Annotated in this window: 48 protein-coding genes (2 of these 48 only partly in view); 22 read left to right on the top strand and 26 right to left on the bottom strand. The window is 73.3% G+C overall.

The genetic code is table 11. The features are described 5' to 3' along the window. On the top strand, positions 1 to 18 hold the 3' end of the coding sequence (locus AB0E19_RS11765) for an RNA-guided endonuclease TnpB family protein (protein ID WP_362177064.1). The gene continues 1182 nt to the left of window position 1, outside the view; the window shows 18 of its 1200 coding nt (coding positions 1183-1200); the start codon falls outside the window, past its left edge; it ends in the stop codon at positions 16 to 18. A gap of 30 nt (positions 19 to 48) precedes the next feature. Here AB0E19_RS11765 and AB0E19_RS11770 read toward each other — a convergent pair whose 3' ends face one another. The 4 genes from AB0E19_RS11770 to AB0E19_RS11785 all read right to left on the bottom strand — a co-directional run bounded on the left by AB0E19_RS11770 (position 49) and on the right by AB0E19_RS11785 (position 4854). After that, positions 49 to 1332, bottom strand: a complete 1284-nt coding sequence (locus AB0E19_RS11770; RefSeq protein WP_362177067.1) for a lysine N(6)-hydroxylase/L-ornithine N(5)-oxygenase family protein — start codon at positions 1330 to 1332, stop codon at positions 49 to 51. Then, positions 1319 to 2758, bottom strand: coding sequence for an aspartate aminotransferase family protein (locus AB0E19_RS11775; RefSeq protein ID WP_362177069.1), 1440 nt, complete (start codon positions 2756 to 2758; stop codon positions 1319 to 1321). Before AB0E19_RS11775 ends, AB0E19_RS11770 begins: the two co-directional genes overlap by 14 nt. Positions 2759 to 2897: 139 nt before the next feature. Continuing rightward, entirely contained in the window at positions 2898 to 3794 is an 897-nt protein-coding gene (locus AB0E19_RS11780) for a siderophore-interacting protein (RefSeq protein WP_362177072.1), read from the bottom strand. A gap of 4 nt (positions 3795 to 3798) precedes the next feature. After that, positions 3799 to 4854 (bottom strand): ABC transporter substrate-binding protein, encoded by a 1056-nt coding sequence (locus AB0E19_RS11785; RefSeq protein WP_362177075.1) that lies wholly within the window; start codon positions 4852 to 4854, stop codon positions 3799 to 3801. A 221-nt stretch (positions 4855 to 5075) separates the two neighbouring features. On the opposite strand from AB0E19_RS11785, the gene AB0E19_RS11790 reads away from it, so the two are divergent. Beyond that, positions 5076 to 6596, top strand: a complete 1521-nt coding sequence (locus AB0E19_RS11790; RefSeq protein WP_362177079.1) for a hypothetical protein — start codon at positions 5076 to 5078, stop codon at positions 6594 to 6596. 75 nt (positions 6597 to 6671) lie between these two features. Here AB0E19_RS11790 and AB0E19_RS11795 read toward each other — a convergent pair whose 3' ends face one another. From AB0E19_RS11795 to AB0E19_RS11810, 4 genes are read right to left on the bottom strand one after another with little or no spacing between them, the layout of a single operon-like run. Beyond that, on the bottom strand, positions 6672 to 7832 hold the full coding sequence (locus AB0E19_RS11795) for an acyl-CoA dehydrogenase family protein (RefSeq protein ID WP_360603297.1): 1161 nt from the start codon (positions 7830 to 7832) through the stop codon (positions 6672 to 6674). Positions 7833 to 7840: 8 nt separating this feature from the next. Continuing rightward, on the bottom strand, positions 7841 to 8776 hold the full coding sequence (locus tag AB0E19_RS11800) for a hydroxymethylglutaryl-CoA lyase (protein ID WP_362177083.1): 936 nt from the start codon (positions 8774 to 8776) through the stop codon (positions 7841 to 7843). Continuing rightward, positions 8773 to 10707 carry a biotin carboxylase N-terminal domain-containing protein gene (locus tag AB0E19_RS11805; protein ID WP_362177086.1) on the bottom strand — a complete coding sequence of 645 codons (1935 nt, stop codon included), beginning with the start codon at positions 10705 to 10707 and terminating at the stop codon, positions 8773 to 8775. Before AB0E19_RS11805 ends, AB0E19_RS11800 begins: the two co-directional genes overlap by 4 nt. 11 nt (positions 10708 to 10718) lie before the next feature. Beyond that, a complete protein-coding gene (locus AB0E19_RS11810) occupies positions 10719 to 12326 on the bottom strand; it encodes a carboxyl transferase domain-containing protein (RefSeq protein ID WP_362177089.1) in 1608 nt (535 codons plus the stop codon). 87 nt (positions 12327 to 12413) lie between these two features. Here AB0E19_RS11810 and AB0E19_RS11815 point away from each other — a divergent pair, with 87 nt between their 5' ends. After that, complete coding sequence (locus AB0E19_RS11815; RefSeq protein WP_362177092.1) at positions 12414 to 13016, top strand: TetR/AcrR family transcriptional regulator; 603 nt, start codon at positions 12414 to 12416, stop codon at positions 13014 to 13016. Positions 13017 to 13133: 117 nt separating this feature from the next. On the opposite strand, the gene AB0E19_RS11820 is transcribed toward AB0E19_RS11815, so the two are convergent. Then, positions 13134 to 14495, bottom strand: a complete 1362-nt coding sequence (locus tag AB0E19_RS11820) for an MFS transporter (protein WP_362177095.1) — start codon at positions 14493 to 14495, stop codon at positions 13134 to 13136. Between the two features lie 279 nt (positions 14496 to 14774). Here AB0E19_RS11820 and AB0E19_RS11825 point away from each other — a divergent pair, with 279 nt between their 5' ends. Together AB0E19_RS11825 and AB0E19_RS11830 are read left to right on the top strand one after the other, a co-directional pair. Further along, a complete protein-coding gene (locus tag AB0E19_RS11825) occupies positions 14775 to 15188 on the top strand; it encodes a MarR family transcriptional regulator (protein WP_362177098.1) in 414 nt (137 codons plus the stop codon). A 50-nt stretch (positions 15189 to 15238) separates the two neighbouring features. Next, positions 15239 to 16021, top strand: coding sequence for a phosphatase (locus AB0E19_RS11830; protein WP_362177101.1), 783 nt, complete (start codon positions 15239 to 15241; stop codon positions 16019 to 16021). Here the strand turns inward: AB0E19_RS11830 and AB0E19_RS11835 are convergent. The 4 genes from AB0E19_RS11835 to AB0E19_RS11850 all read right to left on the bottom strand — a co-directional run bounded on the left by AB0E19_RS11835 (position 16010) and on the right by AB0E19_RS11850 (position 20262). Beyond that, entirely contained in the window at positions 16010 to 16948 is a 939-nt protein-coding gene (locus tag AB0E19_RS11835) for a cation diffusion facilitator family transporter (RefSeq protein ID WP_362177104.1), read from the bottom strand. The two genes, AB0E19_RS11830 and AB0E19_RS11835, sit on opposite strands and share 12 nt — an antisense overlap. 24 nt (positions 16949 to 16972) lie before the next feature. After that, positions 16973 to 17851, bottom strand: a complete 879-nt coding sequence (locus AB0E19_RS11840) for an acyl-CoA thioesterase II (protein WP_362177107.1) — start codon at positions 17849 to 17851, stop codon at positions 16973 to 16975. Beyond that, on the bottom strand, positions 17852 to 19009 hold the full coding sequence (locus tag AB0E19_RS11845) for an acyl-CoA dehydrogenase family protein (protein WP_360603279.1): 1158 nt from the start codon (positions 19007 to 19009) through the stop codon (positions 17852 to 17854). A 71-nt stretch (positions 19010 to 19080) separates the two neighbouring features. Next, positions 19081 to 20262 (bottom strand): helix-turn-helix transcriptional regulator, encoded by a 1182-nt coding sequence (locus AB0E19_RS11850; protein WP_362177112.1) that lies wholly within the window; start codon positions 20260 to 20262, stop codon positions 19081 to 19083. A gap of 163 nt (positions 20263 to 20425) precedes the next feature. Here AB0E19_RS11850 and AB0E19_RS11855 point away from each other — a divergent pair, with 163 nt between their 5' ends. After that, a complete protein-coding gene (locus tag AB0E19_RS11855) occupies positions 20426 to 21028 on the top strand; it encodes a hypothetical protein (protein WP_362177115.1) in 603 nt (200 codons plus the stop codon). Here AB0E19_RS11855 and AB0E19_RS11860 read toward each other — a convergent pair whose 3' ends face one another. Continuing rightward, positions 21029 to 22453 (bottom strand): PucR family transcriptional regulator, encoded by a 1425-nt coding sequence (locus tag AB0E19_RS11860; protein WP_362177118.1) that lies wholly within the window; start codon positions 22451 to 22453, stop codon positions 21029 to 21031. 119 nt (positions 22454 to 22572) lie between these two features. On the opposite strand from AB0E19_RS11860, the gene speB reads away from it, so the two are divergent. The 6 genes from speB (at position 22573) to AB0E19_RS11890 (ending at position 31723) form a co-directional block, all read left to right on the top strand. Beyond that, the gene (gene speB / locus AB0E19_RS11865) at positions 22573 to 23547 is read left to right on the top strand and encodes an agmatinase (protein ID WP_362177121.1); all 975 of its coding nucleotides are present in this window, start codon (positions 22573 to 22575) and stop codon (positions 23545 to 23547) included. Positions 23548 to 23683: 136 nt separating this feature from the next. Beyond that, positions 23684 to 25366: a thiamine pyrophosphate-binding protein gene (locus AB0E19_RS11870; protein ID WP_362177124.1), complete on the top strand. Its 1683-nt coding sequence runs from the start codon at positions 23684 to 23686 to the stop codon at positions 25364 to 25366. Positions 25367 to 25500: 134 nt separating this feature from the next. After that, on the top strand, positions 25501 to 29262 hold the full coding sequence (locus AB0E19_RS11875) for an ABC transporter ATP-binding protein (RefSeq protein ID WP_362177127.1): 3762 nt from the start codon (positions 25501 to 25503) through the stop codon (positions 29260 to 29262). A 48-nt stretch (positions 29263 to 29310) separates the two neighbouring features. Then, the gene (locus AB0E19_RS11880) at positions 29311 to 29685 is read left to right on the top strand and encodes a hypothetical protein (protein WP_362177130.1); all 375 of its coding nucleotides are present in this window, start codon (positions 29311 to 29313) and stop codon (positions 29683 to 29685) included. 83 nt (positions 29686 to 29768) lie between these two features. Then, positions 29769 to 30188: a hypothetical protein gene (locus tag AB0E19_RS11885; protein WP_362177133.1), complete on the top strand. Its 420-nt coding sequence runs from the start codon at positions 29769 to 29771 to the stop codon at positions 30186 to 30188. 86 nt (positions 30189 to 30274) lie between these two features. Next, positions 30275 to 31723 (top strand): aminopeptidase, encoded by a 1449-nt coding sequence (locus tag AB0E19_RS11890; RefSeq protein WP_362177136.1) that lies wholly within the window; start codon positions 30275 to 30277, stop codon positions 31721 to 31723. 43 nt (positions 31724 to 31766) lie between these two features. Here AB0E19_RS11890 and AB0E19_RS11895 read toward each other — a convergent pair whose 3' ends face one another. Continuing rightward, a complete protein-coding gene (locus AB0E19_RS11895) occupies positions 31767 to 33560 on the bottom strand; it encodes a glycoside hydrolase family 3 protein (protein ID WP_362177139.1) in 1794 nt (597 codons plus the stop codon). Positions 33561 to 33700: 140 nt separating this feature from the next. Further along, complete coding sequence (locus tag AB0E19_RS11900) at positions 33701 to 34612, bottom strand: LysR family transcriptional regulator (protein WP_362177142.1); 912 nt, start codon at positions 34610 to 34612, stop codon at positions 33701 to 33703. A gap of 156 nt (positions 34613 to 34768) precedes the next feature. Between AB0E19_RS11900 and AB0E19_RS11905 the strand changes: the two genes are divergently transcribed. The 3 genes from AB0E19_RS11905 (at position 34769) to AB0E19_RS11915 (ending at position 36938) form a co-directional block, all read left to right on the top strand. After that, entirely contained in the window at positions 34769 to 35725 is a 957-nt protein-coding gene (locus AB0E19_RS11905; protein WP_362177145.1) for an EamA family transporter, read from the top strand. Beyond that, on the top strand, positions 35722 to 36264 hold the full coding sequence (locus AB0E19_RS11910; RefSeq protein ID WP_362177149.1) for a hypothetical protein: 543 nt from the start codon (positions 35722 to 35724) through the stop codon (positions 36262 to 36264). Before AB0E19_RS11905 ends, AB0E19_RS11910 begins: the two co-directional genes overlap by 4 nt. 86 nt (positions 36265 to 36350) lie before the next feature. Further along, complete coding sequence (locus AB0E19_RS11915) at positions 36351 to 36938, top strand: AAA family ATPase (protein WP_362177152.1); 588 nt, start codon at positions 36351 to 36353, stop codon at positions 36936 to 36938. Here AB0E19_RS11915 and AB0E19_RS11920 read toward each other — a convergent pair. The 3 genes from AB0E19_RS11920 to AB0E19_RS11930 are packed head-to-tail and all read right to left on the bottom strand — an operon-like array spanning position 36899 to position 39143. Then, positions 36899 to 37867 carry a linear amide C-N hydrolase gene (locus AB0E19_RS11920; protein ID WP_362177155.1) on the bottom strand — a complete coding sequence of 323 codons (969 nt, stop codon included), beginning with the start codon at positions 37865 to 37867 and terminating at the stop codon, positions 36899 to 36901. The two genes, AB0E19_RS11915 and AB0E19_RS11920, sit on opposite strands and share 40 nt — an antisense overlap. 35 nt (positions 37868 to 37902) lie before the next feature. Beyond that, the gene (locus AB0E19_RS11925) at positions 37903 to 38064 is read right to left on the bottom strand and encodes a hypothetical protein (RefSeq protein WP_362177158.1); all 162 of its coding nucleotides are present in this window, start codon (positions 38062 to 38064) and stop codon (positions 37903 to 37905) included. 32 nt (positions 38065 to 38096) lie between these two features. Continuing rightward, the gene (locus tag AB0E19_RS11930; protein WP_362177161.1) at positions 38097 to 39143 is read right to left on the bottom strand and encodes a LacI family DNA-binding transcriptional regulator; all 1047 of its coding nucleotides are present in this window, start codon (positions 39141 to 39143) and stop codon (positions 38097 to 38099) included. Positions 39144 to 39343: 200 nt separating this feature from the next. Here AB0E19_RS11930 and AB0E19_RS11935 point away from each other — a divergent pair, with 200 nt between their 5' ends. The 3 genes from AB0E19_RS11935 to AB0E19_RS11945 are packed head-to-tail and all read left to right on the top strand — an operon-like array spanning position 39344 to position 42458. Then, positions 39344 to 40495, top strand: coding sequence for a Gfo/Idh/MocA family oxidoreductase (locus tag AB0E19_RS11935; RefSeq protein ID WP_362177164.1), 1152 nt, complete (start codon positions 39344 to 39346; stop codon positions 40493 to 40495). After that, positions 40492 to 41658 carry a dihydrodipicolinate synthase family protein gene (locus AB0E19_RS11940; protein ID WP_362177167.1) on the top strand — a complete coding sequence of 389 codons (1167 nt, stop codon included), beginning with the start codon at positions 40492 to 40494 and terminating at the stop codon, positions 41656 to 41658. The genes AB0E19_RS11935 and AB0E19_RS11940 overlap by 4 nt, the downstream gene beginning before the upstream one ends. Beyond that, positions 41655 to 42458, top strand: coding sequence for a sugar phosphate isomerase/epimerase family protein (locus AB0E19_RS11945; protein WP_362177170.1), 804 nt, complete (start codon positions 41655 to 41657; stop codon positions 42456 to 42458). The genes AB0E19_RS11940 and AB0E19_RS11945 overlap by 4 nt, the downstream gene beginning before the upstream one ends. Positions 42459 to 42782: 324 nt before the next feature. Here AB0E19_RS11945 and AB0E19_RS11950 read toward each other — a convergent pair whose 3' ends face one another. After that, on the bottom strand, positions 42783 to 43247 hold the full coding sequence (locus AB0E19_RS11950; protein ID WP_362177173.1) for a DUF937 domain-containing protein: 465 nt from the start codon (positions 43245 to 43247) through the stop codon (positions 42783 to 42785). Positions 43248 to 43346: 99 nt separating this feature from the next. Here AB0E19_RS11950 and AB0E19_RS11955 point away from each other — a divergent pair, with 99 nt between their 5' ends. Then, positions 43347 to 45578: an ATP-dependent RecD-like DNA helicase gene (locus AB0E19_RS11955; RefSeq protein ID WP_362177176.1), complete on the top strand. Its 2232-nt coding sequence runs from the start codon at positions 43347 to 43349 to the stop codon at positions 45576 to 45578. Between the two features lie 178 nt (positions 45579 to 45756). Next, positions 45757 to 47046 (top strand): citrate synthase, encoded by a 1290-nt coding sequence (locus AB0E19_RS11960; protein WP_189945680.1) that lies wholly within the window; start codon positions 45757 to 45759, stop codon positions 47044 to 47046. Positions 47047 to 47427: 381 nt separating this feature from the next. On the opposite strand, the gene AB0E19_RS11965 is transcribed toward AB0E19_RS11960, so the two are convergent. The 3 genes from AB0E19_RS11965 to AB0E19_RS11975 form a co-directional block, all read right to left on the bottom strand. Next, positions 47428 to 49647 (bottom strand): heavy metal translocating P-type ATPase, encoded by a 2220-nt coding sequence (locus AB0E19_RS11965; RefSeq protein ID WP_362177181.1) that lies wholly within the window; start codon positions 49645 to 49647, stop codon positions 47428 to 47430. A 76-nt stretch (positions 49648 to 49723) separates the two neighbouring features. Next, on the bottom strand, positions 49724 to 49948 hold the full coding sequence (locus AB0E19_RS11970; RefSeq protein WP_169084583.1) for a cation transporter: 225 nt from the start codon (positions 49946 to 49948) through the stop codon (positions 49724 to 49726). 48 nt (positions 49949 to 49996) lie between these two features. Further along, positions 49997 to 50956 carry a PrsW family intramembrane metalloprotease gene (locus tag AB0E19_RS11975; protein WP_362177185.1) on the bottom strand — a complete coding sequence of 320 codons (960 nt, stop codon included), beginning with the start codon at positions 50954 to 50956 and terminating at the stop codon, positions 49997 to 49999. 64 nt (positions 50957 to 51020) lie between these two features. Here AB0E19_RS11975 and AB0E19_RS11980 point away from each other — a divergent pair, with 64 nt between their 5' ends. Next, entirely contained in the window at positions 51021 to 52244 is a 1224-nt protein-coding gene (locus AB0E19_RS11980; protein WP_362177188.1) for a cation:proton antiporter, read from the top strand. Here AB0E19_RS11980 and AB0E19_RS11985 read toward each other — a convergent pair. Continuing rightward, positions 52219 to 52896 (bottom strand): TetR/AcrR family transcriptional regulator, encoded by a 678-nt coding sequence (locus AB0E19_RS11985; protein ID WP_362177191.1) that lies wholly within the window; start codon positions 52894 to 52896, stop codon positions 52219 to 52221. The two genes, AB0E19_RS11980 and AB0E19_RS11985, sit on opposite strands and share 26 nt — an antisense overlap. 165 nt (positions 52897 to 53061) lie before the next feature. On the opposite strand from AB0E19_RS11985, the gene AB0E19_RS11990 reads away from it, so the two are divergent. Continuing rightward, the gene (locus AB0E19_RS11990; protein ID WP_362177194.1) at positions 53062 to 55356 is read left to right on the top strand and encodes an MMPL family transporter; all 2295 of its coding nucleotides are present in this window, start codon (positions 53062 to 53064) and stop codon (positions 55354 to 55356) included. A gap of 80 nt (positions 55357 to 55436) precedes the next feature. Here AB0E19_RS11990 and AB0E19_RS11995 read toward each other — a convergent pair whose 3' ends face one another. Both AB0E19_RS11995 and AB0E19_RS12000 read right to left on the bottom strand, forming a co-directional pair. Continuing rightward, positions 55437 to 55634, bottom strand: a complete 198-nt coding sequence (locus tag AB0E19_RS11995; RefSeq protein ID WP_031005915.1) for a MerR family transcriptional regulator — start codon at positions 55632 to 55634, stop codon at positions 55437 to 55439. A gap of 251 nt (positions 55635 to 55885) precedes the next feature. Next, a protein-coding gene (locus AB0E19_RS12000) for a sugar phosphate isomerase/epimerase (RefSeq protein ID WP_362177198.1) crosses the window boundary here: on the bottom strand, positions 55886 to 56497 show its 3' portion. Its footprint extends 300 nt past the window's final position; 612 of the gene's 912 nt are visible here — the last part of the coding sequence; its start codon lies off the right edge, out of view; it ends in the stop codon at positions 55886 to 55888.

Raw genomic sequence — 56497 nt, forward strand, 5'->3', positions numbered from 1 at the left:
CCACGGCGTGAGCCGTAGGACTCCCCCTCGGTCACGAGGGGGAGGAGGTCAAACGGCGAACTCCTGGAACGCGATGGACTTCTCTACGGGGTAGTACTCGGACCCCAGCATCTCGCCGATGATGTACGCGTTGCGGTACGCCCCCATGCCCAGGTCGGGCGAGGTGATCGAGTGGGTGTGGACCCCGGCGTTCTGGAGGAAGACCTCGCGCCCGGTGGTGTCGACCGCGTAGTTGCGGGCGACGTCGAAGCGGCCCTGGCCGTCGAAGCGCAGCCGGTCCTTCAGCGGCTCCAGGAAGGCGGGGACGGCGTACTTGTAGCCGGTCGCGAGGATCAGGCCCTCGGTCTCGATCTCGTACTCCTTCCCCTGCTCCTCCTGGCGGAAGCCGAGGGTGTACGTGCCCGAGGCCTCGTCGTACGCGGCGGTGCGCAGCGCGGAGTTGGTGATCAGGCGGCTGGGGACCGGGCCCGCGAAGTTCTTCTGGTAGAGCAGGTCGAAGATGGCGTCGATGAGGTCGCCGTTGATGCCCTTGAAGAGGCCCTTCTGCTGGGACTCCAGGCGGTAGCGGGTCTCCTCGGGGAGCGCGTGGAAGTAGTCCACGTACTCGGGGGAGGTCATCTCCAGGGTGAGCTTGGTGTACTCCAGCGGGAAGAAGCGCGGGGAGCGGGTCACCCAGTTCAGCTTGTAGCCGTGGACGTCGATCTCCGACAGGAGGTCGTAGTAGATCTCGGCGGCGGACTGGCCGCTGCCGACGATCGTGATCGACTTCTTGCGCTGGAGCGCCTCCTTGTTCGGCACGTAGCGCGAGTTGTGGATCAGGTCGCCGCCGAGCTCGCGGCAGGAGTCCGGGACGTACGGCGGGGTGCCGGTGCCGAGGACGATCCGGCGGGTCAGGAACGTCTCCCCGGCCTCGGTGGTGACGACGTACACCTCGCCGGCCTCGTCGTACGCGACGGAGGAGACGGTGGTGGAGAAGCGGATCGAGGTGACCCGGTCGGCGGCCCAGCGGCAGTAGTCGTTGTACTCGGCGCGCAGCGGGTAGAAGTTCTCGCGGATGTAGAACGAGTACAGCCGGCCCTTCTCCTTCAGGTAGTTCAGGAAGGAGTACGGCGAGGTCGGGTCGGCGAGGGTCACCAGGTCCGACATGAACGGCGTCTGGAGGTGGGCGCCTTCGAGGAACATCCCCGAGTGCCACTCGAAGCCCGGCTTGGACTCCAGGAAGAGGCCGTTCAGTTCGTCGATGGGCTCGGTGAGGCAGGCGAGGCCGAGGTTGAACGGACCGAGCCCGATCCCGATGAAGTCGTGGATCTCAGCGATCTCAGGCGTGGACAAGGTTCTCTCCCAGGTACTGCTCGGCGTGGCCGGCGATCAGATCGAGGACGGCGGCGATGTCGGCCACCGTGGTCTCGGGGTTGAGCAGGGTGAACTTGAGGTACTGGCGTCCGTCGACCTTGGTGCCGGCGACGACGGCCTCGCCCGAGGCGAAGAGCGCCTTGCGGGCGTAGAGGTTGGCGCGGTCGATCTCGGCGGGCGAGGTGACGGCCTCGGGGACGTAGCGGTAGACGAGGGTGGACAGCTGCGGGTCCACGACCACGTCGTAGCGGGGGTCGGCGGCGAGCAGGTCGTACCCGGCGGAGGCCAGGTCGCAGACCTCGTCGAAGAGCTCGCCGACGCCGTCCGCGCCCATGACCCGCAGGGTCATCCACAGCTTGAGGGCGTCGAAGCGGCGGGTGGTCTGGAGCGACTTGTCGACCTGGTTGGGGATCTGCTCGGCGACCGTGCGCGCGGGGTTGAGGTAGTCCGCGTGGTAGGTGGCGTGGCGCAGGGTGGCCCGGTCGCGGACCAGGACGGCGGAGGAACTCACCGGCTGGAAGAAGGACTTGTGGTAGTCGACGGTGACCGAGTCGGCGCGCTCGATGCCGTCGAGGAGGTGGCGGCGCGTGAGCGAGGCGAGCAGTCCGCAGCCGTAGGCGGCGTCGACGTGCATCCAGGCGCCGTACTCCTCGGCGAGGGCGGCGATCTCGGGAAGCGGGTCGATGGAGCCGAAGTCGGTGGTGCCGGCGGTGGCGACGATCGCCATCGGGACGAGGCCTTCGGCGCGGCAGGCCTCCAGCTCGGCGGCGAGGACGACGGACTGCATCCGCTTGCTCTTGTCGACCGGGATCGAGACGACCGCGTCGCGGCCGAGGCCGAGGAGTTTGGCCGACTTCTGGACGGAGAAGTGGCTGCACTCGGAGGAGAAGATGCGGAGCTTCGACAGGTCCTCGGTGCCGGCCTCCTCGCGGGCGAACAGCAGCGCCTGGAGGTTGGACTGGGTGCCGCCGCTGGTGAAGACGCCGTCGGCGAGGGGGCCGAGGCCGATGCGGCCGGTGGTCCAGTCGATGAGCTTGCGCTCGATGAGGGTGCCGCCCGCGGACTGGTCCCAGGTGTCGAGGGAGGAGTTGACCGCCGAGAGGACGGCCTCGCCGAGTACGGCGGGGATGACGACCGGGCAGTTGAGGTGGCCGAGGTAGCGCGGGTGGTGGAAGTAGACCGCGTCGCGGAGGTAGACCTCCTCCAGCTCGTCGAGGGCGGCGGAGGCGTCACCGAGGGGGCGGTCGAGGTCCACGGCGTCGATCACGGGCGCCAGTTCGGCGGGGGTGACGCCGGTGAACGGACCGCGCGTCGTGGCGAGTTTGGTCGCCACCCGCTCGACCCCTTCGGTGACGGAGCGTCGGTAGCTCTCCGCCGTCGTGTCGTTGAGCAGGTGCGAACGCATGTGGGGGCCCTTCCGGGGATGAGGACGCGGGACGCGCAACCGTGGGTGCAGAAGTAAGGTTAGCCTAACCTAATTTGATACGACAACGGCCCCCCGGCCGGTGAAAGTCGGGGGGCCGTGCGGTGAAGGGACCGCTTCGTTACGACGCGTCGCGCTCCGCGTCCTGCGTCGTCTCGTCCGGCACCTCGCGCAGGGCGTCCTCGGACAGCCCCTTGCGCCAGTAGCCGACGAAGGTCACCCGGCGGCGGTCGAGTCCGCGCTCGCGCACGAAGTGCCGCCGCAGCGCCTTCACCGCGCCGGACTCGCCCGCGATCCACACGTACGGCGACTCGCCGGGAAGCTCGGCGCCCGTGACCGCCTCCAGGCCGGAGGGCGCGCCCTCCTCCCGTACGAGCCAGGTGACGGTGGCGTCCGCCTCCGTGTCCAGCTCCATCCGGTCGCCGGAGTACGGCACTTCGAGGAAGACCCGGGCACGGGTCTCGGCCGGCAGCCACTCCAGGACGGCGGAGGCGGCGGGCAGCGCCGTCTCGTCGGCCCAGATGAGCACCGAGTCGGCGTCCTCCGGCAGCCGGAAGCGGACCCCGGTGTTGTCGGCGACCGCCGGGCCGAGCACGACCACCCGGTCACCGGGCGCGGCGTGCTGCGCCCAGCGGCAGGCCGGGCCGCCGTCCTCGTGGACGGCGAAGTCGATGTCGATCTCGTTCACCGGCTCCGTGCGCTGGGCGCGGACGGTGTACGAGCGCATCACGGCCCGGACGTCGTCGGGCATGGCCCGCCAGGCGCCGAGGATCCCGTACATGTCGGGGTCGTCCAGCGGCGGCAGGACGGGCGCCTCCTGGCCGGGGTGCGGCAGGAAGAGGGAGAGCGACTGGTCGCGGCCCCCGGCGGCGAAGCCCTTGAGGTCCTCTCCCCCTAGGTCTCCGACCTGGGGGGGACCCCCAGTGAAGGTGACGCGGACCAGCGACGGGCCGAGCCGCCGCGTCCGGTCGACCTGGAGGGAGAAGAACTGGAACGGGGCGGTCTCGGCGGTCGTCATCGGGTCAGGACACCTTCTTCGCGTTCTCCAGGGCGGTCGCCAGGTCCTCCAGGAGCGGGGCGCACTTGGCGTAGGAGTAGACGGGCTCGGTCACGCGCGGGAAGACCTGGCCGGCCTTGACGGCGGGCAGCGCGGCCCAGGTCGGCTTGGCCTTCAGCTGCTCCGGCTGGAGGGTGCCGGTGCGGTTGTCGAGGAGGATGACGTCGGCCGCGTAGGCGTCGACGTTCTCCCAGCTGAGGAGCTCGAACCAGCCGGACGGGTCCAGCTTCTTCGGGGTGACGATGTTGAGGCCCAGCTCCTGGAAGAAGAGCGTGTCGGTCGGGCGGACCGGGGTGGAGACGTAGAAGGTGTCGGGCGCGCCGGAGCCGATGAGGACCTTGATGTCCTTCTTGGTCTGGGCGACCTTGCGCAGGCGCTCGGCGGCGGCCTCGAAGCGGGCCTTGTCCTTCTTGACCTGCTCGCTGTCCACGTCGCCGCCGAGGGAGGCGGCCAGGTCGGCGTGGCGCTGGAGGACGGACGGCATCGACTTCCCGGCGGCCCACAGGGCGACGCTGGGGGCGATCTTCAGGATCTTGTCCTTCTGCTCCTCCGGCACGTACCAGAGGGCGTCCTTCTCCCACATGTCGGTGATGAGGACCTCGGGCTGGAGCTTGAGGTACTCCTCGATGTTGAACTCGCCCCAGACGTTGCCGATGACCTTCACCTTGGTGATGTCGAGGTCGCCGGCCTGGACGTCGGGCTTCTTCGCCTTGGTGGTCGGGTCCTCGACGTAGGTCGGGCCGAAGACGCCGGCGACCTCGACGCCGAAGTCCTTGAGGGCGGCGGCCATGCCGGTGAAGGCGACGATGTTCTTCGGCGTCGCCTTGGTCTTCACGGTCTGGCCGCGGTCGTCCTTGAACTCCCAGGAGCCGGACTTGGCGGAGGCGGAGGAAGAGGGGCTCGCGTCCTTCTTCTTGTCGCCGTCGCCACAGGCGGCGAGCACGGCGCCGAGCCCGAGGGCGCCGCCCGCGGCGAGGATGCCGCGGCGGGTGAGGGAGGTGGCTCGGGCGTTGCTGGGCATGGCGGGTTCGCTTTCGATACGTGCCGGAGTCGGCCTGATCAAGTCGAGGGTAGGTTAGCCTAACCTCACGTCGATCAGTAGGGCCGGGGCGAGGAGGGGTAGATCACATCGGGAGGCCGCCCCGCCCCCGCCGTGCCGCACTGCTCCTGACGGGGTGCCGGGCGCCCGTCGTGCGGCGCGCCGCCGCGCCCGGGCCGTCGGCCCCGCCGAGGGTGGACGGGATGACGATCCCCGAAGCGAGTGCCCGTCCGCGCTCCCCGCGCGATCCGCGGCCCGACGGCGGCCGCCGGCCGCCGGGCCGGGCATGGCCCCTGGGCGCCGTCGCCGTGGCCTTCGTCCTCGCTCAACTGGTCCTGTCCGTACCGGGAACCGGGCTCGGCTGGGACGAGGCGGTGTACGTCAGCCAGGTCGGCGGCAACGCCCCGCCCGCCTACTTCAGCGCGCCGCGCGCCCGGGGCATCAGCTATCTCGTCGCTCCCGCGGCCGCGTTCACCGCCTCGACCGGAGTCATCCGGCTCTACCTCGTGCTGCTCTCCGGCGCCGCGCTGTTCGGGGTGCTGTGGCTGTGGCGGCCGGTGCTGCCCGTGCGGGTGCTCGCCGTCGCGGGCGCGCTCTTCGCCGGGCTCTGGGTCACGCTCTTCTACGGGCCGCGCGTGATGCCCAACCTGTGGTGCGCCTTCGGGGGGCTCGCGGCCGTCGGCTGCTTCCTGCGCGCCGTCGCCCCGCCGGGGCGGGACCGTCGGCCGGTGGCCGGGCTCGGCGCCGCCGTCGCCTGCGTCACGCTGCTGCGTCCGGCCGACGGGCTCTGGCTCGCGCTGCCGCTGATCGCCGCCGCGCTCCTGGTCCCGGCCTGGCGCCGTCGCCCCGTGCTGCCCGCCGCGACGGCCGCCGGGCTGGTGCTCGGCGCCGTCCCGTGGGTGGTGGAGGCGTACGGCTCGTATGGCGGGCTCGCCGCCCGGCTGCACCGCGCGGGGGAGATCCAGGGCACCCTGGGCTGGTACTTCGCCCTCGACGACCATGTACGGGCGCTCGCCGGCCGCACCCTGTGCCGGCCGTGCGACGTGCCGTGGGAGCACCCGTGGACGGCGCTGTGGTGGTTCCTGCTGCCGCTCGCCGTCGCCGGCGGCCTCGTCGCCGCCGTCCGGACCGGCCGGGGGACCGCCGCCGTCCTCGCGACCGTCACCGCCGCCTCGCTGGCGTTCCCGTACCTCTTCACGATCGGGTACGCGGCTCCCCGCTTCCTGCTGCCCGCGTACGCCCTGCTGGCCCTGCCCGTCGCGGAGTGCGCCCTGGCCGTGGTCGGCGCGGTGCGCCCGGCCCGCCGCCCGCTCGTCGCGGGGCTGCTCGCCGCCGGCTTCCTCGCCCATCTCGCCGTGCAGTACGCCGTCCTGGACCGGGCGGTCGGCTACAGCCGTTCGGTGCGGGTCCAGTTCACCGGCATCGCCGCCGCCCTGGGCGCCCTCGGCGTGCGTCCACCGTGCACGGTGACCGGCCGCGAGTACGTGCCGATCGGCTACTACACCGGCTGCTCCTCCCGCCAGCCGCGCGGTCACGACGGCAGCATCACCGAGGCGGGCCTGGCCGAGCTGGCCCGGCACCGGCCGCTCGCCGTCGTCGTCCACGCGGGCAAGGCCCCGCCCGCCTACGCCGCGGACTGGCCCGTCACCCGCCTCCCGTCGGCCCCGGGCTGGCGCGGGTTCGACGCCTACGTGTCGCCGAGTGCCCGCGCGGGCGCGGGCTGACCCCTCCGCGGGTCCACGGACGCGGCGCGCCCGCCGCACACGGTCCGGTGCGGCGGGCGCGGGGAGGGGGCGGGCTCAGCCCGCGAAGCCCAGTTCGCGGGCGATCAGCATGCGCTGGACCTCGCTGGTGCCCTCGCCGATCTCCAGGATCTTGGAGTCGCGCCACATGCGGGCCACCGGGTACTCGTTCATGAAGCCGTAGCCGCCGTGGATCTGGGTCGCCTCGCGGGCGTTGTCGACGGCGACGGTGGAGGAGTACAGCTTGGCGATCGCCGCCTCCTTCTTGAAGGGCTCGCCCATGACCAGGCGGGAGGCGGCGTCGCGCCAGCCGATGCGGGCCATGTGGGCGCGCGTCTCCATGTCGGCGAGCTTGAACTGGATGGCCTGGTTGTCGCCGATCGGACGGCCGAAGGCGTGACGTTCCTTCGCGTACTTCACGGACTCGTCGACACAGCCCTGGGCGAGGCCCGTGGCGAGGGCGGCGATGGCGACGCGGCCCTCGTCGAGGATGCGGAGGAACTGGGCGTAGCCGCGGCCCTCCTCGCCGAGGAGGTTCTCCACCGGGACGCGGACGTCGTCGAAGGAGAGCTCGCGGGTGTCCGAGGCGTTCCAGCCGACCTTCGAGTACGGGGCGGCGACGGTGAAGCCGGGGGTGCCGGACGGGACGATGATCGAGGAGATCAGCGGGCGGCCGTCGGGCTTGCGGCCGGTGACCGCGGTGACCGTCACCAGACCGGTGATGTCCGTACCGGAGTTGGTGATGAAGCACTTCGAGCCGTTGATGACCCACTGGTCGCCGTCGCGGACGGCGGTGGTGCGGGTGCCGCCCGCGTCCGAGCCCGCGCCCGGCTCGGTGAGGCCGAAGGCGCCGAGCATCTCGCCCGCGCACAGCTTCGGCAGCCACTGCCGCTTCTGCTCCTCGGTGCCGAAGAGGTGCAGCGGCATCGCGCCGAGCGAGACGCCGGCCTCCAGGGTGATGGCGACGGAGGAGTCGACGCGGGCGAGTTCCTCCAGGGCGATGCCGAGGGCGAGGTAGTCGCCGCCCATGCCGCCGTACTCCTCCGGGAACGGCAGGCCGAAGAGGCCCATGCGGCCCATCTCGGCGACGATCTCGTACGGGAACTCGTGGCGCTCGTAGTAGTCGCCGATCTTCGGGGCGACGACGTCGTGGGCGAACGCCTCGACGGTGCGGCGGAGTTCCTCGTGCTCTGCGGAGAGCCGGTGGTCGAGGGACATGGTGTTCGTCACTCCTTGTGGGAGAGGGCGCGGACGGTACGGGACGGGCTCGGGCGGCCCAGCTGTTCGGCCATCCACACGCTCGTGGCGGTGAGGGCGGCCAGGTCGACCCCGGTCTCGATGCCGAGGCCGTCGAGCATCCACACCAGGTCCTCGGTGGCGAGGTTGCCGGTGGCGGACTTGGCGTACGGGCAGCCGCCGAGGCCGCCCGCGGAGGCGTCCACGGTCGTCACGCCGTGCCGCAGCGCGGCGAGCGTGTTCGACAGCGCCTGCCCGTAGGTGTCGTGGAAGTGCACGGCGAGCCGGGAGCTCGGGACCCCGGCCTCGTTCAGCTCCCGCAGGAGCGTCTGGACGTGCCCGGGGGTGGCGACGCCGATGGTGTCGCCGAGGCTCAGCTCGTCGCAGCCCATGTCGGCGAGCGCCTTGGTGACCCGGACGGTCTGCTCGACGGGGACGGCGCCCTCCCAGGGGTCGCCGAAGCACATCGACAGATAGCCGCGGACCTTCAGGCCCGCCTCTATGGCCCGGATGACGACCGGCTCGAACATGGCGAGCGCCTCGTCGACGGTCCGGTTGAGGTTGGCCTTCGCGAAGGACTCGGTGGCGGAGGCGAAGACGGCGACCTCCCGGGCGCCGAGCGCGAGCGCGCGGTCGAGGCCGCGCTCGTTCGGCACCAGGACCGGGAGGCGGACCGGCAGGCCGTTGACGAGCGGGAACAGGGCCTCCGCGTCGGCCAGCTGGGGCACCCACTTCGGGTGCACGAAGCTGGTCGCCTCGACGGTGGAGAGCCCGGCGGCGGCGAGCCGCCGGATGAACTCCGCCTTCACCTCGGTCGGGACGGCCGTCTTCTCGTTCTGCAGCCCGTCCCGGGGGCCGACCTCGTGGATCCTGACCCGGGCGGGCAGGGCCGGGTCGGGCATGGACATGGGCAGTCCGGTGCTCATGCGTCCTCCTCCTCGCGGGGCGTGACGACGGCCAGGACCTGCTCCATGGCGACGGTCGTCCCGGGCGTGACGTCCAGTTCGGTGACGGTGCCGGCGTGCGGGGCGGAGATGACGTGCTCCATCTTCATCGCCTCGACGACGAGCAGGCTCTGGCCCGCCTCCACCTCGTCCCCGACCGCCACCTTCACGACGGTCACGGTCCCCGGCATCGGCGCGGCCAGCGTGTCCGCCCCGCCGTGCCGCGCCCCGGAGAGCGCGGCGGCCACCGCGTCGTGGTCCATGACGTGCCAGGAGTCGCCGTCCCGGCCGAGCCAGTCGCCGGCCCGTCGGAAGGTGTGGGTGACGCCGTCGAGGACGACCGTGACGCCGGCGTCGGTGACGCGGGCGCCCGCCGGTGCCTCCACCGTGACGGGTTCGAAGCCCGGGACGCGCAGCGGGAAGGCGAGGGGCTTCGGCGCCCCGCCGAGGCGCCAGCCGTCCGGCACGTCGAACGGATCGGTCCAGCCGCCGCGCGGCCGCGGCGCCAGCCCGGTCCGGCGCACGGCGGCCGCCGCCGCGTACACCTCGTCCGGTACGCCCTCCGGGACCAGGGACTCCGCGTCCCGCTCCACGAGCCCGGTGTCCATCGCGCCCGACACCACGTCCGGGTGGGCCAGGAGGCGGCGGAGGAAGCCCGCGTTGGTGGGGACGCCGAGGGTGGTGAGGTCGGCCAGGGCCGCGCGGAGCTTGCGCAGCGCGGTGGGGCGGTCCTTCGCGTGGACGATCACCTTCGACAGCATCGGGTCGTAGAGGGAGGAGACCTCGGATCCCTCCAGGAGACCGGAGTCGGTGCGCACCCCCTCGCCCGCCGGCTCGTGGAGGGCGAGGACCGTGCCGCCCGACGGGAGGAAGCCGCGGGACGGGTCCTCCGCGCAGATGCGGGCCTCGATCGCCCAGCCGTCGAGGCGGACGTCGTCCTGGGCGAAGTCGAGCGGTTCGCCGGCCGCGACGCGGAGCTGCCACTCCACCAGGTCCAGGCCGGTGACGAGCTCCGTGACCGGGTGCTCGACCTGGAGGCGGGTGTTCATCTCCATGAAGTAGTACCGGGACGGGTCGCCGCCCGGGACGATGAACTCGACCGTGCCCGCGCCGACATAGCCGCAGGACCGGGCCGCCTCCACCGCCGCCGCGCCCATCGCCGCGCGGGTCTCCTCGTCGAGCAGGACGCTCGGCGCCTCCTCGATGATCTTCTGGTGGCGGCGCTGGAGCGAGCACTCGCGCTCGCCGAGGTGCACCACGTTCCCGTGCGCGTCCGCGAGGACCTGGATCTCGATGTGCCGGGGGCGGTCGATCCACCGCTCCACGAGGAGCGTGTCGTCGCCGAAGGAGGCGCGGGCCTCGCGGCGGGCCGCCGCGATCTCCTCGTCCAGGACCGCCAGGTCCCGCACCAGGCGCATGCCCTTGCCGCCGCCGCCCGCGCTCGGCTTCAGGAGGACGGGCGCGCCCATCTCGCGGGCGGCCTCGGCCACCCGGGGGTCGGCGTCGCCCGGCACGACGGGCACGCCCGCCGCCTTCACCGTCTCCTTCGCCCGGATCTTGTCGCCCATGAGGGCGATCGCCTCGGCGGAGGGGCCGATGAAGACGAGGCCCGCGTCCGCGCAGGCGCGCGCGAAGGCCGCGTTCTCGGCGAGGAAGCCGTAGCCGGGGTGGACGGCCTGCGCCCCGGTGCGGCGGGCCGCGTCCAGGAGGGCGGGGACGGAGAGGTACGACTCCGAGGCCGCCGCGGGCCCGATGCGTACCGCCGTGTCGGCCTCCCGCACGTGCCGGGCGTCGGCGTCGGCGTCGCTGTACACCGCGACCGAGCGGACGCCGAGCGCCCGCAGGGTGCGGATGACGCGGACCGCGATCTCGCCCCGGTTGGCGACGAGGACGGTGTCGAACATCTGCTGCATCGTCAGGGTCCTCACATCCGGAAGACGCCGAACTGGGGGTCACCCAGGGGCGCGTTGGCACAGGCGGTCAGCGCGAGACCCAGCACCTGGCGGGTCTCCAGCGGGTCGATCACGCCGTCGTCCCAGAGGCGGGCGGTCGCGTAGTAGGCGCTGCCCTGCGTCTCGTACTGCTCGCGGATCGGGGACTTGAAGGACTCCTCCTCCTCGGCGCTCCACGCGTCGCCGAGCTGGTCGCGCTTGACCGTGGCGAGGACCGAGGCGGCCTGCTCGCCGCCCATGACGGAGATCTTGGCGTTGGGCCACATCCACAGGAAGCGGGGGGAGTAGGCCCGGCCGCACATCGAGTAGTTGCCCGCGCCGAAGGAGCCGCCGACGACGACCGTCAGCTTCGGCACGCGCGTGGTGGCGACGGCGGTGACCATCTTGGCGCCGTGCTTGGCGATGCCGCCGTGCTCGTACGCCTTGCCGACCATGAAGCCGGTGATGTTCTGCAGGAAGACCAGCGGGATGCCGCGCTGGTCGCACAGCTCGATGAAGTGCGCGCCCTTCTGGGCGGACTCGGCGAACAGGATGCCGTTGTTGGCGACGATGCCGACCGGGTGGCCGTGGATCCGGGCGAAGCCGGTGACCAGGGTCTGGCCGTACTCGGACTTGAACTCCTGGAAGCGGGAGCCGTCCACCACGCGGGCGATGACCTCGCGCACGTCGTAAGGGGTGCGGGAGTCGACCGGGACGGCGCCGTACAGGCCGTACGGGTCGACCTTCGGCTCCTCGGCCGGCTCGACCTTCCACGGCAGCGGGCCCCGCTCGGGCAGGGTCGCCACGATGTTCCGGACGATCCGCAGCGCGTGCGCGTCGTCCTCCGCGAGGTGGTCGGTGACGCCGGAGATGCGGGAGTGGACCTCGCCGCCGCCCAGCTCCTCCGCCGTGACGACCTCGCCGGTCGCGGCCTTCACCAGCGGCGGACCGCCGAGGAAGATCGTGCCCTGGTTCCGGACGATCACGGCCTCGTCGCTCATCGCCGGGACGTACGCGCCGCCGGCCGTGCAGGAGCCCATGACGGCCGCGATCTGCGGGATGCCGGCGCCGGACATGCGGGCCTGGTTGTAGAAGATCCGGCCGAAGTGCTCGCGGTCCGGGAAGACCTCGTCCTGCATCGGCAGGAAGGCGCCGCCGGAGTCGACGAGGTAGAGGCAGGGGAGGCGGTTGTCGAGCGCCACCTCCTGCGCCCGCAGGTGCTTCTTCACCGTCATCGGGTAGTAGGTGCCGCCCTTGACCGTGGCGTCGTTGGCGACGATCACGCACTCGCGGCCGGAGACCCGGCCGATGCCCGCGATGACGCCGGCGGCCGGGGCCTGGTCGCCGTACATGCCGTTCGCCGCGAGCGGCGCCAGCTCCAGGAACGGCGAGCCCGGATCGAGGAGGGTGTCCACCCGGTCGCGCGGCAGCAGCTTCCCGCGCGCGGTGTGCCGGGCGCGGGACTTCTCACCGCCTCCGAGCGCGGCCTCGGCCAGCTTGGCCCGCAGCGCCTCCGAGAGCTCCTGGTGCGCCGCCTCGTTGGCCCGCCAGGCCGCCGAGGCGGGATCTGCCGCGCTCGACAGCACAGGTGCCTGCTGCATCGACCGATCTCCCTTGTTCGGTTAATGAGCGTTAACGTACGCGGCTCAGGTTAACGACCGCTAACCAGGTTGTCTAGGATGGAGGGCATGAGCCCGAGCCCGACCCCGACGCCCGCCCGGATGGACGCCACGACCCGCCGTGAGCAGATCCTCAAGGAGGCCGCCCGCCTCTTCGCCGCGCGCGGGTTCCACGGGGTGGGCGTCGACGAGATAGGAGCCGCGGTCGGCATCAGCGGCCCCGGGCTCTACCGGCACTTCCCCGGCAAGGACGCGATGCTCGCCGAGCTGCTCGTCGGCATCAGCGAGCGGCTCCTCGACGGCGGCCGGCTGCGGGTCGCGGAGTCGCCCGGCGACCCGGCGGCCCTCCTGGCCTCGCTCATCGACGGGCACATCGACTTCGCCCTCGACGACCGGCCGCTCATCACCCTGCACGATCGTGAGCTCGACCGCCTCAAGGACGAGGACCGCAAGCGGGTCCGCCAGCTCCAGCGGCAGTACGTCGAGCTGTGGGTCGACGTGGTGCGCGCCCTGCACCCGACGGCGGGCGAGCCGGAGGTCCGGGCGGCGGTGCACGCCGTCTTCGGCCTCCTCAACTCCACCCCGCACCTCGGCGCCCCCCTGGAGCGCGCGGAGATGGAACGCCTCCTGAGGAACCTCACCCACGGCGCGCTGGGCGCCCTGGCGGTCTGAACCGCCCGCGCCCGCCCCGCCCCGCCGGGCGACGTCGCCGGCCGGGGCGCCCCACCGCCCCGCCCGGGCCAGGCCGTTTCCTTCGGATCGGGCCCGGCATGATCCGGAAGGGACGGCCTACGCCGCCGGCCGTCCCCCCGCGGTCAGCCGGCGCAGGACGAGCGCGACGACCAGGCCGGCGGCGGAGAGGGCCGCCAGGGCCAGGAAGCCGTCGGCGACCCCGGCGGCGGTGGCGTCCGGGGCGGCGGCGCCCTCCGCCAGCCGGCCGTCGGCGGTGGTGGCCAGGACGGTGCCGATCACGGCGATGCCCAGGGCCGCGCCGCTCTCGTTGAAGGTGTTCAGGAGCCCGGAGCCGACGCCCGACTCCGCCGCCCCGACGTGCGAGGCGCCGATGCCGAACAGCGGGACGAAGCAGGCCGGCAGGCCCGCGCCGACGACGGCGAGCGCCACGACCGTCGGCGGGACCGAGCCGGGCCCGGTGGCGAGGAAGCCCGCGCCGACGAGGTGGAGGGCGGCGCCGAGCGCGTACGTCCCGCCCGGTCCGAGCGCGCCGACGAGGGCGGGCGCGACCGCGGCGGCGGCGAGCGCGGCCAGGCCCATCGGCAGCAGGGCGAGGCCGGTGGCGAAGGCGCTCATCCGGTGGACCTCCTGGAAGTACTGGGCGGCCAGGAAGGAGCTGCCGATCATCACGCCGGCGACCAGGAGCAGGCCCACGCTGGACAGCCAGTAGGTCGGCCTGCGCAGCAGGTGCAGCGGCAGCAGCGGGTCCTCGCGGCCCAGCTCCATGAAGGTCACCAGGGCGAGGAGGGCCGCCGCGGCGGCGAGGCCGGCCCAGGCGGCCCGGTCGCCGAGGCCCTCGTGGAAGCGGATCAGGCCGAAGGAGAGGGCGGCGAGCCCGGCCGTGGACACGACGGCCGAGGGGAGCCGGAGCCCGCGGCCGGAGGCGGTCCGCAGCGGGGGCACGGCGCGCAGGGCGCCGGCGAAGGCCGCGACGCTGACGGGGAGGTTGACGAGGAAGGCCCAGCGCCAGTCGACGGCCGTGACGATCAGGCCGCCGAGCACGACACCGAGGGTGGCGCCGATGACGCCGAGGCCGCTCCAGGCGGTCAGTGCGATCCTGCGCTGCTCCTCGTCCCGGTAGACCTCCAGGATGATCGAGAGGGCGGCCGCGGAGAGCAGCGCGGCGCCGACGCCCTGCGCGGCGCGCCCGCCGACCAGCAGTTCCTGGCCGGGGGCGAGGCCGCAGAGCGCCGAGGCGGCGGCGAAGAGGGTGAGCCCGGCGAGGAAGGCGCGCCGCCTCCCGTGGACGTCGGAGACCCGGCCGCCGAAGAGCAGCAGGCTGCCGAAGAGCAGGACGTAGGCGCTGATCGTCCACTGGAGGGCCGTCCGGTCCGCGGGCAGGTCCGCCCCGATGGAGGGGAGGGCCACGTTCACGACGGTCGAGTCGAGCATCACCATCAGCTGGGCGGCGCCGACCACGGCCAGGGCGGTCCAGGGTGCCTTGGCGGGAGCGGCCGGGGACGGTGTCGGGGCCGGGGACGGGGACGGGGACGGTGTCGGTGTCGGTGTCGGGGACGGTGCCGGTGCCGGTGCCGGTGCCGAGGGTGAGGGTGAGGCCGGTGGTGCCGGCGTCCGCTGGTTCATGGGGGTCCCTTCTCGCACGGATTCCGATCCATGCGCATGCATGGAAATCGCCTCCGCACGCTACATCCATGCGCATGTATAGACAAGGGCCGGGTGGGCGCCTAGGATCGGGGCGTGACCGAAGCACCCCTGACCGACCGCTGGATGGCCACGGTCCGCGTCGGCGCGCAGATCGCCCAGGCCGCGGAGCGCCTGCTCTCGGACGCGTACGGCCTGTGCGTCAGCGGATTCGAGATCATGGACGTCATGGACCGGGAGGGCGACTGGATCCGCGCCGGCGAGCTGAGCGCCCGCGCCTCCCGGAGCCAGCCCCAGGTCTCCCGGCTGCTCGCGCAGATGGTGGACGCCGGATACGTCGAGCGCCGCCCCTGCGCCACCGACCGGCGCGGCTTCGACGTCCGCCTGACCGCGTCCGGCGGGGACCTCTTCGCCCGCGCCACCGTCACCATGGAGGAGCTCCTGGGAGGGCTCGCCGGGGCGCGCCCGGAGGTGCGCGAGGTCCTCGCCGCACCGCGCGGGGACGTCTGAGGCGCGGAACGCCTCCCCGGCCGCGCAGCGGGCGCGTCACAATGAGTGCCATGCCGATACTCAGCCGTGACGCCCTCGTCGAGCACCTCGTCCGCAGCCGCATCGCGGGCGACGTCGCCACCCCCCGCGAGAACAACCTCGACCACTACCGCAAGCTCGCCAACGGCGACCGGCACTACTGGCTCGGCCTGGAGCTCGGGGACCGGTGGACGGACGAGCAGGACGTGCTGGCCGTGATGGCCGAGCGCTGCGGCGTCGTCGACGACCCGGCCCACCGCGCCGGGCAGGACACCATCGACCCCGAGCTGACCGTCGACGCCCTCGACCGGATGGCCGCCCGGCTGAAGGAGGCCGCCGCCGCCCGGCAGCGCGTGCTCTTCGCCACCGGCCACCCCGGCGCGCTGATCGACGCGCACAGCCGGGTCGCCGCCGCGCTGCGGGCCCAGGGCTGCGACATCGTGCGGATCCCCGGCGGGCTCGTCGCCGACGAGGGGTACGTCGTGCAGTTCGCGGACGTCGCCGTGTTCGAGCGCGGCGCCAGCCTCTGGCACACCCACTCGCCGGAGCCGATGAACGCGATCCTCGACGGCCTCGCCCTGCTCGGCGAGGCCGCGCCCGACCTCGTCGTCGCCGACCACGGCTGGGCCGGCCGCGCCGCGCAGCGCGGCATCGACTCCGTCGGCTACGCGGACTGCAACGACCCGGCGCTCTTCGTCGCCGAGGCCGAGGGCACCATGAAGGTGACCGTCCCCCTCGACGACCACGTCGTGGACCCGCGCTTCTATGAGCCGATGACGGCCTACCTGCTGAACGCCGCGGGCCTACTGGTCTGACGGCCCCGGCGTCGGGTCCAGATAGACCCGCCGCACCGAGGGGAAGCGGGCCCGGAGGCGTGCCTCCGCCTGTTCGCAGGCCCGCTCCACCTCCGCCGCCGTCACCACGTCCCGGAAGTCGACCTTCGCGGCGATCATCACCTCGCCGGGGCCCTGGATCAGGGTGATCAGGTCGAGCACGTCCACCACGTGCGCGACGCCGAGCAGTTCCTCCCGCACCTCCGCGCGCATGGGCCGGGGCAGCGGGCGGCCGATGAGGAGCCGGGCGTTGGCGCGGCCCAGGACCCAGGCCACGTACACGAGGAGACAGCCGATCAGGATCGAGGCGATGCCGTCCCAGACGCCGGAGCCGGTGATCTGGCCGCCGAGCAGGCCGCCGGCGGCGAGCATCAGACCGGCGAGGGCCGCCGAGTCCTCCAGGACCACCGCCTTGACGGTGGTGTCGGGGGTGAGCCGCAGGTAGGCGGCGAAGGGCGCCCGCATCCGTTCCGCCTCCGCCTTGACCTGCTTGACGCCGGTCCGCAGGGAGAAGGCCTCCAGGACGAAGGAGACGGCGAGCACGATGTAGGAGACGAGCGGGTCGCCGAGCTCCTCGCCGTGGGTGAGCGTGTGGATGCCGTCGTAGACCGAGAAGACCGCGCCGCCGACGAAGGTGGCGACGGCGGCGAGCATCGCCCAGACGTACCGCTCGCCCGCGTGCCCGACCGGATGGTCCTCGTCGGCGGGCTTCTCGCTCCGCTTGAGCGCGGTGAGCAGCATGGCCTCGGTGACGGTGTCGGCGACCGAGTGGGCGGCCTCCGACATCATCGCGCTCGATCCGCTGATGACGCCGGCGACGGCCTTGGCGACCGCGATCCCGAGGTTCGCGCCCGCCGCCACGATCACCGTGAAGGTGCTCTCACCGTTGTCCGTCCGCGCATCCGTCATGACATCGGACGGTATGTCCGGTCGTCAGCGTGGGACGCGAACGACACCCTCCTGGATGACGGAGATCGCGAGCCGCCCGTCCCGGGTCCAGATCCTGGCCTGGCCGAGACCGCGCCCGCCGGAGGAGGACGGCGACTCCTGGTCGTAGAGGAGCCATTCGTCGGCCCGGAAGGGCCGGTGGAACCACATCGCGTGGTCGAGCGAGGCGCCGACCACGTCCCCGACGGCCCAGCCGCCGCGCCCGTGGGCGAGCAGCACCGAGTCGAGCAGGGTCATGTCGGAGACGTAGGTGGCGAGCACGACGTGCAGCAGGGGTTCGTCGATGGCGCCGCCGAGCTTGCCGTTGGTGCGGAACCACACCTGCGAGCGCGGTTCGCGCGGCTCCCCGACCGAGCCCCACGGCGGGGTCTCGGCGTACCGCAGGTCGACGGCGGCGCGGGCCTCGACCAGTCGCCGGGCGACGTCCTGCGGCAGGTGCCGGGGGAGCATCTCCTCGGCGGTCGGCAGAGACTCCGGGTCGGGCGCGGCCGGCATCGCGTCCTGGTGGTCGAGCCCCTCCTCGTACGCCTGGAAGGACGCGGAGAGGTGGAAGATCGGCTGCCCGTGCTGGATCGCGACGACCCGCCGGGTGGTGAAGGACCGCCCGTCCCGGATCCGGTCGACCTCGTAGACGATCGGCGCGCCCGGGTCGCCCGGCACCAGGAAGTAGGCGTGCAGGGAGTGGGCGAGCCGATCGGCGGGGACGGTCCGGCCCGCCGCCACCAGCGCCTGGGCGGCCACCTGGCCGCCGAAGACGCGGGGGACGATCGCGGACCGGGACTGTCCCCGGAAGATGTCCTGCTCGATCCGCTCCAGGTCGAGCAGGGCGAGCAGGTCATCCAGTGCGGAAGGAGCGTCGGGCACTTACAGGCCCATGTTCTTCGCGATGATCGACTTCATGATCTCGCTGGTGCCGCCGTAGATGCGGTTGACGCGGTTGTCGGCGTACAGGCGGGCGATCGGGTACTCGTTCATGTAGCCGTAGCCGCCGTGCAGCTGGAGGCAGCGGTCGATGACGCGGTGGGCGACCTCGGTGCAGAAGAGCTTGGCGGAGGCGGCCTCGGCCGGGGTCAGCTCGCCCGCGTCCAGGGCCTCCAGGGCGCGGTCGGCGACGGCCTCGGCGGCGTCGACCTCGGCCTGGCAGGCGGCCAGCTCGAACTTGGTGTTCTGGAAGTGGGCGACCGGCTTGCCGAAGACGGTGCGCTCCTGCACGTACTGCTGGGCGAAGCGGACGGCGGCCTTGGCCTGCGCGTAGGCGCCGAAGGCGATGCCCCAGCGCTCGGAGGCGAGGTTGTGGCCGAGGTAGTAGAAGCCCTTGCCCTCCTCGCCGAGGAGGTCCTCGACGGGGACCTTGACGTCGACGAAGGCGAGCTCGGCGGTGTCGGAGGTCTTCAGGCCGAGCTTGTCGAGCTTGCGGCCGATCGAGTAGCCCTCGGACTTGGTGTCCACGGCGAAGAGCGAGATGCCGAAGCGGCGGTCGTCCTCGGACGGGGCCGAGGTGCGGGCGCAGACGATGACGCGGTCGGCGTGGACGCCGCCGGTGATGAAGGTCTTGGCGCCGTTGAGGACGTAGTGGGTGCCGTCCTCGGAGAGCTTGGCGGTGGTCTTCATGCCCGCGACGTCGGAGCCGGTGCCCGGCTCGGTCATCGCCAGGGCCCACATCTCCTCGCCGGAGACGAACTTCGGCAGGTAGCGCTTCTTCTGGTCCCCGGTGGCGAGCATCTTGATGTACGGCAGGGCGAGCAGCACGTGCACGCCGGAGCCGCCGAACTGCACGCCGGCGCGGGAGGTCTCCTCGTAGAGGACGGCCTCGAACTTGTGGGTGTCGAGACCGGCGCCGCCGAACTCCTCCGGCACGTTGATGCCGAAGATGCCCAGCTCGCCGAGCTTGTAGTAGAAGTCGCGCGGCGCCTGGCCGGCCGCGAACCACTCGTCGTAGACGGGGACGACCTCGGCCTCGATGAAGGCCCGGATGGTCTCCCGGAACGCCTCGTGGTCCTCGTTGAATACGGTACGGCGCACGAGCCGCCTCCTCATCGCTGCCAGTTGTCTAAGCGCTTGCTCAGCCTGTCGTGTTCGAAGTTACCCAGCGGTCACCCGCCCTGTCCAGACTCCCCGCCTGTGATCCAGGCCCTCCCCGCGGAGTCGTACCCGTACACCGGCCCTCGCCCCACCCCGCTCGTCCGGAAGGGTGCCCCGCCCTCGTCCCCGATCCGCACCGTGCCGGTCCTTCCCTCCGCGCTCCACTCCAGTTCCAGGTACCAGCTGCAGTCGCACCCCGCCGTCCGCGCCGAGACGAGGAGCTCCGCGGGCTCGGTGGCGGTGACCGCGTACGGGAAGACGACGGCGGGCAGCGTCCGGCCCTCCTCCCCGGAGGCGTCGTACCCGTCCAGGGACCGGGCCACCGGCCGCGGCCGGTCCAGGTCCACCTCGAAACGGCGCGGCGTCACCGCCCCGCCGCACCCCTCGTCCATCCGGTACGCCGCCCACGGCAGCGGCGCCCCCCGCTCCACCACGCGCACGTGCAGCGCCTGGAGCACGACCGCCGCCGCGCCCTTCCCCTGCACCGACACCCGCACCAGCGTCTCCCCGCCGTGCACCGCCCCCGCCGCCCGCGCCCACCGCCGCGCGTCGGCCGGCACCGGCGGGGGAGCGGGCGTGCGCTCCGCGAGATAGGTGTGCCCGCACCCGCTCGCCCACAGGTCCGAACCGACCGTCCACGTCAACGGCGGAGGCGCGGGAGCCTCCCGCTTCTCCGGCAGGAGTACGGCTCCGAGCGTCACCGCCCCGAGCACCGCCACCGCCCCGCCGACCAGGCCCGCCCACGCCCACCGCCGGCGCCGCCGCCCGGACGGGAGGCCCGGGGCGGCGCCCCCGGCCGACGGCGGCGCGTCCCCCGGCCCGGCCGCCGGCTCTCGCGGCGGGGTGGGTCCCGGTTCCGGGCCCGGGTCCGGAGCGGGCACGCGCGCGTGCGCGGCCTCGGGCTCCGCCGCGCGCGCGTGCCCGGTCTCCGGGTTCGGCGGGCGCCGGACGCCGTCCGCCCGGGTCCAGGCCTCCTCCAGGGCGCGCCGCTCCTCCTCGTCCGCGCCGCACAGCGCGGCCAGCCGGCCGACGACGGCGAAGCCCTCCGGGACGGTCGCGCCGGAGCAGTACCGGTGGAGGGTGGACGCGCTGACGCTCAGGCGCCGGCCCAGCGCCTCGTAACTCCTCCCGTCGCGCGCCTTCAGCGCGCGCACGAGCCGCGCGAACTCCTCGACGGCGGCGTCCTTCGGCATTCCATCCCCCTCGACCCTGCGTCCCATCCCTCACGTCCTTGCACGTCAGCGGGGGTGGAATGGTTCCGGGACGGGTGATGGGCGCGTCACCGTTGCGAGGGGCGGGCCGGGGCCCGAGGCTGGTGGTGCACCGACCGAACGACCCGACGGGGGATCCACCACCATGACCAGGTTCCGTACCGCACTCGCCACCGCTGCCGCCGCCCTGGGCCTCGCCGCCCTCGCCACCGGCCCGGCGCAGGCCGCCGCCCAGCCCGCCTTCCTCGCCGCCTCCCAGCTGCCGCCGTCGTCGACGCCGTGGACCGCCACCCCGGTCTTCACCGGCGTGCCGGAGAACGGCGGCGCCCTCTGCGCCGAGTACAAGATCCCGGCGCAGAACACCCGCTACCGCGAGTTCGGCACCGAGCTCGACACCAACGCCGTCCAGATCACGACCGTCGCCCGCACCGAGGCCGACGCCGTGAAGCTGGTCGACACCCTCCGCAAGTCCCTCGCCGGCTGCGGCACCCGCCTGGAGCAGCAGAACCCGGGCCTGGACGCCGTCAGCGCCTACCACGGCAAGCTCGCCGTCGAGGAGGGCGCCTGGGTCTACAGCCTGGACACCGCCGACCCGCAGATCGGCAACACCGACATCCACCTCTTCTCCGTCGGCCGCGACGGCCGCACCGTCACCTTCGTCCGCTGGGGCCAGATGGGCGACCTCGCCGACGCCCCGCTGACCGGCTTCCGCACCACGACGAAGACCGCCGTCAACAAGCTCTACTGATCACCTTCGCCCGAGCGCGAACCACAGCTCCATCCGCACGTCCGGATCGTCCAGGTCCCGGTCGAGGAGGACCGCGCAGCGGGCGATCCGCTGGCGGACCGTGTTGCGGTGGACGCCGAGCGCGGCGGCCGTCCGGTCCCAGCTGCCGTGCAGGGAGAGCCAGGCGCGCAGGGTCTCGGCCTGCGCCTCGCCGAGGGGAGCGAGGAGCACGCGCGCGTGGGCGGCGGCCTCCGCCGGGTCGACCAGACCGGCGAGGCCGTCCGCCCGGTGGCGGACCAGGGCCGACCGGGTCGCCTCCGCCCGCCGCAGCGCCCGGCCCGCCTGCGCGTCGGCCGCCGCGAGGGCGGACGGCTCCGCCGGGGCGGAGACCCCGAGGGTCCAGCCGGGCTGGGCCGTCACCGGCGCCTCCGGCGGCAGCAGGAGCCGTACCGGCGGGCCCGCCTCGACCAGGTCCGTGCCGAGCGCCGCCGCGAGGCCGGCCGGGGCGAACGGCGTGCCGTCGCCGCCCCGGGCGTGCACCACCGTCCACGGGCCGGGGGACAGTGCGGCGGCCGCCTCCGCCGCCGGGGCGCCGAGCAGCAGCCGGGTCAGCACCCCGTCCCTCACCGCCGCGTCGGTCGCCCGGTGCGGGGCGGTCAGCAGGGACAGCAGCACCACCGCCACCCCGGCGACCGTGTGGTCGCCGGGATCGCGGCGCTCCGTCGCCACGCCGAGCGTCAGCCCGTCGCCGCCGCCGAGCGCGTACGCCGCCAGCCTCCACCCGCCGCCCTCGCCGCTCGCCGACGCCGGACCGCCCGGGCGCGGACCGACGACCCCGGACAGCTCCGCGAGGGCCCGCGCCGCCTCCGGGGGCAGCTCCCGGCCCGCCGCCGCCCACTCCGCGCCGTCGCCGCCGTACAGGACCGCCCGGCCGCCGAGCCGCGAGGCCAGCGCGTGCAGCACGGCCGGGACCGGCGCCGGACGCGCGGCGGCCGTCGCGAGGGACTGCTGCGCCTCCGTCACCCGGCGCAGCTCCGACAGCCTGGCCTCCGCCATCAGCCGCCACAGCGCCCGCGCCACCGCCGCGAACGGCGTTCCGGGCGGCACCTCGACCAGGGGCAGCCCGTGCCGCACGCACGCCTCGACCAGCTCCGCCGGCACCGTGTCGTACACCGGCGTCACCCCGAAGCCGAGCGCCGCCGCCCCCGCCTCCACCACCCGCGCCACGAACCGCGCCGGATCCGCCAGCTGCACGCCCGCCGTCAGCAGCAGCTCACCGCCGAGCAGATACGGATACGGGTCGGCCATCTCCGAGGTGTGCACCCCGTGCAGCGCCACCTCGTCCGTGCCGGTGAGCAGCCGGAGACCCAGTTCCCGCCGGGCCAGCAGCGCGGCGAGCGGCACCGGTGGCGCCGGAGGGGCGGAGCCCGGATCGGTGCGCGCCATGACCATGGTCCTTCCGTACATCAACCGCCCCGACAGTGGAGGAAACGTACACTTCAATGTGGCTTTCGGGCGACTTACGGTCGAGCCGCACCCCGACGACAGCCCAGGAGGCACCGACCATGAGCAGCGACCAGAGCACCCCGCGCGGCCCGATCGACTCGTCCCGCATCCCGCGGTACGCCGGTCCCGCGACGTTCGCCCGGCTGCCGCGGCTCGACGAGGTCGGCACCGCCGACGTCGCCGTGGTCGGCATCCCCTTCGACAGCGGCGTCTCCTACCGCCCCGGCGCCCGCTTCGGCGGCAACGCCATCCGCGAGGCCTCCCGCCTCCTGCGCCCCTACAACCCGGCGCAGGACGCCTCCCCCTTCGCCCTCGCGCAGGTCGCGGACGCCGGCGACATCGCCGCCAACCCCTTCAACATCAACGAGGCCGTCGAGACCATCGAGGCCGCCGCCGACGACCTCCTCGCCACCGGCGCCCGCATGATGACCCTCGGCGGCGACCACACCGTGGCCCTCCCGCTGCTCCGCTCCGTCGCCAAGAAGCACGGCCCCGTCGCCCTGCTCCACTTCGACGCCCACCTGGACACCTGGGACACCTACTTCGGCGCCGAGTACACCCACGGCACGCCGTTCCGCCGCGCCGTCGAGGAGGGCATCCTCGACACCGAGGCCCTCTCCCACGTCGGCACCCGCGGCCCGCTGTACGGCAAGCAGGACCTGACGGACGACGAGAAGATGGGCTTCGGCATCGTCACCTCCGCCGACATCTACCGCCGCGGCGCCGACGAGGTCGCCGACCAGCTCCGCCAGCGCATCGGCGACCGCCCGCTGTACATCTCCATCGACATCGACTGCCTCGACCCGGCCCACGCCCCCGGCACCGGCACCCCCGAGGCGGGCGGCATGACCTCCCGCGAGCTCCTGGAGATCCTCCGCGGCCTCTCCTCCTGCAACCTGGTCTCCGCGGACGTGGTGGAGGTCGCCCCGGCCTACGACCACGCCGAGATCACGGCCGTCGCCGCCTCCCACACGGCGTACGAGCTCACCACGATCATGAGCCGCCAGATCGCGGCGAGCCGTACGGCACAGTAGAGGCCGACGGCGGCCCGGGGTGTGGGCTTCCGTTCCGCTGGGTCCCCCGGACGACGTCCTCGGGGGAGGACGGAACGGGCGGGCACACCCCGGACCACCGGCCCGCACCCGCCCACGACGCCCAGGGACCTCCGACATGACCCACGACCACGACCTGGTCCTGCGCCCCACCGCCGCGCAGACGGAAGCCGCCCTGAACCCACCCCCGGGGCGACGCGGCGGCGACCTCGTCGTCGAGACCCTCACCGGCCTCGGCGCCACGACGGTCTTCGGCCTCCCCGGCCAGCACGCCCTCGGCGTGTTCGACGCCCTGCGCCGCTCGGACCTCCGCTACGTCGGCCTGCGCGCCGAGAACAACGCGGGCTTCGCCGCCGACGCGTACGGCCGGATCACCGGCGAGGCCGCGCCGCTGCTGCTCTCCACCGGCCCCGGCGCGCTCATGGCGCTCGCCGCGCTCCAGGAGGCGGCCGCCGCCTCCGCGCCGGTCCTCGCCATCGGCAGCCAGGTCCCCGCCGCCGGGCTCGGCGGCGGCCGGCACGGCTACCTCCACGAGCTCCGCGACCAGCAGGCCGGCTTCCGGGACGTCGTGAAGTCCGTCCACACGGCCCGTACGCACTCCCAGATCCCGTCCGCGATCGCCGCCGCGTGGGAGTCGGCGCTCACCGCCCCGCACGGACCGGTCTGGGTCGAGATCCCGCAGGACGTCCTCACGGCGGAGACGTTCCTCCCCGTCGTCACGGCGATGGACGCCACGCCCGAGGACCTCGCGCCGCGCCCGGAACTGACCGCGCTGGCGGCGCACCTCCTGTCGACGGCCGAGCGGCCCGCGATCATCGCCGGCGGCGGGGTGATCCGCTCCGACGCCTCCGGCAAGCTCCGCGCGCTCGCCGAGCGGCTCGACGCGCCGGTCGTCACCACCTTCGGCGGCAAGGGCGCGTTCCCCTGGAAGCACCCGCTGTCCCTCCAGTCCTGGCTGGAGGACCGGCACACCACGGACTTCCTGGAGGACGCCGACGTCCTCCTCGTGGTCGGCTCCGGGCTCGGCGAGCTGTCCTCGAACTACCACACCTTCGCCCCGCGCGGCCGGGTGATCCAGATCGAGGCGGACGCGGGCAAGCTGGAGTCCAACCACCCCGCGCTCGGCATCCACGCCGACGCCCGCCTCGCCCTCCAGGCCCTCCTGGAGACGACGGAGCCCCGCACGGACGCCACCGCCCCCGACCGGGTCCGCGCGGTCCTGGACCGGGTCGCGGCCCGCCTGGACGCCCAGGACCTGACCCTGGAGCGCCGCCTGGTCGCCTCCGTCCGCGAGGCGCTGCCGCCCCGCGCGCCGAGCTTCTGGGACATGACGATCCTCGCCTACTGGGCGTGGTCCGCCTTCGACCCCCGGCACCCCAACACCATGCACTCCGCGCAGGGCGCCGGCGGCCTCGGCTACGCCTTCCCCTCCGCCCTCGGCGCGGCGGCGGCCGACCCGACGACGCCGGTCCTCGCGGTCTCCGGCGACGGCGGCGCGATGTACTCGCTCGCGGAGCTGGCCACGGCGAAGCAGCACGGCTTCGACGTCACCTGGCTGATCGTCGACGACGGCGGCTACGGCATCCTCCGCGAGTACATGACCGACGTCTACGGCGAGGCCACCGGCACGGACCTCACCCGCCCCGACTTCGTCGCCCTCGCCGAATCCTTCGGCGTCCCGGCCACCCTGACCACCCCCGAGACCCTCACGGCCGACCTGTCGAAGTCCCTCACCACCCCCGGCCCCTCGGTCGTCGTCCTCCCGGCCCTCCTGAAGATGTTCGAACCGACGCACCTCTGACCCCTCCACGCGCGCGTGGGCGGTGGTCCTAGGACCACCGCCCGGTCTTTGTTGCGGCGGGATGAAAACGCACGTCGGGCGTGTTGTGGCCTTCCGGTAGACCGGGACGGACGGGAGGCGCCACGGTGGCGGTGGTGGAGCGGCAAGAGGGGTGGGCGCGGCGGCTGTGGGGCTACGCCTGGCGGTACAAGACGGACGTCGTGCTCGCGCTGGGGTCGTCGCTGGCCGGCATGGCGCTGCTCGCGCTGGTGCCGCTGATCACCAAGGTGATCATCGATGACGTGATCGGGGCGGGGACGCGGTCCCTGGCCGTGTGGACCGGGCTGCTGCTCGGCGCCGCCGTGCTCGTCTACGGGCTGACGTACATCAGGCGCTACTACGGCGGCCGGCTCGCGCTCGACGTGCAGCGCGACCTCCGGGACGACATGTACGGGACGATCCTGCGGCTCGACGGGCGGCGGCAGGACGAGCTGTCGACCGGGCAGGTCGTGGGGCGGGCCACCAGCGACCTGCAGCTCATCCAGGGTCTGCTGTTCATGCTCCCGATGACCATCGGGAACGTCCTGCTGTTCCTGATCTCGCTGGCCGTCATGGCCTGGCTGTCGATCCCGCTGACCCTCGTCGCGCTCGCCGTCGCCCCCGCCCTCTGGTGGATCGCCAAGCGGAGCCGTACCCGCCTCCACCCGGCCACCTGGGCCGCCCAGCAGGAGGCCGCCGGCGTCGCCGGGGTCGTCGACGGGGCCGTCACCGGCGTCCGGGTCGTGAAGGGCTTCGGGCAGGAGGACCAGGAGACCGGGAAGATCCGGGACGCGGGGCGGAAGCTGTTCGCCGCGCGGCTGCGGACGATCCGGCTGAACTCGCTCTACACGCCCGCCCTGCAGGCCGTCCCCGCCCTCGGGCAGGTCGCCGTGCTCGCGCTCGGCGGCTGGCTCGCGTACAAGGGCCAGATCACCCTCGGCACCTTCGTCGCCTTCTCCTCCTACCTGGCCTCCCTCGTCGGCCCCGTACGGATGCTCGCCATGGTCCTCACCGTCGGCCAGCAGGCACGCGCCGGCGTGGAGCGGGTCGTCGAGCTGATCGACACCGAGCCGGTCATCGACGACGGCACCAAGGAGCTGCCGGCCGACGCCCCCGCGACCGTCGAGTTCGACGACGTGAGCTTCGGCTACGGCGACGGAGGCGGGAAGCCCGTCCTCGACGGCTTCTCGCTGGAGCTGCGGGAAGGCGAGACCGTCGCCCTCGTCGGCTCCTCCGGCTCCGGCAAGTCGACCGTCTCCCTCCTCCTGCCCCGCTTCTACGACGTCGACCGCGGCGCCGTCCTCGTCGGCGGCCACGACGTCCGCGAGCTGACCCTGGAGTCGCTGCGGGCCGCGATAGGCCTCGTCCCCGAGGACTCCTTCCTCTTCTCCGACACCGTCCGGGCCAACATCGCGTACGGCGTCCCCGACGCCACCGACGAGCAGGTCGAGGCCGCCGCCCGGGCCGCCCGCGCGGACCGCTTCATCGCCGAGCTGCCGGACGGCTACGCCACCAAGGTCGGCGAGCACGGCCTCACCCTCTCCGGCGGCCAGCGCCAGCGCGTTGCCCTGGCCCGCGCGATCCTCACCGACCCCCGCCTCCTCGTCCTGGACGACGCCACCTCCGCCGTCGACGCCAAGGTCGAGCACGAGATCCACGAGGCCCTGAAGTCCGTGATGGCGGGGCGTACGACCCTGCTCATCGCGCACCGCCGCTCCACCCTCGGCCTCGCCGACCGGATCGCCGTCCTCGACGGCGGCCGGCTCGCCGACCTCGGCACCCACGAGGAGCTCCAGGAGCGCTCCGCCCTCTACCGCCGCCTCCTCACCGACCCCGACGAGCTCGGCGGCGTCTCGCCCGGCCACGTCCTGAAGGCCACCGAGGAGCTGGTCGAGGACGCGGGGCTGCGGGCCGAGCTGGACGCCGAGTTCGACGCCGAGCGCGGCATCACCCCCGCCCTCTGGGTGCGGGACGAGGCGCCCGACCGGGAGGCGAAGGCCGCCGGAGCCACCCCCGAGCTGCTCGCCGCCGTCGCCGCCCTCCCGCCCGCCGCCGACACCCCGGACGTGGACGAGGCCCGGGCCGTCGAGCCGGAGACCGAGTACGGGCTCCGCCGGCTGCTGCGCGGCTTCGGCGCGCCCCTCCTCATCAGCCTCGGCCTGGTCGCCCTCGACGCCGGCGCCGGCCTGCTGCTGCCGGTCCTCATCCGGCACGGCATCGACGAGGGCGTGAACCGGCTGGCCGTCGGCGCCGTCTGGGCCGCCTCCGCGCTCGCGCTCGTCACCGTCCTCGTGCAGTGGGTGGCGCAGACCGCCGAGACCCGCATGACCGGCCGCACCGGCGAGCGGGTCCTCTACGCGCTCCGCCTGAAGATCTTCGCCCAGCTCCAGCGGCTCGGCCTCGACTACTACGAGCGGGAGCTGACCGGCCGGATCATGACCCGGATGACGACGGACGTCGACGCCATGTCGACCTTCCTCCAGACGGGCCTGGTCACCGCCTTCGTCTCGGTCGTCACCTTCTTCGGGATCATGGTGGCGCTGCTCGTCCTCGACCTCCAGCTGGCCCTGGTCGTCTTCGCCTCGCTGCCGTTCCTCGCCGTCGCCACGTACTACTTCCGCCGCTCCAGCGTGAAGGCGTACGAGCTGGCCCGCGAGCGGATCAGCGTCGTCAACGCCGACCTCCAGGAGTCCGTCGCCGGGCTGCGGATCGTGCAGGCCTTCGGCCGGGAGCGGGCGGGCGCCGCCCGGTTCGCCGAGCGCGGCGACGCCTACCGGGACGCGCGCGTGCGCGGCCAGTGGCTGATCTCGGTCTACTTCCCGTTCGTCACCCTGCTCTCCTCGGCCGCCGCCGCGGCCGTGATGATCGTCGGCGCCAACCGGATCGAGGCCGGCACCCTCACCACCGGCGCCCTCGTCGCCTACCTCCTCTACATCGACCTCTTCTTCGCCCCCGTCCAGCAGCTCTCCCAGGTCTTCGACGGCTACCAGCAGGCCGCCGTCTCCCTCGGCCGCATGCAGGAACTGCTCCGCGAGCCGACGTCGACGGCCCCCGCCGAGAAGCCCCGCGCGGTGCCCTCGCTCCGCGGCGACCTCGCCTTCGAGTCCGTGTCCTTCGGGTACGGAGCGGGGGAGGGCCCGGAGGAGGGCAGGGAGGAGACCGCCCTCACCGGCATCGACCTGCGGATCCCCGCCGGACAGACCGTCGCCTTCGTCGGCGAGACCGGCGCCGGCAAGTCCACCCTGGTCAAGCTGGTCGCCCGCTTCTACGACCCGACCTCGGGCCGGGTCACCGCGGACGGCACCGACCTGAGGGACCTCGACCTCACCGCGTACCGGCACCGGCTCGGCGTCGTCCCCCAGGAGGCGTACCTCTTCGCCGGGACGGTCCGCGACGCCATCGCCTACGGGCGGCCCGGCGCCACCGACGCCGAGGTGGAGGCCGCGGCCCGCGCGGCCGGCGCGCACGACATGATCGCCACCCTGGACGGCGGCTACCTCCACGAGGTCGCCGAGCGCGGCCGGAACCTCTCGGCGGGCCAGCGGCAGCTGATCGCCCTGGCCCGCGCCGAGCTGGTCGACCCGGACGTCCTCCTCCTCGACGAGGCCACGGCCGCCCTGGACCTGGCCACCGAGGCGCAGGTGAACGCCGCCACCGAGCGCCTCTCCGGCCGCCGTACGACCCTGATCGTCGCCCACCGCCTGACCACGGCGGCCCGCGCGGACCGGGTCGTCGTCATGGACCACGGCCGGGTCGCCGAGGACGGCAGCCACGACGAGCTCCTCGCCCGCGACGGCCGCTACGCGACCCTGTGGCGCACCTTCATCGGCGAGGCGGACCCGGAGGCCGAGCCGGAGGAGGAACCGGCCGCGATCTGAGTACGGGGGCTCATGCCCGGGCGCGGCGGGCGGGGTTGGATCGGTGCCGTGAACGACCCCACCCCCACCGCACCCATCGCCTCCGGGCCCGCCCCCACCGCCCCCGCCCCCGACCGGGCGGTCCGGCTGCTGCGCCGCAGCGCGCTCTGCGCCGGGCTGCTGTTCCTCCTGGCGGTCCTGCTCGGCGTCGTGCTCGCCCTGGCCTCCGAGAGCGGCACGGAGTGCGTGATGCGGGGGACGTGCGGCGCGGTCCCCGGCTGGCTCTACTGGGTCACCCTGGCCGTCGGGGGCGGCGCCTGGCTCCGGGCGCTCACCGTCCCCTACGGCGCCCCGCCCACCCCGGCCCGCTGGGCCGCCCTGTGGACGCTGATCGGCGCCGAGCTGCTCTTCCTCGGCCTCGTCATGGCGTACTTCAACGGCTGATCGGCGCCACCAGGGCAACCGTACGGGCGTCCCGTACGTCGTATGCGTGTACGGCAGGAAGCGTGGCGGGGGAGGAGACGGGCATGCCCGGAGGTACTGCGGTCCGGCGGGCCCTCGCACGCGCGCGGGTGCACCCCGTCGCGTACGCCCTCACGCTCGCCTTCGCCGCCGGGCTGCTGACCCTGGCCGGGCCCGGCGTCGGCACCGCCGAAGCGGTCTCCGTCTGCCAGGGCAGGCCCGCCCGCACGGTCTCCTTCGCCACCGGCGAGCTGCGCCTCTACCGCACCCGGCACTACGCCTGCGCCCTGGTCCTCGCCAAGCGGCCGGGCGCCCCGCGTCCCATGAAGGTCACCCTCCAGCCGCGCGGCGGCCGGGCCGCCGTCGTCAGCGGGCGCTGGGGCCGGCAGGCCGGACCGGTGACCGTGCACGCGCTCAACCGCTGCGTCCGCGCCACCGCCACCGTCTCCGGACGCTCCGCCGCCACCGGCTGGATCCTGTGCTGAGCCACAGGTAAGGCTCAACCGGGTCTGGCGGCCCGGACGTTCACCCCGCTAGGTTCACGGCACCGTTGTGAATCATGGGAGGGTGAATGCGTAAGTCGCTGAGACTGATGCTGTCGCTTTCGGTGCTCATAGGCACCGTGGGCTCCACCGGCGTGGCCACCGCCACCGCCGCGGAGACGGAGTCCCGCAGCGTCGTCGCGGACGCGCAGAGCTCGGACATCAAGGACCGCCTCCTGGCGATCCCGGGGATGAGCCTGATCGAGGAGAAGCCGTACGCCGGCTACCGCTTCTTCGTCCTGGACTTCGAGCAGCCGATCGACCACAAGCGCCCCTGGGCCGGCACGTTCAAGCAGCGGATCTCGGTCCTCCACAAGGGCACCGACCGCCCCACCGTCTTCCGCACCAGCGGGTACGGTCTGAGCACCACCCCGGGCAGGGCCGAGCCGACCCGGATCGTCGACGGCAACCAGGTCTCGATGGAGTACCGCTTCTTCACGCCGTCCCGCCCGCAGCCCGCCGACTGGTCCAAGCTCGACATCTGGCAGGCCGCCTCCGACCAGCACCGCATCTTCACCGCGCTGAAGAAGGTCTACGGCGAGAACTGGCTCTCCACCGGCGCCTCCAAGGGCGGCATGACCGCCACCTACTACGAGCGCTTCTACCCGCGCGACATGGACGGCGTCGTCGCCTACGTGGCCCCCAACGACGTGGTGAACAAGGAGGACTCGGCCTACGACCGGTTCTTCGCGAACGTCGGCACCAAGGAGTGCCGCGACCGGCTGAACTCCATGCAGCGCGAGGCCCTGCTCCGGCGCGGCCCGCTCCAGGAGAAGTTCACGACCTGGGCCGAGGCCGAGGGCGTCACCTTCAACACGCTCGGCTCGGTCGACAAGGCGTGGGAGGCGACCGTCCTCGACTTCGTGTGGGGCTTCTGGCAGTACTACGGCGAGGACGTCTGCGCCACGATCCCGGACGCGAAGACCGCGAGCGACGACACCGTCTACGAGACGATCGACACCTACGCCGGCTGGTCCGCCTACACCGACCAGGGCCTGGAGTACTACACGCCGTACTACTACCAGGCGGCCACCGAGCTCGGCTCGCCCTCCATCCGGCAGCCGCACCTCGCCGGGCTCAGCCGCTACGGCTACCAGCCCGCCTCGAACTTCGTGCCCCGCGAGATCCCCATGACGTTCAAGCCGTGGGTGATGCGCGACGTCGACGACTGGGTCCGCAAGAACGCGAACCGGATGCTCTTCGTCTACGGCGAGCACGACCCGTGGGGCGCCGAGCCCTTCCGCCTCGGCAAGGGCGCCCGCGACAGCTACGTCTACTACGCGCCCGGCGCCAACCACGGCGCCAACGTCGCCGGACTCGCCGACGCCGAGCGGGAGAACGCCACCGCCCGCATCCTGGCCTGGGCCGGCGTCGACGCCCCGGCCGTCGAGGCGGCCCGCCCGCTCGCGGCCTTCGACGCCCGCCTGGACCGCCCGGTGGACGAGGACGCGACGCCGGGCCACGGCCTGCGGCCGTAGCCCGCGACGAGGGGTGCGCCCGGCGGGCGCACCCCTCGTGCCGTCAGGCGTAGGAGAGCCCGAACCCCACCGGGTAGAGCGTGACCGCCGGGTCCTCGGCGCTCCGCACCGGCACCGGCAGCCGCCCGCGCGGCGTCGCCCGGCCGGCGAGGACCCGGACGGCGGCGCGGAGTTCGACGTCGGTCCAGGAGTACGCGGCGAGCGTGGCCCGCTGCCCGGAGAGCCGGGCGACGTCGTACGGATTGCGGATCGCCACCGTCACCACCGGCACCCCGGTCGCCACGAGCCGCTCCACCAGGGTGCGCTGCGGGCTGGTCGCGGTGACGTTGTAGGTGCCCACCACGATCACGTCCTGCCCCGCGGCGGCGGCCACCGCCTCCTCGATCCGGGCCGCCGTCGGGGTGATCCCGGTGGAGAGCGCGGTCGCGGTGAAGCCCAGTTCGCGCAGGGCCCCGGCGAGCGTGGCCGTCGGCGGTCCCGTCGTACCGGAGGGGGAGGCGGGGTCGGCGCCGACGACCAGGACCCTGCCGTGCGCGGCGGGGGAGAGCGGCAGGAAGCCGTCCTCGTTGACGAGGAGGGTGGTGGTCCGTTCGGCGATCCGGTCGGCCTCGGCGAGGTGCCGGGCGGTGCCGACGGTCGCGTCGACCTCCGCCGGAGTGGTGGCGGGCCCGGTGAACAGGCCCCGCCGGGCCTTCAGCCGCAGGATCCGCAGAACCGATTCGTCCAGCCGCTCCTCCGTCAGTTCCCCGTTCCGTACGGCCCCGAGGACCGCGTTCCACGCGACGTCGAGCTTCGGCGGGTTGAGCAGCTGGTCCACCCCGGCCTTCAGGGCGAGCACCGGCACCCGGTCGTCGCCGTACTTGGTGCGCACGCCCTGCATGTCGAGGGCGTCGGTGACCACCACCCCGTCGTAGCCGAGCTGTTCGCGGAGCACCCCGGTGAGGATCGGGTACGAGAGCGTCGCCGGGTCCTCGGACGGGTCGAGCGCCGGGACGACGAGGTGCGCGGTCATGATCGCGTCGATGCCGGCGGCGATCGCGGCGCGGAACGGCGGGGCGTCGAGCTCGGACCACTGCGCGCGGCTGTGGGTGATGACCGGCAGGCCGTAGTGGCTGTCGACGGCGGTGTCGCCGTGGCCGGGGAAGTGCTTGGCGGTGGCCGCGACGCCGGCGCCCTGGTAGCCGCGGATCTGCGCGGTGACGAGGGCGGAGACCGCGCGCGGGTCGGAGCCGAGGGAGCGGACGCCGATGACCGGGTTGGCGGGGTTGACGTTGACGTCGGCGACCGGGGCGTAGTTCTGCCGGATGCCGAGGGCGGCCAGCTCGGCCCCGGCGATCCGGGCGGCCTTGCGGGTGTCCGCGGGGGAGCCGCCCGCGCCGAGCGCCATCGCGCCGGGCAGCAGGGTGGCGGGCTCGCCGACCCGGCAGACGATGCCGTGCTCCTGGTCGGTGGAGATCAGCACGGGGAGCCGGGAGGCGGCCTGGATGCCGTTGGACAGCTCGGCGATCTGGTGCGGGGAGCGGGTGTTGTGGGCCCAGGCGAAGTAGATGACGCCGCCGAGGTGGTAGCGCCCGATCAGTTCGGCGGCGGTGCGGACGCCGAGTTCGCGGAGGTTGGCGTCGACGTCGGCCTGGTCGGGGGCGGTGGCCGAGTGGCCGTACACCCGCGAGACGAAGAGCTGGCCGACCTTCTCCTCCAGCGACATCCGGCCGACGATCCGGCGCAGCCGCTCCTCGGTGCGGGCGTCGGTGGCGTGGGCGGGGGCGGCGGCCCCCGTCGCGGCGGCCGCCGCGGCCGCCGTGACGGCGAGCAGGGTGCGTCGGGTGGGGTGGGGCACTGGTGCTCCTTCCGGCCGTGCAAGGGTGAAAGAAACTTCCAAGGTGAACGGATAGTCTGAAAGTAACTGCCCGGTCAAGGATTCCCGCACGAATCGCCGAGAAGAGAGCTCCGTCCCGGTTCGGGCCGCCGCGACCGGTTTCAGGCCGCCGCCGCGATCGACGGCCACAGCTCCTGGAGCGTGCGGACCGTCTCCCGGATCGCCGGCCGCCGCGCCGCCCCCGCCCGCCACAGCGCGTGCAGCCGCCGCGTCGGAGCCGGGTCGAGCCGCAGCGGCGCCACCTCCGGCGGCAGCCCGCCGCGTCCGAGCCGCGGCACGAGCGCGACGCCCAGACCGGCCGCGACCAGGGCGACCTGCGTGTGGTTCTCCTCCGCCTGATGGACGATCCGGGGCTCGGCCCCGGCCGCCCGCAGCGTCCGCATCAGCCAGTCGTGGCACACGGTCCCCGGCGGCTGCGAGATCCACCGCTCCTCCGCCAGTTCCTCCCGCCGCACCGAGGTCCGCGCCGCCAGCGGATGGTCCCGGTGGACCAGGACGTCACAGCCGTCGTCGCCGATCACCGCCTGCTCCACCCCGGGAGGCGCCGGCAGCGGCGCGATGTCCCAGTCGTGGGCCACCGCCAGATCGAGCACCCCGCGCGCCACCAGGTCCACCGAGAGATGCGGGTCGACCTCCGTCAGCCGGGCGTCCAGACCGGGATGGCGCCGCGCCAGCTCCGCCAGCACCCGGGGCATCAGCCCGCGCGCCGCGCTGGGGAAGCAGCCGATCGACAGCCGCCCGGCGGGCAGCCCGCGCCGCTCTTCGAGCCGTACCTCCGCCTCCTCCACCAGGGACAGCAACTGCCGGGCGGTGTCGCAGAGCTGCCGGGCCTCGTCGGTGAGGCGGACGCCCCGGCCGCTCCGTTCGAGCAGGGTCGTACGGGTCTCCCGCTCCAGCTTCGCGATCTGCTGGGAGACCGCCGACGGCGTGTAGCCGAGGGCCGCCGCCGCGGCGCCCACGCTGCCGTGGACGGAGACCGCGTACAGGGCGCGCAGCCGGCCGAGATCGAGCACGGGAACCCCTTGGATTCAGTATCCGAAATCCAGTATTTGGATCCAGAATCCGGATTCAAAGTACTGGATCCAATATTTGGATTCAGTATTGCTTCATCCAACCATGAAGAAACCCGCGCTGGTGCTACACGGTTGCGGCCCGCCATGCTCGACCGCATGCGCCCCGCACACATCGCCCTCGCCGCGCTCGTCGCCGCGGTCTGGGGGGTCAACTTCGTCGTCATCGAGATCGGCCTCGACCACTTCCCGCCGCTGCTCTTCTCCGCCCTCCGCTTCCTCGTCGCCGCCCTCCCCGCCGTCTTCTTCGTCGGCCGGCCCAAGGTCGCCTGGAAGTGGATCGTCGCCGTCGGACTCGCCCTGGGCGTCGCGAAGTTCGGCCTCCTCTTCACCGGCATGGACCTCGGTGCGCCCGCCGGACTCTCCTCCCTCGTCCTGCAGGTCCAGGCCGTCTTCACCGCCCTGTTCGCCTTCGCGGCCCTCGGCGAGCGCCCCGGACGGCCCGCCGTCCTCGGCATGGGCGTCGCCCTCGCCGGCATCGGCGTCGCCGCCGTCGACGAGGGCGCCTCCGGGCCAGTCACCGGCTTCGTCCTGGTCGTCGCGGCCGCCGCCTGCTGGGGCGTCTCCAACGTCCTCACCCGCAAGGCGGCCCCGCCCGACCCGCTCAACTGGATGGTCTGGGTCAGCACCGTGCCCGTCCTGCCGCTGCTCGCCCTCTCCCTCCTCCTGGAAGGCCCCGAGCGCGACCTGGCCGCGCTGCGCGCCCTCGACTGGACCGGCGCCGGCGTCATCCTCTACGTCGCCTGGATCACCACCGTCTTCGGCTTCGGCGCCTGGGGCTGGCTGCTCCGCCGCCACCCCGCCTCCTCCGTGGCCCCCTTCTCCCTCCTCGTCCCCGTCTTCGGCATGTCCTCGGCCGCGCTCCTCCTGGGCGAGTCGGTCACCCCCCTGCGGTGGCTCGCCGCAGCCCTGCTCGTCGGCGGCGTGGCCCTGACGACCCTGGCCCCGAGGAAGGCGGACCCCCGGCATTCGGACCCCTCCCCGGCCCCCTCCGGGGGACAGCCCGAGCCCGCCGCTCCGGCCCCCGCGCCCGGCAGCCCTTCACTGACCCCATGAACACACGAGCGCTGTACGGGGCCCTGGCCGGCGCCCTGCTGACGATCCCCCTCCTCGCCCACCCGGCCGCCGCGGCCCAGGAGGACTTCGCCCTGAACGAGCTCGGCTCGGACGGCTCCGTGGTGTCCTGCGAGCCGAGCGCGCCCGCCGCCTGCCAGTGGGTCTTCACCGGCACCGCGACCGGCTCCGGACTCCCGTACGGGCAGGACGAACTCGACGTCGTGGTGGAGCTGCGCACCGCCGGCGACTGGGACGCGCAGGGCTGCCAGCCGCTGGCGGAGGGCAGCACCGTGACCTTCCACCGGAGGCTCGGCCACCCGGACATCGGCTGGCGCAAGGCGATCGGCGGCACGTACTGCACGATCGGCGACGACGGCCACGTCCTCGACGCGACCACCGTCGTCGAACCGGCCTCCCGCCCCGGCCGCTACCACCGCGCGACCGGCTCCGGGACCATGACCTTCCAGGACGGGGTCGGCAACACCCCCGGGGACACCGGCCCGTGGCAGGCGGGCGAACAGGGGTCGCTCACGTTTTGACCACCCGACTCCGCCCGTCCGCGCGATGCCTCCGGCCGGGCGGCCCGGCCGGACGATCGGGTGATCGGATGATCTAGGGTGCGGGGATGGATCTCGTACCCGTCGACCGCGACCCGGCCGCACCCGGAACCGTCCTGCTCAGCGGCATCCCCGGCAGCGGCAAGTCCACCGTCGCCGCGGCCCTCGCCGCCCGCTTCGCGATGTCCGCGCACATCGAGGTCGACGAGCTCCAGAACCTGATCGTCCGGGGCTGCCACTGGCCCACCCCGGACGGCGACCCGGAGGCCGACCGGCAGATCTTCCTCCGGGCCCGCAACGCCTCCCTCCTCGCCGGCAGCTTCGCCGCGGCCGGCTTCCTGCCGGTCGTCGACGACGTCGTCGTCCGCCGCTCCCACCTGGGCTTCTACCGCGACCGGATGACGGCGGGCCCGCTGCACGTGGTCTTCCTCGCCCCCGGCCCCGACAAGGCCTGGGAGCGCAACAACGCCCGCCACAAGCGCCTCACCACCAACTGGGCCTTCCTCGACGAGGCCATGCGCGAGGAACTGTCCGGCGAGGGCGTCTGGATCGACAACGCCCACCAGACGGTGGACGAGACGGTCGACGCGGTCCTCGCCGCCACCGGCCTGACCGCCTACGCCGACGCGAAGGAGAACGGCTCCGCGGGCTCGTAGCGGTCCGTCACGTCCCCGACGAGTCCGTCCCGCGTCACGTCGAGCCGCGCCGCCCGGCCGAAGTCGACCCGGTCCAGGTGGGTCCAGACGATGTCGGGGGAGTACGAGGACTCGAAGGCGTACACGCCGTTCGTCAGATCGGCGAGGGTGCGCCAGATCGTCGCCGAGATGTTCGGCCGGGCCGGATCGGGCGTCCCGAAGGGCTGCGCCGCGTTCCGCATCACGCTCAGGAGCGCGGCGTAGGCACGCGCCGGGCTGTCGGCCGGCGGCAGCCGGTCCAGGTAGTACGCGGCCCGGACGAACCGGTCGGCCGCCTCCGTCGTCCCCGGCAGCGGCAGCTCGCCGCCGAACCCCTCGTACCGCTTCAGATGCTCCAGCTGCTCGTCGAACGGCGGGGAGTTGGTCATCACCGTGTACGACCGGTCGTGGTGGATCCGCGGCTCGCCGTCCAGGAACTCGATCACCGCCGAGTCCCCGCCCGCGTCCTCGACCGCCAGATGGACGGTGCTCCAGGTGCCCGCGTGCGCGTCGCCCTGCGGCCGGACCTGGAACGGCGCGGCCTCCATCGACGCCACCGCCTCCGCGACCGTCGCGAACCGGTCGAGCACGTACTGGGTCCACAGCGAGACGCTCACCGCCGGCAGCTCCGGCCGCCGCTCCCCGAAGTCCGCCTCGGCCAGCCACAAGAGGTGGGCGCCCAGGCCCCGTTCGTTCACCCCGTCGGTGGTGGCGGCGTCGTAGGCGGTCGCGACCACGCTCCCGTACGCGGCGGACCAGCGCAGCGGCGCCGGATCCCCGCCCCCGACCCCGGTCCGCTCGGCGCCCCTCGGCAGCACCCACAGCGAGGTGCCGAGACTCTGCTTCCAGTCCATGTTCCGGCCGACGACCACCGGTTGCCCGGCGGTCCGCCACAAGACACGCGTGCACATGAGGCCAGGCTATCGGGGTGAAAGCCGCGAAACGGTCACCATCGGGCGGAGGTGCCGGAGGTGCCGGAGGTGCCGGAGGTGCCGGGGGTGGCGGAGGTGCCGGGGATGTTGGGAGTGCCGGGGGTGGCGGGAGTGGTGAAGGTGCCGGGGGCGCCGGGAGTGCCGGAGGTGCCGGGCGTCGGGCGGGTGTCCGCCACGCCCGCCCGCCACGCCCGCCGGCCCGCCCCGGCTACCGCCGAGGCGCTCCCGTCGAGTCCCGTACCACCAGCGCGCCCGGGACCGTCTCCGTGCCGGTCGGCGGGGCGTCCTCCGTGCCCATCGCCAGCCGGCCCGCCCGTGCCCCGGACTCGTGGAGGGGGAGGTGGACGGTGGTCAGGGCGGGGACCGCGTCGACCGAGAAGGGGAGGTCGTCGAAGCCGGCGACGGAGACGTCGCCGGGGATCGACAGGCCCCGCTCCCGCAGGGCCGCGCAGACGCCGAGGGCCACCGTGTCGTTGGCGGCGACGACGGCCGTGAGCTCCGGGTCGCGGGCCAGCAGCTCCGCGACGGCCGCGTGACCGGCGGCGCGGTCGTAGGGGCCGTGCACGGTCGGCCCCTCGGTGACGCCCGCCGCCGCGAGGGCCTCCCGGTGGCCCTCCAGGCGGTGCCGGGTGGTGGTGCGGTCGGCGGGGCCCGCGACGTAACCGATCCGCGTGTGGCCGAGGCCGAGCAGGTGCTCGGCGAGCCGGCGGCCTCCGGAGCGGTTGTCGAAGACGAGCGCGGCGAGGTGCGCGTCCCCGGGCACGGGCGGGCGCCCGCACAGCACGACCCGGGTCCCGGCCTCCGCCATCCGGGCCAGCTTGGCCGCCGTCGCGGCCAGGTGCTCCGGGTCCTCCAGGGAGCCGCCCATGAGGATCACGGCGGCGGCCCGCTGCCGCTGGAGCAGCGTGAGGTAGGTCAGCTCGCGCTCGGGGGAGCCGCCGGTGTTGCAGACGACGGCCAGCTTCTCGCCGCCCGCCCGGCCCGAGCCGCCCTCGCCGATCGCGCTCTGCGCGGCGCTCGCCATGATCCCGAAGAAGGGGTCGGCGATGTCGTTGACCAGCACTCCGACCAGGTCGGAGGTGGCTGCGGCGAGGGAGCTCGCGGGCCCGTTCAGGACGTAGTCCAGCTCCTCGACGGCCCTGAGGACCCGCTCCCGCGTCGAGGCGGCGACCGGGTAGTTGCCGTTGAGGACGCGGGAGACGGTCGCGGGGGAGACCCGGGCGCGGGCGGCCACGTCCGCCAGGGTGACGGTCATCGCGTGCGTACCTCCGACATCGCGTGCGTACCTCCAAGGCCGTAGGAGCGGGGCCCTTGTCCGGCGTGATGTCGGCAGGCTAGCGTCATCCGTGACAGAAAGCGCTTTCTATCGTCGCGCCGGAAGCGCTTTCTGTCATGCCTCCACACAGAGATCGCAGCAGGGCGAGGGCGCGGGCCCGCAGGGGAGAGGAACATTCCATGACACGCAGGACAGTCCGCATCGCCATGAACGGCGTCACCGGGCGCATGGGCTACCGCCAGCACCTCGTCCGCTCGATCCTCGCGCTGCGCGAGCAGGGCGGCCTCGACCTCGGCAACGGCGAGGTCCTCTGGCCCGAACCGGTCCTCGTCGGCCGCCGCGAGCACGCCCTGCGCGCCCTCGCCGAGAAGCACGGCCTGACCGAGTGGTCCACCGACCTCGACGCCGTCCTCGCCGACGACTCGATCGACGTCTACTTCGACGCCCAGGTCACCTCGGCCCGTGCCGACGCCCTCACCAAGGCCATCGAGGCCGGCAAGCACCTGTACACCGAGAAGCCCACCGCCGCCGACTTCGCCGGCGCCCTCGACCTCGCCCGCCTCGCCGCCGCCAAGGGGATCAAGCACGGCGTCGTCCAGGACAAGCTCTTCCTCCCCGGCCTGCTCAAGCTCAAGCGGCTCATCGACGGCGGCTTCTTCGGCGAGATCCTGTCCGTGCGCGGCGAGTTCGGCTACTGGGTCTTCGAGGGCGACTGGCAGGAGGCCCAGCGCCCCAGCTGGAACTACCGCTCCCAGGACGGCGGCGGCATCGTCGTCGACATGTTCCCGCACTGGGAGTACGTCCTCCACGAGCTCTTCGGCCGGGTCACCTCCGTCTCCGCCGAGATCGCCACCCACGTCCCGCGCCGCTGGGACGAGCAGGGCAAGCCGTACGAGGCGACCGCCGACGACGCCGCCTACGGCACCTTCCGCCTGGAGGGCGGCGCCATCGCCCAGATCAACTCCTCCTGGGCCGTCCGCGTCCACCGCGACGAACTCGTCGAGTTCCAGGTCGACGGCACCGAGGGCTCGGCCGTCGCCGGCCTGCGCGACTGCCGCGTCCAGCACCGCGGCCTGACCCCCAAGCCGGTCTGGAACCCCGACATCCCCGCCACCTACTCCTTCCGCGACCAGTGGCAGGAGGTCCCCGACAACGCCGACTTCGACAACGGCTTCAAGGCCCAGTGGGAGCTCTTCCTCCGCCACGTCGTCCTCGACGAGCCCTACCACTGGGACCTCCTCGCCGGCGCCCGCGGTGTCCAGCTCGCCGAACTCGGCCTGAAGTCCGCCGCCGAGGGCCGCCGTCTCGACGTCCCGGAGGTCTCCCTGTGACCCTCCACCTCCCGGTCCCCGGCGGCGGCACGCGCGCGTACCACCCCCGTACCGAACCCCTCGTGTCCGGCGCGGCCGGCCCGCTCACCTCCCGTACGGTCTTCTCCGCCGCGCACGTCGTCGCCGACCCGTACGCCGACACCACCCCCGACGGCCCCGCAGCCGTCGACTGGGACGCCACCCTCGCCTTCCGCCGCCACCTGTGGTCCCACGGCCTCGGCGTCGCGGAGGCCATGGACACCGCCCAGCGCGGCATGGGCCTCGACTGGGCGGGCGCCGCCGAACTCATCCGCCGCTCCGCCGCCGAGGCGAAGGCGGAGGGCGGCCGCATCGCCTGCGGCGTCGGCACCGACCAGCTCACGGGCCCGGCTTCGCTGCCGGAGATCCGGGCCGCGTACGAGGAACAGCTCGCCGTCGTCGAGGAGTCCGGCGCCCAGGCCATCCTCATGGCCTCGCGCGCGCTGGCCGCCGCGGCCGCCGGGCCGGAGGACTACCTCGACCTCTACGGCCACCTGCTCCGGCAGGCCGCCGAGCCGGTGGTCCTGCACTGGCTGGGGCCCATGTTCGACCCGGCGCTCGACGGCTACTGGGGCTCCGCCGACCTCGACGCGGCCACCGAGACCTTCCTGGAGGTCATCGCCGCCCACCCCGACAAGGTCGACGGCGTCAAGATCTCCCTCCTCGACGCGGGCCGCGAGGTCGCCCTGCGCCGCCGACTCCCCGACGGCGTCCGCTGCTACACCGGAGACGACTTCCACTACCCGGAGCTGATCGCGGGCGAGGAGCCCGCGGCGGGCGGGCGCTTCAGCCACGCCCTCCTCGGCATCTTCGACCCGCTCGGCCCGCTGGCGGCGGAAGCGGTCCGGGTCCTGGACACCGGCGACACGGCGGGCTTCCGCAAGCTCCTCGACCCGACGGTCGCGCTCTCCCGGCACCTCTTCGAGCCCCCGACCCGCTACTACAAGACGGGCGTGGTCCTCCTCGCCTGGCTCGCCGGCCACCAGGAGCACTTCACCATGGTCGGCGGCCTCCACTCGGCCCGCTCCCTGCCGCACCTGGCCCGCGCCTACGAACTCGCCGACGGCCTCGGCCTCTTCCCGGACCCGTCCCGCGCGGAGTCCCGCATGCGGGCCCTCCTCACCGTCCACGGAGTCCCCCAGTGAACCTCGACCGCTTCAGCATCAACCAGATGACGGTGAAGCAGCTCCCGCTGCCCCGGCTGGTGGAGGAGTGCGTCCGGCTCGGCGTCCCCGGCATCGGCCTGTGGCGCGACCCGGTGCGGGAGTACGGGATCGAGGCGACGGCCGCGCTCGTGCGCGACGCGGGCCTGACCGTCACCACCCTGTGCCGGGGCGGCTTCTTCACCACCGACGGCTGGGAGGCCGACAACCGCGCGGCGATCGACGAGGCGGCGGCGCTCGGCACCGACACCCTCGTCCTGGTCTCCGGCGGCCTGCCCGCCGGCAGCCGCGACCTGCCCGGTGCCCGCGCCCGCATCGCCGACGCCATCGGCGCCCTCGCCCCCTACGCCGGCGAACGCGGCGTCCGGCTCGCCATCGAACCCCTCCACCCCATGTACGCCTCCGACCGCTGCGCGATCTCCACCCTCGACCAGGCCCTGGACATCGCGGAACACCACCCGGCCGACCAGGTCGGCGTCACCGTCGACACGTACCACCTGTGGTGGGACGAGAACGCCCCCGCGGCCGTCGAGCGCGCCGCCGCCGGCGGCCGCGTCCACTCCTTCCAGCTCGCCGACTGGACGACCCCCCTCCCGGAAGGCGTCCTCAACGGCCGAGGCCAGCTCGGCACCGGCGCGATCGACCTCACGTGGTGGTCGGCCCTCCTCGAACGGGTCGGCTACACCGGCCCGGTGGAGGTCGAACTCTTCAACGACACGCTGTGGGCGAGGGACGGCGTGGAGGTCCTGGAGGAGACCCTGGAGGCCTTCCTCAAGGTCTGACGCCCGGATCCAAGCTCCCGGATCCAAGCTCCGGGGTCCAAGCTCCTGGATTCAAGCTCCGGGGTCCAAGCTCCTGGATTCAAGCTCCCGGATCCAAGCTCCCGGATCCAAGGTCCTGGATCCATGGTTCTGGATCCAAGCTCCCGGATCCGAGCATCGGGATCCAGGCCTTGGATCCGAAGTCCTGGATCCATGCTCCGGATCCAGAATCCAGAATCCAGAACCATGGATCCGGGAGCCTGGATCCCGGCCCCCACGGCCAGGCCCCCGCGTGCGCGGCGAGGGCCCTCCCGGCCCGGCCCCGTGTGCGGCGGGGCCGGGCCCCTACTTCTTTCCGCCGCCCAGCAGGTCGCCGAGGCCTCCGCCCTTCTTTCCGGCGGCGCGTCGGGTGAGGACCGCGAGGACCACGGGGACCAGGAGGTCGACGGCGCGGGCGACGGTGGCCGGGGGGAGGCCGGTGCGCTTGGCGACGGCGTTGGCGGCGGGTCTGGCCAGCTTGGCCAGGACGCCTGCCATCAGGCCGCCGGCCGCGAGGCCGCCGAAGGCGGCGACGCCCTGGAGCGGGGGTTCCTGGGCGACGACCTCGTCGACGGCGGCCTTGACCTCGTCCGCGCTGCCGGGCTCCGCCGCCGCCTGGCGCAGTTCGCCGGAGAGCTCCGCGACGGAGCCGCCGACGAGGGCCCGGGCCCCCGTCGTGTCGGTGCCGGCGAGCGCGGCGATCTCCGCCAGGCGGTCCTCGCCGAGTTCGGCCAGGACGTCGTCCTGGAAGGAATCACTGCTTTCGCTCATGTCCGGAACGCTACGGTTCCTCCACCGGTTCGGCACCCCGGCCCGGGAGTTGTCCACAGGCGCGCCCCCGCTGTCGGCGGCCTTCGCTACGGTCGGGGCATGTCCAACGAGGGTCAGCCGTACCGCCCCGCCGTCCTGGAGGGCGTGCTGGAGAGGATCACGTACGCCAACGAGGAGAGCGGCTACACGGTCGCCCGGGTCGACACCGGCCGCGGCGCGGGCGAGCTGCTCACGGTCGTGGGCGCGCTGCTCGGTGCCCAGCCGGGGGAGTCGCTGCGGATGGAGGGGCGCTGGGGGTCGCACCCGCAGTACGGCCGGCAGTTCCAGGTGGACAACTACACGACCGTGCTGCCCGCCACCATCCAGGGCATCCGGCGCTATCTCGGCTCCGGCCTGGTCAAGGGCATCGGCCCGGTCTTCGCCGACCGCATCACCACCCACTTCGGCCTGGCGACCCTCGACATCCTGGAGGAGGAGCCGGGCCGGCTGATCGAGGTGCCGGGGCTCGGACCGAAGCGGACGAAGAACATCACCGCCGCCTGGGAGGAGCAGAAGGCCATCAAGGAGGTGATGGTCTTCCTCCAGACCGTCGGCGTCTCCACCTCCATCGCCGTCCGCATCTACAAGCAGTACGGCGACGGTTCGATCTCCGTCGTCCGCGAGCAGCCCTACCGGCTCGCCGCCGACGTCTGGGGCATCGGCTTCCTCACCGCCGACCGGATCGCCCAGTCCGTCGGCATCCCGCACGACAGCCCCGAGCGGGTGAAGGCCGGCCTCCAGTACGCCCTGTCGCAGTCCGCCGACCAGGGGCACTGCTTCCTCCCCGAGGAGCGGCTGATCGCCGACTCGGTGAAGCTGCTCCAGGTGGACACCGGGCTGGTCATCGAGTGTCTCGCCGAGCTCGCCGACGACCCCGAAGGGGTCGTCCGGGAGCCGGTCCCCGGTCCGGAGGGGGAGCCGGTCACGGCCGTCTACCTGATCCCCTTCCACCGGGCGGAGCTCTCCCTCGCCGGGCAGCTCCGACGGCTGCTGCGCACCCCCGAGGACCGCATGCCGGCCTTCCGGGACGTGGCCTGGGACAAGGCGCTGGCCTGGCTCGCGGACCGGACGGGGGCCACCCTGGCGCCCGAGCAGGAGCAGGCCGTCCGGCTCGCGCTGACCGAGAAGGTCGCGGTCCTCACCGGCGGCCCCGGCTGCGGCAAGTCCTTCACGGTCCGTTCCGTGGTGGAGCTGGCCCGGGCGAAGAAGGCGAAGGTGGTTCTGGCGGCGCCCACCGGCCGCGCCGCCAAGCGGCTCGCGGAGCTGACCGGGGCCGAGGCCTCCACCGTCCACCGGCTGCTCGAACTGAAGCCGGGCGGGGACGCCGCGTACGACCGGGACCGCCCGCTCGACGCGGACCTCGTGGTGGTCGACGAGGCGTCCATGCTCGATCTGCTGCTGGCGAACAAGCTGGTCAAGGCGGTGGCGCCGGGCGCGCATCTGCTGCTCGTGGGGGACGTGGACCAGCTGCCGTCGGTCGGCGCGGGCGAGGTGCTGGCCGATCTGCTGGCCCCGGACAGCCCGGTCCCGGCCGTCCGGCTGACCAGGATCTTCCGCCAGGCCCAGCAGTCCGGCGTGGTCACCAACGCGCACCGGATCAACGAGGGGCTCCCGCCGGCAACAACCGGACTGCCGGACTTCTTCCTCTTCGCGGAGGAGGAGACGGAGGACGCGGCCCGCGTCGCCGTCGAGGTCGCCGCGCGGCGTATTCCGGCCAGATTCGGACTGGACCCGCGTCGGGATGTACAGGTTTTGGCGCCGATGCACCGAGGGCCGGCCGGGGCGGGCGCGCTGAACGGACTGCTCCAGCAGATGATCACTCCGGCCCGCCCGGACGTCCCGGAGAAGCGGTTCGGCGGCCGGGTGTTCCGGGTCGGGGACAAGGTGACCCAGATCAGGAACAACTACGAGAAGGGGGCGAACGGCGTCTTCAACGGTACGGTCGGAGTGGTGACGGCGCTGGACCCCGTGGAACAGCGGCTCACCGTCCGGACGGACGAGGACGAGGAGGTCCCGTACGCCTTCGACGAGCTGGACGAGCTGTCCCACGCGTACGCGGTCACCATCCACCGTTCGCAGGGCAGTGAGTATCCGGCTGTGGTGATCCCGGTCACCATGAGTGCATGGATGATGCTTCAGCGGAACCTGCTGTACACGGCCGTCACCCGGGCACGGAAGCTCGTCGTCCTGGTCGGATCGCGCCGCGCGATCGCCCAGGCGGTGCGTACGGTCTCGGCCGGCCGGCGCTTTACCGCACTGGCTCATCGGCTCACAGGGGGTGCCCCCGTGTGAAAGATCACGGAGGACTTCCAGAACCGGGGCGAAGGGGGCAGGATGAGCAGGTTGGCGGCACTGAGTGCCGCCGATTGGCCCAATGGCGACCCCGAGTGCACTCTCCTGAGCCAAGTGGGGGATGGTAGAGACAGTCAGGGCACCTCGAAGAAGAGGCACTACGTCGGTGAGGGATGACGTGAGCGACAACTCTGTAGTACTGCGGTACGCGGACGGTGAATACACCTACCCGGTGGTCGAGAGCACCGTCGGCGACCAGGGCTTCGACATCGGGAAGCTGCGAGCCCAGACCGGTCTGGTCACCCTGGACAGCGGATACGGCAACACCGCCGCCTACAAATCCGCCATCACCTACCTCGATGGTGAGCAGGGCATCCTGCGGTACCGCGGCTACCCCATCGAGCAGCTGGCCGAGCAGTCCACCTTCCTGGAGGTGGCCTACCTGCTGATCAACGGCGAGCTGCCGAAGGGCGAGGAGCTCGCCACCTTCCAGAACGAGATCACCCAGCACACGCTGGTCCACGAGGACGTCAAGAACTTCTTCCGCGGCTTCCCGCGGGACGCCCACCCGATGGCGATGCTGTCGTCCGTGGTCTCCGCGCTGTCCACCTTCTACCAGGACAGCCACAACCCGTTCGACGAGACGCAGCGCCACCTGTCGACGATCCGGCTGCTCGCGAAGCTGCCGACGATCGCGGCGTACGCGTACAAGAAGTCGATCGGCCACCCGTTCGTCTACCCGCGCAACGACCTCGGCTACGTCGAGAACTTCCTGCGCATGACGTTCTCGGTGCCGGCGCAGGAGTACGACCTCGACCCGGTCGTCGTCTCCGCGCTCGACAAGCTGCTCATCCTGCACGCGGACCACGAGCAGAACTGTTCGACGTCCACCGTGCGTCTGGTCGGCTCCTCGCAGGCGAACATGTTCGCCTCGATCTCGGCCGGCATCTCCGCCCTCTGGGGCCCGCTGCACGGCGGCGCCAACCAGTCCGTCCTGGAGATGCTGGAGGGCATCCAGGCCAACGGCGGCGATGTCGACTCCTTCATCCGCAAGGTGAAGAACAAGGAGGACGGCGTCCGCCTGATGGGCTTCGGCCACCGGGTGTACAAGTCCTTCGACCCGCGCGCCAAGATCATCAAGGCGGCGGCGCACGACGTCCTCTCGGCCCTCGGCAAGTCCGACGAGCTGCTGGACATCGCGCTCAAGCTGGAGGAGCACGCGCTCTCCGACGACTACTTCGTCTCGCGCAACCTCTACCCGAACGTGGACTTCTACACGGGCCTCATCTACCGCGCGATGGGCTTCCCGACCGAGATGTTCACCGTGCTCTTCGCGCTCGGCCGCCTTCCCGGCTGGATCGCCCAGTGGCACGAGATGATCAAGGAGCCGGGCTCCCGCATCGGCCGCCCGCGCCAGATCTACACCGGCGAGGTCCTCCGTGACTTCGTCCCGGTCGACGAGCGCTGAGCCGACCCCGCACAGGTCGTCTGAGGAGCCTCCAGGGCCGCCGGCAGGACGTACAGAAGCGCCCCGCTCTCCGATCCCCCCACGGGTCGGCGAGCGGGGCGCTTCTCATATTCCCGGAGCGGATTCCCCCCACGGGATCCGGGCCGGGCGTCGTGCGCGCGGTCTGCCGGGGTACGTACGGGAGGGCCGCTCAAAGCTCCCCGGTGCACGTGCCCCGGCCGCGCTTGCCTGCCGGGACGTCCCCCAAGACCTCCCGGCGAACGTCCCCCAAGACGTTCTGGCATCGCCCACTTAGACTCGCGAACAGCCCAGATGGTTACCCCCCAATATCTGTGATCTAGGTCTCTTTGTGAAGGACTTGTGCGTCACGTGTAGGTGAAATCAACGGAACCGCCGCAGGCGCAGGCTGTTGGACACGACGAAGACGGACGAAAAGGCCATGGTCAGGCCCGCGATCATCGGGTTGAGCAGTCCGGCCGCGGCGAGCGGCAGCGCGGCCACGTTGTAGCCGAAGGCCCATGCCAGATTTCCCTTGATCGTCGCCAGGGTCCGCCGGGAGAGCCGGATCGCGTCGGCGGCGACCCGCAGGTCGCCCCGGACGAGGGTGAGGTCGCCCGCCTCGATGGCCGCGTCCGTCCCGGTGCCCATCGCGAGCCCCAGATCGGCCGTGGCGAGCGCCGCCGCGTCGTTCACGCCGTCGCCGACCATCGCGACCGTACGGCCCTCCTCCTGGAGCCGGCGGATCACCCCGGCCTTCTCCTCCGGCAGCACCTCGGCGATCACCTCGTCGATGCCGACCTCGGCGGCCACGGCCTCCGCGACGGCCCGGTGGTCGCCGGTGAGCAGCACCGGCCGCAGCCCGAGGCCGCGGAGCCGGGCGACGGCCTCGGCGCTGGTGTCCTTGACCGCGTCGGCGACGGTGAGGGAGCCGAGGAAGACCCCGTCCCGGGCGACGAGCACGGCGCCGGCGGCCGTGCCGTCCGGCACCGTCACGTCCTCGGCGGCGAGCAGCGCGGCCCGCCCGGCGAGGACGAGGTGTCCGTCGACGGAGCCGCGGACGCCGAGCCCCGGCACGTTCTCGAAGCCCTTGGGGGAGGGCAGCTCGCCGACGGGGATCCCGAGGCGCCCGGCGGCGCCGGCGGCGACGGCCCGGGCCACGGGGTGCTCGGAGGAGTGCTCCAGGGCCCCGGCGAGCCGCAGCAGTTCCCGCTCGTCCGTCCCGGCCGCCGGGTGGACGCCGGTGAGGGTCATCCGGCCGGTGGTGACCGTGCCGGTCTTGTCGAGGACGACGGTGTCGACCCGGCGGGTGGATTCCAGGACCTCGGGCCCCTTGATGAGGATGCCGAGCTGGGCGCCCCGCCCGGTGCCGACGAGCAGCGCGGTCGGCGTGGCGAGGCCGAGGGCGCAGGGGCAGGCGATGATCAGGACGGCGACGGCGGCGGTGAAGGCGGCGGTCGCGCCGTCCCCGGAGCCGAGCCGGAAGCCGAGGGTGGCCAGGGCGATCAGCAGGACGGCGGGGACGAAGACGGCGGAGATCCGGTCGGCGAGCCGCTGCGCCTCGGCCTTGCCGCTCTGCGCCTCCTCGACGAGCTTCGCCATCCGGGCGAGCCGTGTCTCGGCGCCCACCCGGCCGGCCCGGACGACGAGCCGTCCGGAGACGTTGACGCAGCCGCCGGTGACGGCGGAGCCGGCGGTGACGTCGACGGGCAGGGACTCGCCGGTGAGCAGGGCGGTGTCGACCGCGGAGGAGCCCTCGGCGACGGTGCCGTCGGTGGCGATCTTCTCCCCGGGGCGTACGACGAAGAGTTCGCCGGTCCGCAGGTCGGCCACCGGAACCCGTACCTCCCCGCCTTCCCTGAGGACGGCGACGTCCTTGGCGCCGAGCTCCATCAGGGCCCGCAGGGCGGCGCCGGCCTTGCGCTTGGCGCGGGCCTCCAGGTAGCGGCCGAGCAGGATGAAGGTGACGACTCCCGCGGCCACCTCCAGGTAGACGGCGGAGGAGCCGTCGGAGCGGTCGGCGGTGAGGTCGAAGCCGTGGCGCATCCCGGGCATGCCGGCGTCGCCGAGGAAGAGCGCCCACAGGGACCAGCCGTAGGCGGCCAGGGTGCCGACCGAGACGAGGGTGTCCATCGTGGCGGCGCCGTGCCGGAGGTTGGTCCAGGCGGCCCGGTGGAAGGGGAGGCCGCCCCAGACGACGACGGGGGAGGCGAGGGCGAGGGAGAGCCACTGCCAGTTGTCGAACTGGAGGGCGGGGACCATGGCGAGCAGGACGACGGGGGCGGCGAGGACGGCGGAGACGACGAGGCGCCGGCGGAGCCCGGCGAGCTCGGGGTCGGCGGCGCCGTCCTCCCCGGGGGTCTCGGGCTCCGGCGGCGCGGGTTCCTCGGCGGTGTAGCCGGTCTTCACCACGGTGGCGATGAGCGCGTCGACGCCGACCTCGGACGCGTGCTCGACGTGGGCCTTCTCGGTGGCGTAGTTGACGGTCGCGGTGACGCCGTCCATGCGGTTGAGCTTCTTCTCGACGCGGGCCGCGCAGGAGGCGCAGGTCATCCCGCCGATGGTCAGCTCGGTGACGGTGACGTCGGGGGCGGTGCTGGTCATGTGCGGTTCCAGAAACGGGGAGCAGGGCCGTTCCCGTAACGGTACGACCCTGCTCGGACAGTGGTGCGGCGCGTGGTCAGACCAGCTCGTACCCGGCCTCGTCGACGGCGGCGGCGACGGCCTCGCGGTCGAGCGGGGCGGCGGAGACCACGGTGACCTCGCCGGTCTTGGCGACGGCGGTGACGGAGGAGACGCCGGGGATCGCGGAGATCTCGCCGGAGACGGCGCCCTCGCAGTGGCCGCAGGTCATGCCCTTGACCTGGTAGACGGTGGTCAGTTCGGTCTGCGTCTCGGCGGCCATGACGTTCTCCTCTTCGGTTCGGGGCCTTACGTGCACGATGCTATACCCCTAGGGGGTATGAAATCCAGTCCGGTCCGGCTCGCGCCGCGCCAGCGAGCGCAGCCACGCCAGTCCCACCAGTGTCACCACCACCAGACCGCCCACCGAGAAGAGGGTGAAGAGGTGCTCCTGCTCGGAGGTGGGCTGCGGGAGGTAGCCCTGGGCGAAGAGCGAGCGGTCCAGGTCCGTGGTCGTCAGCCGGAGCACGAGCCAGAGCGCGATCCCGTGCATGGAGTCCCAGAGCGCGTGCAGCACCGCCACCCCCAGATAGGTGCCGACGACCGGGCCGGTGAACCGGAAGCGGCCGTCGGGGCGGCGGAAGGAGAAGAGCACCGCGCCGGCGATGGCCGTCCACAGGCCGTGCCCGAAGGGGGCGAGCAGACCGCGGAGGATCTCCGTCTCCAGGAGGGAGCGCAGGTCGATGCCGTCCATGGTGACGGCGGCGTTGAAGGCGTACCCGGCGCTCTCGAAGGCGGCGAAGCCGAAGCCGACCGTCCCGCCGAGGACCAGGCCGGCGCGCCGGCCGCGCAGCCACGGCCGGTGGCGGACCACGAACATCAGGGCGACGAGCTTCACCGCCTCCTCGATCAACCCCACCCCGAGGAACATCCACAGGGACGGGTGGAGCAGGTAGTACTCCATGACCGAGGCGCCGAGCACGCCGAGGATGCCGCCGGTGACGAAGCAGCCGAGGATCACCGGGAGTCCGAGGTCGCGGCCGTGCCGCTCGTACGCCCACAGCACGAAGACGCCCGGGACCAGGAAGCTGCCCAGCAGGATCAGGGTGGGCAGCAGGGTGGTGTTGGCGGTGGCGTACGTGACCACGGCCGTCAGCGCCCACAGGGCGAGGCCGCCCCACAGGCACCGCTTCCACAGGCCGGGGCGCGGCCCGGCCGGCTCGGGCGGGGCGGGAGGCGGTGGGGGAGGGGGCTGGTGGTGGGGCTGGGGTGTGGGCCGGTACTCGTACATCCGCGGGCCTCCAAGTCCCTCCGCCGACGGGGCATCTGACCGGAGCTTATGGTAGATACCCGATATGTCGCATTCGGGGAGCACGCTCGTCCTGATCATGGTGATCGCCGTCCTGGCGCCGCTCCTGGCGTACTGGGTGGGGCGCCGCGCCCCCGTGCCGCTCGCCGTCTTCGAGATCCTGCTCGGCATCGTCATCGGCCCCGACGTCCTCGGCTGGGCCCACTCCGACGAGCTGATCGACGGCCTCTCGGAGCTCGGCCTCACCATGCTGATCTTCCTGGCCGGGTACGAGATCGAGTTCGGCAAGGTCCGCGGGGACACGCTCAGGCGCTCGGTGTGGGCGTGGCTCGCCGCGCTCGCCCTCGGCCTCACCGCCGGCATCCTGCTCGGCGGCGGCTACTCCACCGGCGTCTTCATCGGCGTCGCCCTCACCAGCACGGCGCTCGGCACCGTCCTGCCCGTGCTGCGGGACTCCGGCGGACTGCGCGGCCGCTTCGGCTCGGTCGTCATGGCCTTCGGCGCGGTCGGCGAGTTCGGGCCGATCATCGCCATGGCGCTGCTGCTCAGCGGGCGGACGGCGGCCCAGTCCACCGTGCTCCTCGCGGTCTTCGCCGCGCTCACCGCGGCCGCCGTCTACTGGGCGCTGCGGCCCCGCCCGCCGTGGTTCGCCACCGTCATCGCCAAGACCCTGCACACCAGCGGACAGTTCGCGGTCCGCTTCGTCTTCCTGCTGCTCGCGCTGATGCTCGGGGCGTCGACGGCGCTCGGCCTCGACGTCCTGCTCGGCGCCTTCGCGGCCGGACTCATCACCCGGCTCGTGCTCACCGGGGCCGCCCCCGAGGCCGGGCCGGAGATCCTGGAGAAGGTCGAGGGGGTCGGCTTCGGCTTCCTCGTGCCCGTCTTCTTCGTCGTCACCGGCCTCGAGTTCGACCTGGACTCGCTGCTCTCGGGCGGCCGGGCGCTGCTCCTCCTGCCGGTCTTCCTGGTCCTCTTCCTGGTGGTGCGCGGCGGCCCGATGTGGTTCCTCGCCCCGCGCGACCTCGACCGGAAGGACCGGGGCGCGCTGGTCCTGTACGGCTCCACCGCGCTGCCGCTCGTCGTCGCCATCACCACCATCGGCCTGGACGACAAGGCGCTGTCGGCGGGCGAGGCGGCGGCGCTCGTGGGGGCCGGGATGGTCTCCGTCCTGGCCTTCCCGCTGCTCGCGCTGAAGGTGCGGGCGGGCCGGGACCGGGTGCCGGAGGAGGGGGAGCCGGAGTCGGTCAGCGGGTCGTCGGAGGCGTGGTGACCGCCGCCGCGGTGACCGCCGCGCCGGCCGGTGCCTCGCCGAAGACCGGGGCGAGGTAGCGGAGCATCACCTTCTTCAGTTCGCCGACGGCCGCGTCCCGCACCGGGCCCTCGGGCGCGGCGACGGCCAGCGCGAGTCCGCCCTTGAAGACGGCGAAGGCCATGTCGGCGACCCGGTCGAGGTCGTCGGCGGCGAGCGGCGGGACGGCCCGCGCGCCGATCGTCTCGCGGACCTGGGAGAGCAGTGAGGCGTGCAGCTCGTCGTGCTCCTCGGCGATCCGGCCGGGGACGTCGGAGCCGTGCATCAGGGCGAGGAACGCCGGGTTGTGGCAGTTGAAGTCGATCATCGGGTCGAGCACCGCGTCGATCAGCTCCGGCAGCGGCAGCGCCATGTTGGCCGGGGTGAAGACCTGGCCGTGGGCTTCGCGCATCTGCTGGATGAGCCGGCCGCCCAGCTCGACGGCGATCGCTTCCTTGTTCGGGAAGTACTGGTAGAGCGTGCCGGGCGAGACCTTGGCCTCGCGGGCGATCGCGTTGGTGCTGGCGGCCGTGTAGCCGTTGGCGCAGAACACGTCGGCGGCGGCCTGGAGCAGCTGGGAGATGCGGCGTTCGCCGCGGGCCTGTCGGCGGCGCGGCTTCGGGTCCTCGGGCATGGCTGTCCCCAGTCCTCCTCGATACGCATTGACAAACACGAGAGGTCGCTCGCATTCTTGAATTACGCGAGCGATCACTCGTGTTTGCCAGTCTATGGCAATGGACGGCCCTCGTGACCTGCCGGGAAGCGAGCACGAGGGCCACGGTGAAGGGGACACCGCGTCATGCCCGAAGTCAAGAAAGCGCCTCCCGCGGGGGGTGCCGCCCCGGCCGGGGGCGGAAGCCCGGGCCCGGCCGGGGGCGGAAGTCCGGGCCGGGGCGGGGGATGGACGCGGTTCGTGACCGCCCGGCCCCGGCTGACCCTGCTCGTCGCCCTGGTCCTCACCGCCCTCGCGGTCCTCGCCGGCGGCGGCGTCGCCGACCGGATGGGCAGCGGCGGCTGGGAGGACCCGGCCGCCGAGTCCACCTACGCCACCGAGGCCCTGGAGCGCGAGTTCCCCGGCTCCCAGCCCAATCTGCTGCTCCTCGTCGACGCCGGGAAGGCCGGGGTCGACGATCCCGCCGCGGCCGCCGAGGCCCGCCGGCTCACCGAGCGGCTCGCCGCCGAGCCGGGCGTCGAGGGCGTCGGCTCCTACTGGACCACCGGCTCGCCCGCCCTCCGCTCCGAGGACGGCACGCAGGCCGTCGTCGCCGCCCGGATCGCCGGCGGGGAGACGGCCGCGGGGAAGGTCCTCGACCGGATCGCCCCGGAGTACCGCGGGACCCACGGACCCGTCGAGGTCACCCTCGGCGGCGGCCTCGCCGTCCGCCACGAGATGCAGACGATCATCCAGGAGGACCTGCTGCGGGCCGAGCTGATCGCCCTGCCGCTCACCCTGATCCTGCTCGTCATGGTCTTCGGCAGCGCCGTCGCCGCCCTGCTGCCCCTCGGCATCGGCATCGTCGCCATCCTCGGGACGAACGCCGTGCTGCGCGGCATCACCGAGTTCACCGACGTCTCCGTCTTCGCGCAGAACCTGACGACCGCGCTCGGCCTCGGCCTCGCCATCGACTACGCGCTCTTCGTCGTCCGCCGCTACCGCGAGGAACTCGCCGCCGGAGCCGAGCCGTCCGCCGCCGTCCGCACCACCCTGCGCACCGCCGGCCGGACCGTGCTCTTCTCCGCCCTCACCGTCGCCGTCTCGCTCGCCGCCATGCTCGTCTTCCCGCAGTACTTCCTGCGCTCCTTCGCCTACGCGGGCATCGCCGTCGTCCTGCTCGCCGCCACCGCCGCCCTCACCCTGCTCCCGGCCGCCCTGGTGCTCCTCGGCCACCGGGTCGACGCCCTCGACCTGCGCCGGCTGTTCCGGCGCCGCCGCGCCGGCGCCGAGCAGGCCGCGGAGAGCGCCGGCTGGTCCCGGGCGGCCGGCCTGGTGATGCGCCGGGCCCCCGTCTTCGCCGTCCTCACCACCGCCGGTCTGGTCCTCCTCGGACTGCCCTTCCTCGGCGTGAAGTTCGGCACCGCCGACGACCGCCAGCTGCCCACCACCGCCACCTCCCGAATCGTCCAGGAAGAGCTGCGCGCCGGCTTCCCCGGCGAGCCCGGCGCGGGCCTCACCGTCCTCGCCGAAGGCCCCGCCACCCCCGCCGAACACACCGCCTACCGCGAGCGGATCGCCGGACTCGACGGCATCGTCCGCGTCGACGGCCCCGTCGTCTCCGGCTCCGGCACCCACGCCTACTACAGCGTCGTCCCCGAGGGGACCGCCGTCGGCGAGGAGGCCCAGCGGGCGGTCGGCGCGCTGCGCGCCGAGGAAGCCCCCTTCGCCACCTCCGTCACCGGACAGGCCGCCGTCCTCGTCGACTCCAAGGACGCCATCGGGGAGCGACTGCCCTGGGCCGCCGGCATCATCGTGCTCGTCACCCTGCTGCTGGTCTTCCTGCTCACCGGCAGCGTCCTGATCCCGGTCCAGGCCGTGGTCCTCAACGCCCTCAGCCTCACCGCGATGTTCGGCGCCGTCGTCTGGGTCTTCCAGGACGGGCACCTCTCCGGCCTCCTCGGCTTCACCGCGACCGGCGACATCGAGACCACCCTCCCGGTCCTCATGTTCTGCGTCGCCTTCGGCCTCTCCATGGACTACGGCGTCTTCCTGCTCTCCCGCATCAAGGAGGAGTACGACACCACCGGCGACCACGAGGGCGCCGTCCGCTTCGGCCTCGCCCGCACCGGCGGGCTCATCACCGCCGCCGCCGTCATCCTCGCCGTCGTCATGGTCGCCATCGGCACCTCACGGGTCACCAACACCAAGATGCTCGGCCTCGGCGTCGCCCTCGCCGTCCTCATGGACGCCATGGTGGTCCGCAGCCTCCTCGTCCCCGCGGTCATGAAGCTGACCGGCCGCCTCACCTGGTGGGCGCCCCGGCCGCTGCGCCGCTTCCACGACCGCTTCGGCATCAGCGAGTCCGAGGCGCCGCCCGAGCCCGGGAGCCCGGGCGGCGACCGGGAGGCGATACCCGAGCCCGTCGGCGCGCGGGGCTGAGACGGGCCGGGACACGGCGCGGCGCCGGCCCCCGGGCTCCACCGGAGGACGGCGCCGCGCGACGGGCCGGGCGGGCGGGATCAGTCGCGGCGCGCGCGGTTGCCGGGACGGCTCGCCACCCAGGCCCGGACGGTGTCCGCGTACCAGAAGGGCTTGCCGGACTCGACGTGGTCGGGCGGCGGCAGCAGCCCGTGCTTCCGATAGGAGCGGACCGTGTCGGGCTGGACCCGGATGTGCGCGGCGATGTCCTTGTACGACCAGAGGCTTCTGTCCGTCATGCCTGTACCTCCCTCACGCCCCGTGCCGCGCAGCGGTGGCGGGGGGTGCCGTTCGGGGGCGCTGCGGGCGGTGGCGTCGGTGATCACCGATCCTGTGCCCGGTGTACGCCCCTTCCGGACGGACCCGCCCCGGCTGTGCGGCGTCTGTGACACGGAGCCCGCGTAACGGAGACACCTGTGACACAGGAGCGAACCTCGTGACAGAAGTGACGCATGGTCACAGCGGCGCGTCCGCGTGCGGGCGCTCCCGGTCACACCCCGCAGGAGCGGAGGTAGCCGCGGGTGCGCAGGGCGATCGGATAGGGCGCGTCCGGCTCGCACGGGTACATGTCCTGTTCCACGATGGCGAAGAGCTCCGTGCCCAGCGCCGCCGCGGCCGCCAGGACCGGCTCCAGGGCCGGCACCCCGGCCGGCGGCTCGCACATCACGCCCCGCGCCACCGCCGGGCCGAACGGCAGCTCCTCGGCCCGCACCTCCGCGAGCACCGCCGGATCCACCTGCTTCAGATGGAGGTAGCCGATGCGCTCCCCGTAGGTCTCGATCAGCTTGACGCTGTCCCCGCCCGCGTACGCGTAGTGCCCCGTGTCCAGACAGAGCGCCACCGCCTCCGGATCGGTGGCGTCGAGGAAGCGGGTCACGCTCTCCTCGTCGTCGAGATGGGTGTCGGCATGCGGATGGACCACGATCCGCAGCCCGTACCGCTCCCGCACCTCCCGGCCGAGCCGCTCCGTCAGCGTGGTCAGCTGCCGCCACTGCTCCGGCGTCAGCACCCGGTCCTCCAGGACCTCGCCGCTCCTGTCGTCCCGCCAGAAGGAGGGGATCACCACCAGATGCCCGGCACCCATGGCCTGCGCCAGGGCCGC

This window comes from Streptomyces sp. NPDC047974, from assembly GCF_040653375.1.
GTDB lineage: Bacteria > Actinomycetota > Actinomycetes > Streptomycetales > Streptomycetaceae > Streptomyces.

What these genes read in the sequence shown, in the direction of transcription:
- AB0E19_RS11775 (WP_362177069.1), bottom strand. Translation starts at nt 2,758, where the DNA reads ATGCGTTCGCACCTGCTCAACGACACGACGGCGGAGAGCTACCGACGC.
- AB0E19_RS11780 (WP_362177072.1), bottom strand. Translation starts at nt 3,794, where the DNA reads ATGACGACCGCCGAGACCGCCCCGTTCCAGTTCTTCTCCCTCCAGGTC.
- AB0E19_RS11785 (WP_362177075.1), bottom strand. Translation starts at nt 4,854, where the DNA reads ATGCCCAGCAACGCCCGAGCCACCTCCCTCACCCGCCGCGGCATCCTC.
- AB0E19_RS11790 (WP_362177079.1), top strand. Translation starts at nt 5,076, where the DNA reads ATGACGATCCCCGAAGCGAGTGCCCGTCCGCGCTCCCCGCGCGATCCG.
- AB0E19_RS11795 (WP_360603297.1), bottom strand. Translation starts at nt 7,832, where the DNA reads ATGTCCCTCGACCACCGGCTCTCCGCAGAGCACGAGGAACTCCGCCGC.
- AB0E19_RS11800 (WP_362177083.1), bottom strand. Translation starts at nt 8,776, where the DNA reads ATGAGCACCGGACTGCCCATGTCCATGCCCGACCCGGCCCTGCCCGCC.
- AB0E19_RS11805 (WP_362177086.1), bottom strand. Translation starts at nt 10,707, where the DNA reads ATGCAGCAGATGTTCGACACCGTCCTCGTCGCCAACCGGGGCGAGATC.
- AB0E19_RS11810 (WP_362177089.1), bottom strand. Translation starts at nt 12,326, where the DNA reads ATGCAGCAGGCACCTGTGCTGTCGAGCGCGGCAGATCCCGCCTCGGCG.
- AB0E19_RS11815 (WP_362177092.1), top strand. Translation starts at nt 12,414, where the DNA reads ATGAGCCCGAGCCCGACCCCGACGCCCGCCCGGATGGACGCCACGACC.
- AB0E19_RS11830 (WP_362177101.1), top strand. Translation starts at nt 15,239, where the DNA reads ATGCCGATACTCAGCCGTGACGCCCTCGTCGAGCACCTCGTCCGCAGC.
- AB0E19_RS11835 (WP_362177104.1), bottom strand. Translation starts at nt 16,948, where the DNA reads ATGACGGATGCGCGGACGGACAACGGTGAGAGCACCTTCACGGTGATC.
- AB0E19_RS11850 (WP_362177112.1), bottom strand. Translation starts at nt 20,262, where the DNA reads ATGCCGAAGGACGCCGCCGTCGAGGAGTTCGCGCGGCTCGTGCGCGCG.
- AB0E19_RS11855 (WP_362177115.1), top strand. Translation starts at nt 20,426, where the DNA reads ATGACCAGGTTCCGTACCGCACTCGCCACCGCTGCCGCCGCCCTGGGC.
- AB0E19_RS11860 (WP_362177118.1), bottom strand. Translation starts at nt 22,453, where the DNA reads ATGGCGCGCACCGATCCGGGCTCCGCCCCTCCGGCGCCACCGGTGCCG.
- speB (WP_362177121.1), top strand. Translation starts at nt 22,573, where the DNA reads ATGAGCAGCGACCAGAGCACCCCGCGCGGCCCGATCGACTCGTCCCGC.
- AB0E19_RS11870 (WP_362177124.1), top strand. Translation starts at nt 23,684, where the DNA reads ATGACCCACGACCACGACCTGGTCCTGCGCCCCACCGCCGCGCAGACG.
- AB0E19_RS11885 (WP_362177133.1), top strand. Translation starts at nt 29,769, where the DNA reads ATGCCCGGAGGTACTGCGGTCCGGCGGGCCCTCGCACGCGCGCGGGTG.
- AB0E19_RS11890 (WP_362177136.1), top strand. Translation starts at nt 30,275, where the DNA reads ATGCGTAAGTCGCTGAGACTGATGCTGTCGCTTTCGGTGCTCATAGGC.
- AB0E19_RS11905 (WP_362177145.1), top strand. Translation starts at nt 34,769, where the DNA reads ATGCGCCCCGCACACATCGCCCTCGCCGCGCTCGTCGCCGCGGTCTGG.
- AB0E19_RS11910 (WP_362177149.1), top strand. Translation starts at nt 35,722, where the DNA reads ATGAACACACGAGCGCTGTACGGGGCCCTGGCCGGCGCCCTGCTGACG.
- AB0E19_RS11915 (WP_362177152.1), top strand. Translation starts at nt 36,351, where the DNA reads ATGGATCTCGTACCCGTCGACCGCGACCCGGCCGCACCCGGAACCGTC.
- AB0E19_RS11920 (WP_362177155.1), bottom strand. Translation starts at nt 37,867, where the DNA reads ATGTGCACGCGTGTCTTGTGGCGGACCGCCGGGCAACCGGTGGTCGTC.
- AB0E19_RS11930 (WP_362177161.1), bottom strand. Translation starts at nt 39,143, where the DNA reads ATGACCGTCACCCTGGCGGACGTGGCCGCCCGCGCCCGGGTCTCCCCC.
- AB0E19_RS11935 (WP_362177164.1), top strand. Translation starts at nt 39,344, where the DNA reads ATGACACGCAGGACAGTCCGCATCGCCATGAACGGCGTCACCGGGCGC.
- AB0E19_RS11950 (WP_362177173.1), bottom strand. Translation starts at nt 43,247, where the DNA reads ATGAGCGAAAGCAGTGATTCCTTCCAGGACGACGTCCTGGCCGAACTC.
- AB0E19_RS11955 (WP_362177176.1), top strand. Translation starts at nt 43,347, where the DNA reads ATGTCCAACGAGGGTCAGCCGTACCGCCCCGCCGTCCTGGAGGGCGTG.
- AB0E19_RS11965 (WP_362177181.1), bottom strand. Translation starts at nt 49,647, where the DNA reads ATGACCAGCACCGCCCCCGACGTCACCGTCACCGAGCTGACCATCGGC.
- AB0E19_RS11970 (WP_169084583.1), bottom strand. Translation starts at nt 49,948, where the DNA reads ATGGCCGCCGAGACGCAGACCGAACTGACCACCGTCTACCAGGTCAAG.
- AB0E19_RS11975 (WP_362177185.1), bottom strand. Translation starts at nt 50,956, where the DNA reads ATGTACGAGTACCGGCCCACACCCCAGCCCCACCACCAGCCCCCTCCC.
- AB0E19_RS11980 (WP_362177188.1), top strand. Translation starts at nt 51,021, where the DNA reads ATGTCGCATTCGGGGAGCACGCTCGTCCTGATCATGGTGATCGCCGTC.
- AB0E19_RS11985 (WP_362177191.1), bottom strand. Translation starts at nt 52,896, where the DNA reads ATGCCCGAGGACCCGAAGCCGCGCCGCCGACAGGCCCGCGGCGAACGC.
- AB0E19_RS11990 (WP_362177194.1), top strand. Translation starts at nt 53,062, where the DNA reads ATGCCCGAAGTCAAGAAAGCGCCTCCCGCGGGGGGTGCCGCCCCGGCC.
- AB0E19_RS11995 (WP_031005915.1), bottom strand. Translation starts at nt 55,634, where the DNA reads ATGACGGACAGAAGCCTCTGGTCGTACAAGGACATCGCCGCGCACATC.